This is a genomic window from Paraburkholderia sp. CNPSo 3274 (assembly GCF_024206475.1).
Lineage (GTDB): Bacteria > Pseudomonadota > Gammaproteobacteria > Burkholderiales > Burkholderiaceae > Paraburkholderia.
In genome coordinates this window covers 1-49372 of sequence record NZ_JAMBPR010000067.1, presented here as the reverse complement: position 1 = coordinate 49372, position 49372 = coordinate 1, and the positions used below count along the sequence as shown (strand labels likewise).

The following is a 49372-nucleotide window of genomic DNA, read 5'->3' as shown; positions in this document are numbered from 1 at the left end:
GCCATGCACCCAGCCGCCGCCTCTACCCGCGCTCGCCCCGGCGCTGATGCATAGCGCCACGAGCACGAGCAAGAGTCTGCACAATTCACGCCCTTTCATGATGCTCACCCCGATAGCCGCTGACCGAGTCGCTGACCGATAGCCGGTTGGCTTCATATATCAGTTTAGGCGTCGGAAGCCCATTTTTCCTGGACGTGCGATCACGGCGCATTACGGCTCCCGCAAGTCGTCCTGTCGCGCAACGATGGCCGCGCCGATGAGTCCGCCGTCACGCCGAAATGTGCCCGGAACCACGACGCGTTCGCGAAACGCCCGCAGCGTGCGCTTGCGCACTGCCGCATCCAGCGCATCGATCAAAGGGGCCACATTCGAAAGGCCGCCGCAAACCGGGACGACCGAAGCGCCCGTGATGTTGATTACGGCTGCGAGGGCTTCCGATACCAGTGCGAGCCAGGCAGAAATGGTGCGCTGCGCGCGATCGCTGCCTTGCTGCCAGTCGTCGAGAATGGTGTGACTGTCTTTCTGTTCGTCGTTCAGGAGTGTGTTGAGCCGTTCCAGACCGCGTGCGCCGCCGATGGTGTCGACGCAGCCCAGGCGCCCGCAACCGCAACGCAATGCGCTCACGGGCTCCGCGTGGCCCATGCCATTGAAGTCGACGTGCGTACTGACGGGCAGCCCGTGGCCCCATTCGCCCGAGATGCCGCTCGCGCCACCAACCACATGGCCGCCAACGACGAGTCCGCCGCCCACACCGGAGCCGAGGACCACGCAAAACACGACATCGTGGCCCGCACCTGCGCCCTCGACGGCCTCAGCCAATGCGAGGCAGTCTGCGTCGTTTGCAATGCGTATGCGCCGCCGAAGCCGGGATGACAACTCCGCGCCGAGCACGCGGCCCGAGACGCATGGGACGTTGGAAGCGCAAATCACGCCGCTTGCGGGATCGATCGCCCCCGCCATCGAGATGACGAGGGGCGAGCGGGTCTCGCCAATATGACGAGTCGCGAGGGATTCGAGGGTCGCGCCGAACGCCTCCCAACTGTCGATGGGCGTCGGCACGCTTTCGACGAGGCGCACGCTACCCGGACTGTCCGACACACCGAGCCTGATGTATGAGCCGCCGATGTCCGCGACAAAGACTCGTGGGTGTTGCCTTTGTTCAACGCTGGTGTCTGGCACCCTGGCTCCTCTTTCAGTGCATCGTCGACGCCAGCCTGCGGTTTCAGCGGGCGCGAACGAAATGATGCTCTATCTTCGCGCGCAACACACCGTCGACAGCCGCGAGCTGTTCGCGCAGCCGGGCCGCCCGCCTTTCGGTCATTTCGCCAAATACGATTTTTTGCTCGAGCACGTCACCGCAGCGGATAACGGCCCATCGGTCGACGACCACCTGTTCGCCGTCGAGCACGCCAGCGGCCGTCGAAACGACGCCGAGATCCAGACCGGACACCAGATGAACGGTGTGAGTCAACGTGAAGCCAGGAAGGCAGTGCGACAAGTCCTCACAGACGGTCGACGAGGAGGAGGCGGGGATATCTTGAGGCATAGTGGCTCCGGATGAAGGTCGATCGAACCGGTGCCAGCTATGCTGCTCCCGTTTCGTTGCCGTAAATCGGCCGCATCGCCTCGAGGGCTTCCACCTTGCCCGGGAGGGCAGGTTGGCGTCGGTCAGTCCGACTCTGGATGCTTTGCTTCTGCTTCTGCTTCTGCTTCTTTCTCTTGTTCGATATTTCGAACGTATATTCATTATACCGGAATCAAGGTGCCGGGCAAGAAGTGCGGCCACGCGCAACTTCGGACCCGGCCTTCCGGCCCGCAAGCTACTTCCTGGGGACCGCGCCTCGCGATTCGGCCGCCCTGAGGAAATCGAAATCGGCGCCCTTGTCTGCCTGCGTCACGGTGTCGAGAAAGAGCTTGTGATAACCGCGGCTTGCCGTGGGCGCAGTCACCGGATTCGCCTGCGCGCGGCGCCGCAGTTCTTCGTCGTCCACGAGCAGGGCAATCTCGCGGTTGGCCACGCTCAAGCGGATGCGGTCGCCGTTACGGACATGCGCAAGCGGGCCGCCTATGGCGGCTTCCGGCGTGACGTGCAGCACGATCGTCCCGAATGCCGTGCCGCTCATCCGTCCATCCGAAATCCGCACCATGTCTTTTACCCCGGCCCGCGCCAGCTTCTTCGGGATGGGGATATAGCCGGCCTCGGGCATGCCCGGCGCGCCTTTTGGCCCAATCCGCTTGAGGACGATCACGTCATCGGCATGCACGTCGAGGTCGTCCGAGTCGATGCGGTTCGCCATATCGGTAGCGTCTTCGAACACGACCGCGCGGCCCTCATGCTCCATGAGCGCCGCAGAGGCGGCCGATTGTTTGATGACCGCGCCACCCGGCGCAAGATTTCCGCGCAGTACGGCCAGGCCGCCTTGCGGGTAAATGGGCGCGCCGAGCGGCTTCACCACGTCCTGCGCGAAGCGCGGCCCGGCGCGCTCCATCTCCTCGCCCAAGGTGCGGCCGGTCACGGTCATGGCGCCGAGATGAAGCCGGGGCTTCAGTTCATGAAGCAGCGTGGCCATGCCGCCAGCCCGATGAAAATCTTCCATGTAGTGCTCGCCGGAAGGCTTCAGGTTGAGCAGCACCGGGGTTTCGCGGCCCATGCGGTCCACCGCGTCCAGATCGATGTCGAATCCCATGCGCCCGGCGATAGCGGCAAGATGCACGATGCCGTTCGTCGACCCGCCAATGGCCAGCAGCACCCGCAAGCCGTTTTCGAACGACTCGGCGCTGAGCACCTGGTCGATGGTGAGCCGCCGTCGCGCCATCTCCACGACTTGTGCGCCGGTCTGCTCGGCCACGCGCATGCGGTCCGACGTCACCGCTGGCGGCGAGGCCCCGCCCGGCATCGTCATGCCCATGGCTTCCGCGACGCAAGCCATCGTACTGGCCGTACCCATGACAGCACACGTGCCGACGCTCGGCACGAGGCGGTCATTCACCTCGGCGATCTCTTCCGCCGTGACTTCGCCCGCGCGAAACTTGCCCCAATAGCGGCGGCAATCCGTACACGCGCCGACGCGTTCGCCGCGATGCGCGCCCGTCACCATCGACCCGGTAATGAGCTGAATGGCCGGAATGCCCGCCGAGGCCGCGCCCATCAACTGCGCGGGCACCGTCTTGTCGCAGCCGCCGATGAGCACGACCGCATCCATGGGCTGTGCGCGAATCATCTCCTCCGTATCCATCGACATGAGGTTTCGCATGAACATGCTCGTTGGCTGCGAAAAGCTCTCGTGGATGGAAATGGTTGGGAATTCCATCGGCAATCCGCCCGCCAGCAGAATGCCGCGCTTGAGCGCCTCGAGAAGCTGCGGCACGTTGCCGTGGCACGGGTTGTACGCACTGCCCGTGTTCGTGATGCCGATTACGGGACGCTCCAGCGCGTCGTCGGTATATCCGGCGCCCTTGATGAAGGCTTTGCGAAGAAACAACGAGAAGTCCGTGTCGCCGTAGTGGGTCAGTCCGCCACGCATGCCCTGCGGATCATGGGAATCTTTTTCGTCGGGGGAGTGCTTTTCGGCCATAGCCACAGTCCTCGGGTCGGTTCAGATGGGTCAAAGTGCCGGCGCCGGTAAGGGTACTGCGATCCGCGCAGTCAGCGAGGTGGAGAGCGGCCCGGCGTGCGCGCTCACGACATTACAAAATACCTTCATTAGCGCATTGAACCGAATGCGCGCAAACTCGGTCAGTCAAGGAACCGGATTTGCTTACTGTATTCATTTCGGCCCACGGAAGCGAAATCATGTCGACGAAACCGACCCAGCCCGATTCTTCCAACGAGGCTTCCCGCGCGGCCCCCAGCGCGAAAGTGCCTGCGCATCCACAAGGCGCACCGGCCGCCCCCGCCTCGCCCGCCGGCAAACATCCCGCGCCGCCCTGCACGCTCGTGATCTTCGGCGCGGGCGGCGATCTGACCAACCGCCTTTTGATGCCGGCGCTCTACAACCTCGCCGTCGACCGCCTGCTCGACGATGGTATGAAGATCATCGGCGTGAATCATGGCGAGCGCGAAACGAAAGCGTGGTCCGACGATCTGCACGCCTCGCTGGAAAAATTCGCCGCCGACAAGGCGAGCACCTTCCACGCCGGCAAGCTCGACGACAAGGCGTGGGACTGGGTCGCGCAGCGTCTCACCTACATGGCGGGCGAATTCGAGGACGACAGCGCATTCCAGCGTCTCGCCCAGCAACTGAACGGCAAGTCGCGCGGCAACGTCGTGTTCTACCTCGCCGTAGGCGCGCGCTTCTTCAAGCCGATTATCGAGCGTCTCGGCAAGGCCGGGTTGCTCGACGAGGGCAGCGACAGCAACGGCACCTTCCGCCGCGTCGTGATCGAAAAGCCCTTCGGCGCCGATCTCGCTTCGGCGCGCGACTTGAACCAGCATGTGCTGAGCTTCGCGAAAGAATCGCAGGTCTATCGCATCGACCATTTCCTCGGCAAGGACACGGTGCAGAGCATTCTCGCGCTGCGCTTCGCCAACGCCATGTTCGAGCCCGTCTGGCGGCGCGAGTACATCGACAGCGTGCAGATCACGGCTTCGGAAGTGATCGGCGTGGAAGGCCGCGGCAAGTTCTACGAGCAGACTGGCGCGTTTCGCGACATGGTGCCCAATCACCTGTTTCAACTGCTCGGCATGGTCGCCATGGAGCCGCCCAACTCGTTCGACGCCGAAGCCGTGCGCAACAAGAAAGCCGAAATCTTCGATGCGCTCAAGCCGCTCACACCCGACGACGTGGTGTTCGGTCAATACGCAAAAGGCCCGGCGGGCGTGGGCTACCGCGAAGAACCCAACGTCGCGCAAGACAGCCGCACCGAAACCTATGCCGCCGCGCGCGTGCAGATCGACAACTGGCGCTGGGCGGGCGTGCCGTTCTATCTGCGTACCGGCAAGCGCCTGGCTGCGCGTCGCACGGAGATCTCGGTGCAGTTGAAGCGCGTGCCGTTTCTCCTCTTTCGCGACACGCCAGTCGATACGCTCACGCCCAACGTGCTGACGCTGCGCATCGATCCGTCGCATGGCACGAGCTTCGACTTCAACGTGAAGACGCCGGGGCCGGTCGTGCAGATCGGCCCGGTGCATTCGTCGTTCGACTACGACGACTTCTTCGCGGAGCGTGCTAACGTCGGCTACGAAACCTTGCTCTACGATTGCATGCTCGGCGACCAGACGCTCTTTCAACGCGCCGACGGCATAGAAGCGGCGTGGTCGACGGTGGATGGCGTATTGCACCCGGAACTCGACGCCGCGCCTCCGGTGTACGACTACGCCGCGGGCAGCGAAGGCCCGGCGCAGGCGGACGCACTGCTCGCGCGCGACGGCCGGGCGTGGCGCGCACTCGCACAGACGCAGGCGAAGAAGAAGTGAACCAGACAGCCAAGGAGACCGTATGGCCAAAATCGAAAAAGCGATCAAGAAGAGCGCCGTGAAAAGCGCGGTAAGTGCGACGCACACCTCGCAGGACATCGAAAATATTCTTGCCATCGACGTAGGCGGAACGGGCCTGAAGGCCGCGATCATCGGCGCGAACGGCGCGATGCGCACGGAGCGCGTGCGCGTGGCGACGCCGCATCCGTGCCCGCCCGCCTTACTGGTCGATACGCTCGCGACGCTCGTCGAGCCGCTGCTCGAGCAGTATCCTTCCACACACGTTTCGATCGGCTTTCCTGGTTTCGTGCGCAACAATCATGTGATCACGGCGCCGCATCTCGGCCCCGAAGGCTGGAACGACGTGCCGCTCGCGCAGATGCTTGGCGAGCGCCTTGGCATTGCGTCGGTGCGCATGATCAACGACGCGGAAATGCAGGGGCTCGCCGCGATCGAAGGGCAAGGCCTCGAATTCGTGATGACGCTCGGCACCGGCGTGGGCACGGCCATGTTCCGTGACGGCGAACTGATGCCGCACCTCGAACTCGCGCATCATCCGATCAGCAAGAAGCGCGCATACGACGAGTACATCGGCGACGCCGCGCGCAGCAAGGCCGGCAACAAACGCTGGAACGCGCGCGTCGAAGAGATCATCGGCATACTCGACTCGCTCGTGCATTACGACAAGCTGTGGATAGGCGGCGGCAACGCGGCTCGCCTCACGTTCGATCTGCCGCCGAATGTGGCGACCGTGCCGAACGACCGGGGCATCGAGGGCGGCGCGCGCCTGTGGCATCCGCGTTCGGTGCGCGAAACGCGGCAGTTGCCCGCGGCCACGCAGCGTGCGGGCAAATTCCGCTAGCGCATTCGCTTGAGGACTAACTCACGCCGGGCCAGGGCAACGCGCTGGCCCGTGTGCCCACCTTGCGCCCAACGATCTCGTACATCGACACCTCGTCGTGTTCGAACGCCGCGGCCCAGTCGCGCAGATACTGGCGCCACGTTTGATATTTCCGGTCGTTCACGAGTTGGCGCAGCGCCATTTCCTTCGCGCGGAAGTTCTCCTCCCACAGGCCCAGCGTGCGCACGCAATGCCGGCGCAGGTTCTGGATGTTCGACACCTCGATGCCGCTTTCGCGCATGGCGGTGAGCGCATAGCCCAAGTCGGGCAGTTCGTCGTCCGGAAAGAGATAGCGCGCGAGGTACGCGCCGCTGTCCAGGCCGAAGCGCGAGTCGATGCTGCCAGGCGCCGTCGACATGATGCCGTGGCTCACGAGCACGCCGTCCGGTTCGAGGTGTTGCTGCAATACTGAAACGTAGTCCTGAAGATCGCTGCGGCCTTCGCATTCGAACATGCCCAGGCTCGCAATGCGGTCGAAGCGACCCTTTACATCGGCGTACGCCTGCAGGCGAATGTCGATGCGATCGGCAAGACCCGCGGCCTTCACGTACTCGCGCGCCCATTCGAACTGATTCTTCGACTGCGTGACGCCTACGCAGCGCGCGCCGTATTGCTGCGCGGCCCGAATGACCAGTGCGCCCCACCCGCAATCGACATCGAGCAGTCGGTGGCCGGGCCTCAGGCCGATTTTCGTGAGCACATGGTCGATTTTCTTGAGCTGCGCCGTGGCGAGGTCTTCTTCGCCGCTCTCGAACCACGCGCACGAGTAGACCATTCTCGGGTCCAGCCACATGGCGAAGTATTCGTTGGGCACATCGCCCAGGTGCGTGTCGCGCTCGGTCAGCACGCGCGCCGCAAATGATTTAAGGAAGGAGCCAAACCCGTGTTTTGCTTTTCCCTCATCAGGCATCTATTTCTCCGTTTTGGCGCGTTGTGTTGTGCAGGCAGGGCTCAGTGTTCGGCTTCGGCGCGCTCGTCCGTCATGCCCGGGCGCTTGCTGGCGGGTGCAAAGCGCTCACTGCGCGGCACCCATACGCGGCGGAACTGTTCGCGCTCGCGCTCCTCCGTGAACACCGAAAGCGATGGCTTGACGAGATCGTGCCGCGAAACAATGCCGAGCAGGCGGCGGGTCTTCTCGTCGTCGACTACGGGAACGCGGTCGAGTCCCATGATCGCCAGGCGCGCGGCCACGTTCCTGCAGGTCTCGCCTGGCAGCGCGACTTCGGGCAGTGCATCGGAAAAAAGCGCGCCGATGGGCGCATGCGCAGAACTGGACAACGCACTGTCGAGCAACGCGCGATCGACCATGCCCACGAGCACACCGTTGTCGGCGACGGGGAACGCGCGGAACTTCTGCTGCGCGCCGAAGTAGGTGCGCAGCACATCGGCGACTGTCGTGCGAGCGTCGATCGATTGCACGCCCCTCGTCATCACCTCTTCCACGTAGTGCCGCTCGAGCGGGTCGATGCTGTATTCGCGGTAGATGTGATAGCCGCGGCGCGCGATCTTTTCGGTGAGAATCGAGCGTCGCATGAGCAGCACCGTAAAGCCGTACGCAACCGCAGACGAAGCAAGCAGTGGCAGCAAGGCATTGGCGTCGCCCGTGAGTTCGAACGCGAACACAGCGGCCATGACCGGCGCGCGCATCATGCCGCCGAGCGCTGCTGCCATGAAGATGAGCGGCCACACCGCGGGCTCGTGGCCCGGCATGTACGGACCGACCAGCGCGCCCACGCCCGCGCCCATCATCAGCAACGGTGCGAGCACGCCACCCGAGGTACCCGAAGCCAGCGCAATGACCCAGATGATGGCCTTCACGACCACGATGCCGATCACCGCCTGCATGGCGAGGTGGTTGTGCAGCAGATCGCCGATCACGTCGTAGCCCACGCCGAGCGTGCGCGGTTGAAAGTACCCGCCAACGCCCACCGCGATGGCACCGAGCGCCGGCCACCACATCCAGTGGACAGGCAGCTTGCCGAACAGGTCCTCGACCTTGTAGAGCCACGTGGAAAGGCCCCACGACAACGCGCCCGCGACGACCCCGGCAATGCACGACGACACGATGCCGACCGTCCCGAGCGGCATGGTTTGCAGCGGAAAGAGCGGGCCGCTGCCGAGCAGCAGCGGACGCGTGAATCCGGCAACGGCGCAGGCAATGGCGACAGGCAGCAGGCTGCGTGGCCGCAATTCGAAGAGCAACAGCTCGATGGCGAGCAGCACGGCGGCGACCGGCGTGCCGAACACCGCGGTCATGCCCGCCACCGCACCCGCCACGAGCAGCGCCTTGCGCTCTGCCCCCGAGAGATGGAAGAACTGCGCGATGAGTGAGCCGATCGCGCCGCCCGTCATGATGATCGGACCTTCGGCCCCGAACGGCCCGCCGCTGCCGATCGCAATGGCGGACGCAAGCGGCTTGAGCACGGCGACTTTCGGCGACATCTTGCTCTTGCCAAACAAAATGGCTTCGATGGCTTCGGGAATGCCGTGTCCGCGAATCTGCTCGGAGCCATAGCGCGCGATCAGCCCCACGATCAGGCCGCCGATCACAGGGATCGCGACCACAAGCACGCCGAGCGTGTTCTCTGCCGGCGCATGATTCGCCGTGGAAAACGTCTGGAAGAAGAATAGATTCGTGAAGAAATGGATGAGGTGCAGGAGAAGGTCCGCCGCGACCGTGCTCAGCGCGCCACCAGCGGCCGCAATGGCGCTAATGCGCAGAAGCCGGACATCGGTTGCGAAATCGCCCCTGTCGCCGTTGTGATTGCTCATGGTTCCTCTTACCGCTCAAAATCGGTCAGTAATATCCTCCGCACTTTATATCACATCATGATGTAACTCGTGGCGCTGACTGATTCCCTCGCCGCTCAAGAGCGGGCAGCGCCGCTGCCCTTGCGGGCTTGCCCGCCCCCATCGGCGAAGATTTCGATCACGAGTTCGCGCAGCCAGCGGTTGCCTTCGTCGTGCTGCACGCGCGCGTGCCAGAGCAAATGAATGGGCGCGGCAGGCAGTTTCATCGGCAGCGCGCTCAGGCTCAGCGAAAACGGCTTCGCCAGTTGCAGCGCAAGCCGCCCCGGCACCGTGGCGATCAGATCGGTGCGCTCGAGGATGTAGCCCACGCTCATGAAGTGCGGCACCGAGAGCCGCACCTGACGCTTCACGCCGCGCCGCTTCAGCCATTCGTCGACCTGGCCGTGACCCGTGCCCGCCGACACCACCACCAGATGCTCGGCCTCGCGCCAGGCCGCGAGCGTGAGCGGCGCGTTCTCCAGCGGATGACCTCGCCTGAAGAGGCAGACATAGCGCTGATCGAAGAGGCGCCGCTGGTAGAAGCCGCCTTTGAGTTGCGGCAGCAATCCGATGGCGAGGTCGACCCGGCCGTCGGCCATCTCGTCGCTGAGATTGACGCCCGTATTGCGCACGGTGTTGAGCGCGACGCCCGGCGCTTCGCGCGCCAGGCGCTCGAGCAGCGCGGGCAGAAACACGACCTCGCCGATATCGGTCATGCCGATCGTTATGGTGCGCGTGGCGCGCAGCGGATCGAAGCCGGTCACGGGATTGAGCGCGCCGTGCAGCGTGGCGAGCGCCTGCGCGACAGGCTCCGCGAGACGCAGTGCGAACGGTGTGGGCACCACGCCGCCCGGTCCGCGTACGAAGAGCGGATCGCCCAGCAGGCGGCGCAGCTTCGCAAGCGCGTTGCTTACGCCGGGCTGGCTCATGTTCATCTGCTCGGCCACGCTCGCCACGCGGCGCTCCCGCATGAGCCGATGAAACAGCAGCAGCAGGTTGAGATCGATATCGCCCAGTTCCATTCATTCAATCCAGTGATGAAGCAGATTCATTCCATTTTATTGCGGAATGAGTAGTCGCTGCTGAGAATACGGACACGGTGTGCGCGTGACGAAGCAACGCGAGCCGCCCCCCCATAAATCTGAATATCGGAGACACAGTCATGAAACAACGTGATCTGAAGATTGCGATCGTCGGCGCTGGCATCGGCGGCCTCACACTTGCGCTCGCGCTGCGCGAGCACGGCATCGACGCGCAACTCTTCGAGCAGACCGACGAGCTACGCGAAGTGGGCGCGGCCGTCGCGCTCTCGGCCAACGCCACGCGCTTCTACGAGCGCATGGGCCTGCGCCCGGACTTCGAAAAAGTGTGCGCGGAAGTGCCGGGGCTCGTCTATCGTGACGGACGCAGCGGCAATGTGATCGGCCACCATCGCGGCGCACCGGACTACCGCGAGCAATTCGGCGGCTCGTACTGGGGCGTGCATCGCGCCGATCTGCAAGCGGCGCTGTCGAGCGCGGTCGGGCTCGAGCGTATCAAGCTTAGCCATCGGCTCGTCGATCTCGCGCAGCATCCCGATCGCGTGAGCCTGACGTTCGCCAACGGCGAACACGTCGATGCCGATCTCGTGATCGGCGCCGACGGCGCACGCTCGGTCACGCGGCGCTGGATGCTGGGCTACGACGACGCGCTGTATTCGGGCTGCTCGGGCTTTCGCGGCGTGGTGCCCGCCGAGCGCATGGATTTGTTGCCCGATCCCGAGACGATTCAGTTCTGGGTCGGGCCGGGTGGCCATCTGCTGCACTATCCGATCGGCGACAAGGGCGATCAAAACTTCCTGCTGGTGGAGCGCCATCCCTCGCCGTGGCCGTCGCGCGAGTGGGTCATGCCTGCACAAGAAGGCGAGCAACTGCGCCTTTTCAAGGACTGGCACCCGGCCGTCGTGCAGATGATTACCGCCGTACCGATCAGCCAGCGCTGGGGGCTGTTCCACCGTCCGCCGCTCGGCCGCTGGAGCAAGGGCCGCATCACGTTGATCGGCGACGCCGCGCATGCGCTCGTGCCGCACCACGGCCAGGGCGCGAACCAGTCGATCGAGGATGCGGTGGTGCTGGCCGCCCAGCTGGCGAAAGCGGGACCAGGCAACTGGCGCGAAGCGCAGGAAGCCTACGAGCGCCTGCGCCGGGGCCGCACGCGCAAGGTGCAGTACGCTTCGATTACCACGGCGGACGTGCTGCACCTGCCCGATGGCCCCGCTGCGCAGGAGCGCAACGCCCGCCTCGGCTCGCGCGAGGGCGTGCTGAATCATCTGGACTGGATCCATGATTTCGACGCGCTTGCGCAAGAGCCGAACGAGCGGCAGGGAGGGACGTGGCTTTGAGGGGCCCGCAAGCCCCGCAGTTAATGATCCGTTAATCTCGGCACGCTAGAATCGCCGTTTCGAACCGACCATTTCTCCGCACGGAGCGCCCATGCAAATCACCGCCGACTCGCGCTACGACCTCGTTGCGCGTCTGCTTCACTGGCTCGTCGTCGCACTCGTGGCGGCACAATTCGTGATCGGCTGGACCATGCCCGATGTGCACCGCGACACGCGCCCCGTTGGCGAGATTGCTTGGCATCTGGGCGTCGGCACGGCGCTCATCGCGGCCATGGCGTGCCGTCTGGTCTGGCGCGCCACCCATCGTCCGCCGCCCGACAACCAGGCGCCGTTCATGCGTGCCGTGGCGGCCCTCACTCATTTCGGCCTCTACGCCCTGCTCATCGCGGTGCCCGTGCTCGGATGGATCAACGCCTCGTCGCGCGCGTGGGACGTCAGGCTGTTCGGCGCCATCCCCCTGCCCGCGCTCTCCCCTGCGGGCTCGTCATTCGGGCACTCCATGGGCGACGTCCACAGCGTGCTCGCGTGGGTCCTGTTCGCGTTCATCTGCCTGCATGTGGCCGCGGCGCTCTTTCATCGTTTCGTGCTCAACGATCGTGTGCTGCAACGCATGAAGCTCTAATCGCGCGCCACCATGCGCGCTTGAGCGGAATGAGCGGCTTGATCGCCTCAATGTGCCCGGCGGTCATGTCGGTGATCGTCGGCCCCGGCTGGATGTTGTTCACCGTGATGCCGCGGCTCGCGAGATCCACGGCCTCATCGTCAACCCAGGCAGTGTCGGCCTGCCCGCTTACGAGGACACGCACCCGTTTGCGCACCGTATGGAAACGGGGACTCCGCACGCGCGCTACGCGAGCGTCAAACGTACCTCGCGCGGATGGGAGGTGGCGTTTCGCGCCGTGGCGTACGACTGGCACGCGGCCGCCGAACGTGCCGCTGCCAATGGCCGGCCCGACCGGGAAACGGCGCTTCGCACCGGTTATTGCTAATAGTGTTTGCCGATGCTGAGCACCGCGCGTCGGCGTACTACACCGTAACCACGATCTTGCCGAACTGCCCATTGGTTTCGAGGTAGCGGTGCGCATCCACAATCTGCTCGAACGTAAAGGTACGGTCGATAACGGGCTTGAGCGCGCCGCTTTCGAGTCCCTTTAGCACGTATTCCACGGCGGCCTTTCGGCGCTGTGCATCGCCGCTGGTGAGCCAGATGTTATGGGCCTTCACGCTGACGACCTTCGCGATCATCTCCAGCACGGGCAGCGTCGTCGCACGTTCATCGAGCGCGCCGTAGAGATACGCGATCCCCTGGAAAGACAGCGCCGAGATCAGTTTCGCGAAGTTCGGGCCGCCGACCGGATCGAACGCGACACGCGCCCCCTTTCCGCCGGTGATCCGCATGATCTCGTCAACCAGATCCCTCTCGTCGGTCACGACCACGTGCGCCGCGCCCGCGTCGAGCAACGGCTGTTTCTTGCCGGCGTGACGCGTGACCGCGATCGAAATCGCACCCGCGTAGTTCGCAATCTGGATTGCCGCGAGTCCGACACTGCTCGACGCGGCCGGCACGACGACATAATCGCCAGCGCCGACCTTCGCGTCTTCGATCAGTGCGCCATATGCGGTGACGAACATCATCCACACCGACGCAGCTTCAGCGAACGAAAGTGATTCAGGCTGCCTGACGACTGCATAGTCCGGCACGACGATGCTTTCTCCATAGGTGAAGTACTGATTCATCGAAAACGACGGGATCACGTTGACCTTGTCTCCCGATGCGATGCCGACTACACCCTCGCCCACGGTGTCGACAATGCCAGCCGCTTCATACCCCAGTCCTGCCGGAAAGCGCACTGGCTCGATGTACTGGTCGGCGCGCCACATCGATTCCGCGCGATTGATGCCAATGGCTTTCACCTTGATCCGAACTTCGCCGGGGCCGGGGGCGCGTACCGATTCGTCCACGAATTGCAGCACTTCGGGGCCGCCTGCTTCTGCAAACTTGACTGTCCGTGACATGAGTAACTCCTGCTTCGATTGATGATGGCGCAATGAGCACGTCATAGGGTCGTTGCGGCCTGTGAGTTCGACTGATGAACCGGGAAGTCCGAGTAGTGCTTTTCGTCGCCGCCCCAGAATGCTGCGCGCACATACGGCCTAAGCGGAAATTTATGCTTCAGACGATACGGCAAATCCGGGTTTGACGAGAAATGCCTGCCGAACGCCCATGCCTCGCAGGTATGCCGGCAAGCCTACAAAGTCTTTTTCCGCCGCGCAAGCGCGCTCTAGAGTTCGGCACGACGCCTGTGGAGGTAGAAGAGCAGGCGGCAACCCACTGAACTCGCACAACACTCGCTGAACCCCCGCCATACCACGACATTCACGGAGCCATACCATGGACACGGACACCCAACCTGTCGTTTTGATTACCGGCGCGTTGACCGGCATCGGCCACGCCACCGCTGTCGCTTACGCTCGCGACAAGGCGCGCGTGGTCGTTTCCGGCCGCCGCGACGAGCCTGGCCGCGCGCTGGCGGACGAACTCCGCGAACTCGGCGCGCAAGCCGAATACATCCACGCCGACGTCAGCAAGGAGGACGACGTGCGCGCGCTGGTCGAGCGCACGATCGAACGTTTCGGCCGCATCGATATCGCCGTCAACTCGGCCGGCGTCGAAGGCGAGCCCGGCCCCGTCACCGAACAAACGCCGGGGAATTACGCGGCCGTGTTCGACGCGAACGTGCTCGGCACGCTGCTCGCGATGAAGCATGAACTGCGCGCCATGACGGCGCAGGGCAGCGGGAGCATCGTCAACGTTTCGTCGACCATGGGCTCGCGCGGTGCGCCCAACGCCGCGCTCTACGTGGCGAGCAAGCACGCCGTGGAAGGCCTGACGAAATCCGCCGCGCTCGAAGCGGCGCCGTTCGGTATGCGCGTGAACGCCGTGGCGCCCGGCCCCGTGCAGACCGCCATGCTCGACCGCTTCATGCCCGACCCAGAGCGCAAGGCGACCGCGCTCGCGAACGTGCCGCTCAGGCGCGCCGGCAGCCCCGAGGAAATTGCCGACGCGATCCGCTACGTCGGCTCCGGCGCGGCCAGCTTCATGACGGGCGAAGTCCTGCGCGTGAACGGCGGGCGCACGGCGGGCGCACGGCGGCGTAATTCTCGTTGCGCCACCGCGCTCGGCCGCGGGCCCCTCGCATACACTGATGCGGCCCGCCGGTTTCCCGCCGCTGAAGAAGCGGTATTCGACGACGTCCGCAGGCCCGCCATCAACGTGAACGACCCCTAAGATGACCACCATGTCCACGCCGCGTTTCGATGAACTCCCGCCCGCGCTCCAAGCGGTGCAAACACGTCCGCTCTTCGTGATGCGGCTCGACGTCAAGCCGATCGAGATCGTCGGCCAGACCGGAGCCGGGCTGCGCCGTGTCGGCATCGTGCCGTCCGGCACGTTCGCGGGCGAACGCCTCTCGGGCGTCGTGCTCGATGGCGGCAGCGACTGGCAGAGCGTGCACGGCGACGGCAGCACTTTCCGGGTGGTCCGGTCTACAGCATTTTCGAAGTGCTCTGAGCCACGCGTTTCGCCGCAACCGTACCTCACCCCGCGCCGATATGCGGCTGCAGCGCCTTGAGCCAGCACGCCACCACCACCGCGCCGCCATCGGGCGTCCCGATCGCGCGCGCGCCGAGATAGCTTGCCCGGCCCGCGCGCGGCGTCATTTGGGCCGTGCTTTTCGCACCGGACTCCGCGGCGCTCACCGCCTGCGCCCACGCCTCGCCCACGGGGCGCGCCGACTTCAAGGCGCTTTCCAGCGCATCGACGGCGGGAACGAGCGCATCGAGCATCGTGCGGTCGCCGGATTTCGCGCCGCCTAGTTCGCTGATCGCCTCGGCCGCGCCGCGCATGGCGGCCGCCCAATCCAGCGCGTCGGGCTGCGCTTGCTCGCCAAGCGTGCGCGAGGCGCGCAGCAGCGCCGTTGCGTAGAACGGCCCGGAACTGCCCGCTATCGCGCGGCGCAATGCCGTGCTAAGCGCGGCGAGCGCGCTGCCCGGCGGGCCGAGTGCGCCTTGCGGCACCGCGAGCATGGCCTGCGCGGCGCGATGCATGCTCGCGCCCAGATCGCCGTCGCCGGCTCGGGAATCGAGGTCCGCGAACAGCGCTTCGTTCTCGATCAATGCGTGCGCAACGGCATCGAGCGCCGGCTTGAGACGCCGCCCCCATGCAACGCTCGCCGCGTCCGCTGGCATCGCACCCGTCTCGGCACGCGCACCCGCTGCTGAAAACGCAGGCTCGATGCGGATCTGCCGATTGAGCGTCCCGAGGCCAGGCCACGCGCGCGCTTCGGTGGCGGCGTCGAGCAGCGCCAGCTTCGCATCGTCGAGCCGGAGCACGGAGATCGAACAGCCCGGCATGTTGAGCGCCGAAAGAAACGTGCCGGTCCACGCCCGCTCGACCGCCACATGACGGCGATTCAGGCTCTCGAATGCGTCGCGCATGATGATCGCCAGTTCCATCTCCGGCGTCGCGCCCAGTCCATTCACGAGCAGCGCCACGCGCTCGCCGCTTTTCAACGCCAGGTCTTCGACGATGTTGGCGAGCAGCGTTGCCGTCAATTCGCTCGCCGCCATCGGCACCGTGCGCTCGACGCCTTTCTCGCCGTGTATGCCCATGCCGAGTTCGATCTCGTCGTCGGCCAGGCGAAAGCCGGCTTGCTCCGCGCCGGGCAGCGTGCAGCCATCGAGCGCCACGCCCATCGTGCCGAGATTCTCAGCCACGCTGCGCGCAATCGCGGCCACGAGGCCCAGCGCGTCGCCGCGCGCCGCCGCCGCGCCCGCGATCTTGTGCACTAGCACAGTACCAGCAATGCCGCGGCGCTGATTGCGCTCCGTATAGCCGCGCAACGACACGTCGTCGGCCACGATGACGATTTCGACCGGAATACCCTCGGTTCGCGCCAGTTCGGCCGCGAGACCGAAATTGAGCCGGTCCCCCGTGTAGTTCTTCACGATGAGCAGTGCGCCGTTCGGACCCGCGCTCGCGCGAATCGCGGCGAGCACGGCGTCGGTGGAGGGCGACGTAAACACCTCGCCGCACACGGCGGCGGTGAGCATGCCTTGTCCGACATAACCGCCATGCGCGGGCTCGTGCCCGCTGCCGCCACCCGAAATCACGGCGACCGGGCGCTCGGGCGGGCTGGGCAACGGGTTGCGCACAAGGACGTTTTCGTCGCCGAGCATGGCGACATGCGGCGTAGTGCGCGCAATGCCCTCGAGCATTTCGCGCACCACAAACGACGGGTCGTTCACGAGTTTCTTCATAAGAGTCCCTTGAATGAGTAACAGGGGCAAAAACGAGGGCAGAAACGGCGGACCGCGCGCGATCCCTTCACGCCATGGGCGTATTGAAGCACGGGCATCGAACGCGCTCCGGATGCATGCCCTACTCGCAGCGCAAGCCTCCCAGGATCCACGCGCCTAGGTAAAAACACCAATCAAAGCGGCACGCCGAATGCCCGTTATTCAGACAGTAGCGAGCGATCACGGACTTGCCGTGCCTTCGCCGTCCGCATGTCTGGAACACCATGGCCCCTCTGCCCGCCTCCCGCGCTGACGCCGGTGCCTTCACGAGTAACCCGCCCACTCCGGCCGAGCAACGCGGCGCGAGTGGCGAAGTGCCGAATCGCGTTGCGTGGCGATGAACGTAGCTGAAATATCCGGAACCCCTCCACAGGCACCGTCCCGCGCGCTCAGCAAGGGCGTCGCCGTTACGCTAGCCGTCGCGCTGATCGTCTGCGTGGCAATCGGCGCGATGCTGAGCGCGAACCTTTCGCGTGGAACGGCCGACTCGCGGCTTCGTCAAGAACTGAACATCACGTCGGAACTCGAAGGCCTGCTTACGCTGCATATTGCGGCGAATACCGACTTCCTCAAAGGCGTGGGCACGGCGGGCTACACGTCCCGCGCGTGGCCGATCAAGCGGGCCGCAGTTGTGGCCGGCATTTACGACCGGCTCGAGCACGACTTTGCCGGTGCGCCGCGCAATGAGCGCACGATCCGCGAGTTGCGGCAGTTGAGCGCCATCTGGCCCGAGCAGCTCGACGCGGCCGCGCGCAATATCGCACTCGCGGACGCAGGCGCAAAGCTCGAGCCCGCCCTGATGCAGCGCGCAAACGAAACGCTCAGCTCCATCATGTCGCTGCTCACCGAGCTGCGCTCCCAGCAACGCGAGCAGATCAAGGTCGTGCAGTTCGGCGCACAGGAGCAGCTCGCGCGGCAAAAAATCTCGCTGATCGGCACGGCGACAGCCGGCGCGCTGCTGCTGCTCTTCACGTTGTTTACGAGCCACCGCGCGGCGCTTTCCCGCAGCGCCGCGAAGATCGTCGCGTTCGAGGCCGAGCGGCGCTTTCGCGAATACTTCGAGCAGCATCCCGTCGCGATGCTCATTTTCGATGTGCGCTCCTATGCGATCCTCACCGCGAACGCCGCGGCCCAGCGCCAATACGGCGCGAGCCTGCAGCAGCTCAAGGGTATGTCGGTCGAGCAGCTTCGCCCGCAGGCCGAAACCGGCGCGTTCCGCCGCGACCTTGATAGCTACGTGAATTCCGGTGCGCAAAGCGGCGCAGGCGGCGTGCGCCGGCATGTGCGCATTAGCGGAGACGTGATCCACGTCGATATCGCCTGGCATCTGCTGGACTATGCGGGCCAGGATGCCTGCTTCATCACCGCGCACGACGTTACGGCGCACGAACAGGCGAGAGAGCATTTGCGCATTCGCAGCCGGGCGCTGGAGGCTTCGAGAAACGCCGTGATCATTTCGCAGAAGGTCGCGGGCGAGAGCATCATCACGTACGCCAACGCTGCGTTCGAGCGCATCACCGGCCGTACAGTGGCCAGGGCGAATGGCGCCGAGCATTGGGACATGCTCGATTGCGATAAATCGTCCGCCGATGCCAATATCATTCGGCATGCCATGCAATCGGAGCGCGAAGGCGAGGGCCTGCTCAAATGCTGCAGGCCCGATGGCTCGCCCTACTGGATCGAACTGCATGTCGCGCCGGTGCTCGACGAGCGAAATCGCCCAACGCATTGCGTGACCGTGTTCAACGACGTTTCCGAGCGTATCCGCTATCAGGAGCAGTTGCGCCTGCAGGCCAACGAGGACTCGCTCACGCATCTGCCGAACCGGCTCGGCCTCAAGGCGCATTTGCGCGAACTGGTCAGGACGGCGCTCGACGCGCAGCAGAAGTTCGCGCTGGTGTTCATCGACCTCGACAACTTCAAGGAGGTCAACGACTCGCTCGGCCATACCGCGGGCGACGAGGTGCTGTGTGAAGTGGCGCATCGCCTGTCCGCCAATATCGCGCAGGACGAAATGGTTTCCCGATATGCGGGCGACGAGTTCGTCGCCGTGCTGTACGGCCGGGGCGACGTCGATCACTTCGTAGCCGCCGCGGCAAGCATGCAGGAATCCTTGACACATGGCCTGCTGATCGGCAACAAGGTCATCGTGCCGCTCGCCTGTGTCGGCCTCGCCGTGTTCCCCGATCATTCGAGCGATCCAGACTCACTGCTCAAGTACGCCGACTCCGCCATGTACCGCGCAAAGTCGGTGGGACCCGGCAGCATGCAGGTATTCGACATGGCCATCGCCACGCAGAACCTGGAGCGGGCGAGCCTCGCTCAGGCTTTACGGCTGGCCGTGGCGTCGCGCGCGTTTGCCGTTGCGTGGCAGCCGAGAGTCAACCCGACGACGGGCGAGACGATGGGTTTCGAGGCGCTCGTCCGCTGGCACGACGCGCAGCGCGGCCAGGTGAGCCCGGCGCTGTTCGTGCCGCTTGCCGAGGAAAACGGCCTGATCGTGCCGATCGGCGAGTTCGTTTTCGCGGAGGCCTGCCGCCAGGCCCGCGAGTGGGCGCGCCAGCACCCGGACATCGTCGTTTCGGTCAACGTTTCGCCGGTCCAGTTCGTGCGCGCGGATTTGCCCGCCATGATGGCGGATACGCTCGCGCGCACCGGCGTGAGCCCACGCAATATCGAGCTGGAAATCACCGAAGGCGTGCTCATGGCGCCCCGTTCGCTCGCCACGCTGCGCGCCCTTCGCGAGATGGGCCTCTCGGTCGCCATCGACGACTTCGGCTCGGGCTATTCGAGCCTTGCGTACATTCGCAGCTTCATGCCAGATCGTCTCAAGCTCGACATGTCGTTCGTGAAGGGCATTGGCCATTCGCGCGCGGACGAGGTCATCGTGAAGGCCGTGCTCGCCCTCGGCCACACGCTCGGCATGCGCGTGGTGGCAGAGGGCGTGGAAACGCTGCAGCAACTGGAATTCCTGATCGAGAACGGCTGCAAGGAGGCGCAGGGCTACTGGTTCTCACGCCCTGTGGATGCAGTGAGCGCGCAGTCCTACCTGGAAGCGAGCCATGCGGCCAGCGTTCACCAACGGTAACCTGCTCAGATGGCTCACCGGGCCGCGCGCCATTTTCTATGGCAGCCTGGCGGTCGCCTTCATCATGGCGACGCTCTGCGCGACGGTGCTCTACGAGAGCCGCCACGACGCCCTGGAGCGCGCGCAAGAGAACTCGCGAAACGTCGCGCTCGTTGCCGAACGCGACATCGAGCGCAACTTCGAGCTCTACGCGCTTTCGCTGCAAGCCGTGGTCGACGGCATCGGCCGGCCCGACGTCATGGCGTTGCCCGCGCCTCTGCGCAGCCAGCTGCTGTTCGACCACGCCATCACCGCGGAATATCTGGGCTCGATGCTCGTGCTCGACGAATCGGGCAATGTCGTCTTGGATTCAGCTACCGGTGCGCCGCTCGAGGCCAATTTCGCCGACCGCGACTACTTCACGGTTCAGCGCGACAATCCCCATGCCGGCCTCTACGTCAGTGCGCCCTACCGTTCGCGCCTGCGCAACGGCACGCCCAGCATTGCGCTGAGCCGCAGGCTATCGCACCCCGACGGGTCGTTCGCCGGCATCGTCATGATCGCCATTAACCTCGAGTACTTTCACCAGCTGTTCGCCGGGCTCTCACTCGGGCCGCACGGGGCGATTTCGCTGATTGCGCAAGACGGCATCATGATCATGCGCCAGCCCTACGATCCGGCCGTGGTGGGACGCAACATCCGCAACGCCAGTACCTTCCGCCACTTTCTGGCTGCCAGGGAGGGCAGTTTCTCGGACACGTCGTCGATAGACGGCGTACGCCGGATGTATTTTTTCCGCAATTTCCCACACCAGCCGCTCATCATCATGGTGGCCGAAGCCGAACCCGATATTTACGCCGCGTGGCGGCGGCGCGCGCTGACCATCGGTACGCTCATGGGCACCTTCGCGATCGGCTTCGTCGGCCTCTCGTTCGTGCTCGCCACGCAGTTGCGGCGCAGAATGCGTGCCGAGTCGGAACTGCAGTTGCTCGCGCGCACCGACAGCCTCACGGGTCTGAACAATCGCCGCACGCTCGGCGAAATCCTCGAACAGGAGTGGCGGCGCGCCAAGCGCGCGCGCAGCGTGTTCTCGCTGCTCTTCGTCGATATCGACCGGTTCAAGGCCTATAACGACCAGTACGGCCATCAGGCCGGCGACGACGCACTCGCCGCCGTGGCGCGCTGCATCGGCGAAAACATCCGCCGGCCAGCGGACACCGCCGCCCGCTATGGCGGCGAAGAGTTCATTGTCGTGCTGCCCGATACGCTGATGGAAGGCGCCTGCGCGATCGCCGAGAAAATTCGCCATGCGATCAGCGAACTCGCGATCGAGCATTCGGGCAGCGAGTACGGGCGGCTCACCGCGAGCATTGGCTCCGCAAGCTGGTCGCCGGACCAGGATGTCGATGTCTCGCAGATCATCAAAGCGGCGGATCAGGCGCTGTACGACGCGAAGGCGCGCGGCCGCAACCGGGTCGCCATGTGCGGCGCCTGACCCGCGGCGCTAGGGATTGGCAACGCTGCTAGACGCCTCGCCCGCGTGCTCTGGCCGCGGCGCGTCCTGCCCGCCTCCCAGCGCCACATAAAGCGAAGCGCCGTTTTGCAGCGCCCCCGCGCGTAGCTGGATCAATTGCTGTTGCGCCGCGAACAGGCTGCGCTTCGCATCGACCACTTCCAGGTAGATGGAAATGCCGTTCTCGTAGCGCAGTTCCGCCGCTTCAGCCAGGCGCGACTCGGAGGCCACCGCGCGCTCCTGTGCCGCGATTTGCTCGTGCAGACGCTGGCGCGCGATCAGCGCGTCGGAGACTTCGCGGAACGCCACCTGAACGGCTTTCTGGTAGTTCGCCACGAGTTCTGTTTGACGTGCTTCGGACAGGCGCACTTGCGCGCTGCGGCGCCCCGCGTCGAAGATCGGCAGCGTGACGAACCCGGATATGAGCCATGCCTGCTTGCCGGGCACGAACAGGTCGCTCAGTTCGGGAGACACATAGCCGAAATTGCCCGTGAGCGAAATACGCGGGAAATAATCGGCACGCGCCGCGCCAATATCGGCGTCGGCGGCACGCAGCGACTGCTCGGCCGCGCGAATATCGGGGCGCAGCGCGAGCAGCGAAGAAGGCAGGCCAGCGTCGAGCATGCCGAACGGGTCGGCGTCGGCCAGCACGTGGCGCTGCGTCATGTCCCCTGCGTCCGGCAATGGTCCGCCGATCAGGACGACCAACTGATCGCGCTGCTGCCCCGTCGTCCTTTGCAACTCGGCTAGCTGCGTCTGCGCCTGCGTGACGAGAATGCGCGCCTGCTCGTAGTCCACGAGCGAGGTCGCGCCCGCTTCGAGGCGCAGCCGCGCAACTTCCAGCGCGTATCGGCGCGTTTCCAGCGTGTGCTGTGCAAGGTCGATGCCCTCGTTGCCCGAGAGGATCGCGTAGTAGGTCGCCGCCACGTTGCTGATGAGCGAGAGACGAAACGCTTCGTTGGCCTCCATCGTCGCCAGGTAGTTGCGCCGCGCGGACTCGCTCAGGTTGGCCACACGCCCCCAGAAGTCGAGTTCGAACGACGTGACGGCCACCTGCACGCTGTACTGGTTGAAGTGAATCGACGTGTTGTTGTTGGGAAGCTCGGGCTCGATGGTGTTCAGCGGCGTTTTGGTGCGGGTTGCGTCCGCGCCCGCGGCCACTTGCGGAAACTGCGCGGAGCGCTGCACGCGATAAAGCGCCTGAGCCTGCTCGATGCGCGCAACCGATGCCGCCAGATCGCGGTTATGCGCCAGCGCCATGGCGATCAGCTGCTTGAGCGCGGGGTCCCGAAAGAACGTCTCCCACGTCAGCTCCGAAGCGAGACGCTCGCCGCCCGGCGCGGCGATATCCGCACTCTCGTAGGTGTGCGCAATCGGCAATTCCGGCTGCTGGTAGCGCGGCGCGAAATTGCACGAAGCGAGCGTCAGGCACGCGGAGATCGCCATCCACCTGGCAGTCTTAAGCATCGTGCGCTCCCGCGGGCCGAGCGTCTTCTTCATCATCGTCGCGCGAGCGTTTGCCGCTCAACCATCGGCGCGCCACTACATAGAACACGGGCGTGAAGAAGATGCCGAACAGCGTGGCCGTGAGCATGCTGCCCATGATCCCGGTGCCCACCGCCTGCCGCCCCGCCGCGCCCGCGCCCGTGGCGAGCACGAGCGGCAGCATGCCGAGCACGAAGGTCACGCTCGTCATGAGAATCGGCCGCAAGCGCTGGCGCGCGCCGTTCACGGCCGCGCTCACCGTATCGCTGCCCGCGGCCTCCTCCTTGATCGCGAATTCCACGATCAGAATGGCGTTTTTCGCCGCGAGGCCAATGATGGTCACGAGGCCGATATTGAAGTAGACGTCGGCGGAAAAACGCCGCGCCATGGTGAGCAGAACCGCGCCCAGCACGCCCAGCGGAATGATGAGCAGCACCGCCATGGGAATCGCCCAGCTCTCGTAGAGCGCGGCGAGCAGCAGAAACACTACGACGAGGGAAAGCAGCAGCAGCGCACCGATCTGCCCGGCCGCCTGCTGCTCCTCGAAGGCCGTGCCGGTCCATTCGTAGGTCAGGTTGCCGGAAAGAACGTGGTCCGCAATGCGCTCCATCTCCGCGAGCGCCGCGCCGCTCGAGCGGCCCGGCGCCGCCTGCCCCGAGATCGTCGCCGAGGGAAAGCCGTTGTAGCGTTCGACCTGCTGCGGCCCCGCACTCCAGTGCACGCTCGTGAATGCTGAAAACGGCACCATCTCGCCCACGTTGTTGCGCAGCCGCAGCGCGCCGATATCCTCGGGCCGCATGCGCTGGTCGGCGTCGGCTTGCATGAGCACGCGCAGCACGTTCCCCTCGTAGACGAAATCGTTCACGTAGTTCGAGCCGAATGCGAGCGCGAGCGCGCTGTTGACCTGTCCGATCTGCAGCCCTAGCGCGCGCGCCTTCACGCGGTCGATATCGACATAGAGTTGCGGCGCGGGCGGCAAACCGTCGGGACGCACGCCCACCAGCAAGGGGCTGCGCGCAGCCTCCGCCAGCATGCGCGCGCTCGCCTGCTGCAACGCCGCGCCGCCCACGCCGCTGCGGTCGAGTATCTTCATGGTGAAGCCGCTCGCATTGCCGAGCGAAGGAATGGCCGGCGGATCGAGCGCGAAGACGAGCGCTTGAGGAATATTGCGGAACGCCGCGTTCGCGCGCCCTACCAGCGCCCCCGCCGAATTGGCCGCGCCCGGCCGCTCCGACCACGGCTTCAGGTCGACGAAGGACATCGCCGCCGACTGCCCCTGGCCGAAGAAGCTGAATCCCGTGACCGACGCGATGTTGCGCACCTGCGGCTGCTGCCTGAGAAAGGCCTCGACCTGATCCACGACCTGTTGCGTGCGCGGCGCCGTCGCGCCGGGCGCCGCGGTATACGCGACGAAAATGTGCCCCTGGTCCTCGCCCGGAATAAAGCCGCGCGGCAATTGGGTGAAGAGGAACCCGGTCGCCGCACACACCACGACGAATACGAGGAGCCAACGCACCGGCTTGCGCAGCATGGCCTGCACGGCCAGCACGTAGCGCTCGGTGGCGGTATCCATGCCGCGGTTGAACGCATCGAAAACGCGCTGCTGCATGCGGGCCGGCCAGCGTGTGGCGGCGCGCTTGCCTGTGCCGTCACCGGTCTGCGTCTTGCTGCCCAGCAACGCTGCCGACATGGCCACACCCAGCGTCAGCGCGAGCAAGGTCGAGAGAAAGATCGAGACGGTGAGCGTGACCGAGAACTGGCGATAAATCGCGCCCGTCGAGCCCGGAAAGAACGCCATGGGAACGAACACCGCAATGAGCACGAGTGTGCTCGCGATGGCGGCGCCCGCAATCTGCCCGACGGCCTTGACGGTCGCCCGCCGCGAACCGAGTCCCTCCTCCTGGATCACGCGCTCGACGCTTTCCACCACTACGATCGCGTCGTCATTGAGAATGCCGATCGCCACGACCATGGCGAACAACGAAAGCAGATTAATGGAGAGTCCGAACAAATAGATGCCTACGCAAGTGCCGATCAGCGCGATCGGGACGACCAGCGTGGGAATGAGCGTCGCGCGCCATTTCTGGAGGAAGAGGAACACGATGACCGTCACCAGCAGCAACGCCTCGACCATCGTGCGCAGCACGCCGCTCAGCGAGGTCGTGATGAACGGTGTCGTATCGAACGGCACGACCCATGCCACGCCCTTGGGGAAAGTCGGCTGCAGTTGCGTGAGACGCTGCCGAACGGCGCTCGCCACGGCCAGCGCATTCGCGCCGCTCGCGAGCTGGATGGCGATCCCGGCGGACTCCTTGCCGTTCACGCGAAAGCGAAAGCCATAGCTGTCGTTGCCCAGCTCCACGCGTGCGACGTCGCCCACACGCACCGTAGAGCCATCCGGGTTCGAGCGCACGATGACCTCGCGAAACTGCTCGGGCGTCGAAAAGCGGCCGCGCATGACGATCTGCGCATTGAGTTCGGCGCCCAGGGCAAGGGGCTGGTCGCCGAGGCTCCCTCCCGCGGTCTGGCTATTCTGCTCCTGGATGGCCGTCATCACTTCGTTAGCCGAAATACCGAAGCTGCCGAGTTTTTCCGGATCGATCCATATCCGCATGGCATACGACGAACCAAACAACTGCGCGTCGCCAACGCCGGGAATGCGGCGCAATTCGTTGACGATGTTATTGGCGGCAAAGTTGCCCAGTTCGACGGCCGGGATCGAACCATCGGCGGATTGCAGCGCAATGAGCATCAGAAAGCCCGACGACGCTTTCGTGACGCTCACGCCTACCTGCCTCACCTCTAGCGGAAGGCGGGGCTCGACGCGGCTCAAGCGGTCCTGGACCTGCGAGAGCGCAACGTCGAGATTCGTGCCGGGCCTGAGCGTGACGGTGATCTGCGCCGTGCCGTTCGAGCGGCTCTGCGACGACATGTAAAGGAAATTTTCGACGCCGTTCATTTCGTCTTCGATGATCGACGTGACCGTGCGGTCCAGCGTGTTCGCGTCAGCGCCACTGTAGACCGCCGATATCGTGAGCGAGGGCGGCGCGACGTCGGGGTACTGCTCGACCGGCAGCAGCATGAGCGCGAGGGCGCCAAAGAGCGTGATGAAGAGCGCGACGACCCACGCGAAGACCGGCCGGTAGACGAAGAATCGGTTCATGTGGCGCGCCGCTCAGGAGTGGCCGGGAGCGGCGAACGGATGGGCGTCCACGCGCTGCCCCGGCTGCACCCTTTGCCAGCCGTCGACGATGACGCGCTCACCCGGCTCCAGCCCATCCTTCACGACCCATTGCCCCGCCTCTTGCGGGCCGAGAACGACATTGCGCCGCACGACGGTGCCGTCGTCGGCAACGAGCGAGAGGCTCGCGCCATTGTTGTCGAACTGCACCGCGCGCGCGGGGACGGCCAGGCCGTTCGGTATCGTGCCGATCGCGATACGCCCGCGCACGAACTGCCCTGGCAACAGAATGCGCGACGCATTGTTGAAGCGCGCACGCAGAACCTGCGTCCCGGTGGAAGGATCGACGACGAGATCGGTGAAGTCGAGCACGCCCGGCTCGCTAAAGTCGTCGCCGTTCGCGAGCGTGAGCCACACTTGCGCGCGGTCCGCGGCCGGCGCCGCGAGCGTGCCCGACGCGATCTGTTTGCGTACTTCCAGCAACGAAATATTCGACTGAGTAAAAACGGCATTCACGGGCGAGAGCTGGTTGACCTGCGTGAGCAAGGTCGCGCCGCCCGCACTGACCAGCGCGCCTTCGGTGACGAGCGCGCGCCCCACACGGCCCGCTATCGGCGCGCGAACCGTGCATCGATCGAGGCGAAGCTGCGCGAGCGTCACCGCGGCGCGTGCGTCCGCAACGTTCGCGTCGGCCTGCTGCAGTGCGGCCGTCGCGGCCTCGAATTCCTGGGCGCTCACGACCTGGCGCGCCACCAGCGGCTTGAAGCGCGCAACCTCGGAGGCCGCATTGCCCTGCACGGCCTGGGCCCGGTTGAGTGCCGCCTGGGCCTGTTGCAATGCGGCCTGGTAGTCGCGCGCATCGATGAGAAAGAGTGGCGCGCCGGCGCGCACGTCGGTGCCCTCCTCGAAGAGCCGCCGCTCGACGATACCGTCCACCCGGGCGCGCACCTCCGCCGAGCGGATCGCTTCGATACGCCCTGGCAGTTCGATCACGCGGGGAATGGGGTGCGTCGCAACCGTTTCGACCAGCACGCTCGGCGGCGGTGGCGCTGCGCCGCTCTGGGCTTGCCGGTCGCGGCATCCGAAGCCCGCCAGCAACCAGATTGCGGCAATGCCGATCAGCCACGGTCTACAGCGTCTGGGTTCGCAGTTTGGCACGCGAGGCTCCACCAAAAAAATAGAGACGGTACGCGCGCGCCCGGAACGGCGCATTGCGCAGTACTCGACCGGATCATGGCGATGTTCACTCAAACGGCGAATTACGGCCCCCGATGTGTGCAGTTGACAAGAGCACAAGCGCGGAAAAAGCGCACAACGTTCCTCCAATCGTTATCTAACAGATATCGCTTTCATGCATTCACAGGAATTACGCAAAACCGCCACAAAATCAAATTTCTTGAAGTCGGAATTCCCTTTACTACTATGGATAGACGATTCACACCCCTATTCACACCGCCAGATTCTTCCATTTCCAGTCATCGCCCATACTCTTTTAAGGGCGCGTTCGCACAGCTGGATATCACGGATTTCGGGATGTTCTATAACCGAAGAAGCCATAGGTCATGGCGACGTCAATCATCTTCTTGCCTCAGGAGATCGAATCATGAAAAGCCAACTCGTCCTCTCAGTCATCGCTGCGCTCCTCGTCGGTGTCTCCTCTTCCGCAATTGCGCAAGGCACATCGGGTGGAGATCAAAGCCAGGGGACAGGTCGCCAGCAGGTCATGCCGACCATGCCGCATCGCGACTGGCATGAGGGTCAACAGGTTCCCTCGAAGTACCGGCATTACAACTATCAGATGAACGACTGGAAGTCGCATAACCTGGACGCACCGAAGCGCGGCCAGCAATGGCTTGGCGTGAACGGCGACTACGTGCTGGTCACGAGAAGCAACTGGAAGATCTCGAAGATCGTACCGGGTACTGAATGATTGGGATGACAAGACGGGCTACGGTGCCGTAGCCCGCGCGATTGCTGCATGATTCAGGCATGGACGGTTGCCATGCCTGCAGCCGTTCTCAATCGACGAGCCGCGCGCGCAAGCGCTTGTACTCGTCGTCTGTAATCGAGCCTGTCGTTCTGAGCTTGTCGAGCTTCTCGATTTCGTCCGCGACACTGTAGCCCACGATGTGGCGCAGTTCTTCGCGCGCCTTCTGCGCCCGCTCCTGGTTGCGATGCGCCATGTCTCTGCCCTGCGTGAGGACATAGGCGAATATGCCGATATAGGGCAAAACAATCAGAAAGATCACCCAGATGATCTTCATGAATCCCGATATATCGGTTCGACGGAACAGGTCACTCGTGATCGTGATGAACAGCCAGAACCACAGAATGAACATGAATATCGAAAACGCATCGATAATAAAGTTCGAAAACGTAAAGCCATTTGCGAAGATCATGAATCGCCTCCGTCGGTTTTGCGTGTGGAAAACGGCAACTGCACGCTACTACGGGCATCGATGACGACACCGTGTGAGCGCGAAACGTGATGCTCGGACGTGACGCGGCAGCCGACTGCGCTTTCGTCAGGTCAGATCAGGCTGCGCCTGCGCTCCCGGCCGGCAAACGGCACCACGGCCATGGAAATGAGATCGAGCCCGAGGAACAATCCGAGCAAGGGTAACGGCACGCTCGGGAAATTGGCGGCCAGAAAAATGGCGAGCAGGAACGAGAGCGCCGCGCTGACGATGCCGATATTGTTGACCTTCACGTCCTGCCCGACCGACGCAATGATCTTGAAGAAGCCGTCGAGCACGAAGAAAATCATCAGCATCACGGTAAGCCCACGCGCCCGTGCGCTGTCATTGACCAGAATGAGAATGCCGATGAGTATGGGCACGATGACTGGCGGAATGCGCCTGACTGCGAGTTTCCAGTCTTTCGTCGTGAAGAGACTCAAGGCATGCACGAAGCCGCAGAACAGCAGCATCCTTGCGATGAAAAGCGTGCCAATTAGGGACCTTGTCGAGAGCGACAAGACGATGCAGAAAATTCCCGCCGCGATGAGAAGCGTTGAGCTGGCAATCGGAAAAATAGAACGCTTTTTCATATTCGAATGTAACTGCGTCAATACGGTTACATAGCTCGGCATATCTGACTTGCGCGTATTCTTGCCGAATTATAGGCTTAAGCGAAATTAAGCGTTCTACTATCCGCCGTGGAAGTATAGTGCGTGAGTGCGCAAATACAAGGGCGCGATTGCACTGTGAACCTCGAACGCAGCCACACCTTCTCGTTCAGTCCCAACGGCGAGCACTTCCTGCTCGACGGCGAGCCCTTCCAGATTCGCAGCGGCGAGATGCATCCCGCGCGCATTCCGCGCGAGTACTGGCTGCATCGCATTCGCATGGCCAAGGCGATGGGTATGAACTGCATCGCGTTGTACATCATGTGGAACTACCACGAGCCACGCAGGGGCGTGTTCGACTTCGAAAGCGGCAACCGCGATATCGACGCCTTCATCCGCCTGTGTCAGCAAGAAGCGCTGTGGGTGCTGTTGCGCCCGGGGCCCTATGTTTGCGCCGAGTGGGACCTGGGAGGCCTTCCCGCTTACTTGCTGAGCGAAGCGGACATCCGGCTGCGCACCGACTCGGCAAACGATGCCCGTTACATGGCGGCGGTTGCGCGCTACATCGGCGAACTCGCTGCGCGCATCAAGCCGTTGATGATCGATGCAGGCGGCCCGATCTTGATGCTCCAGATAGAGAATGAATTCGGATCGTACGCAAGCAATCCCGCCTACCTCGAAGAACTCAGGCAGCTTTGGCTACGGAGCGGCATAACGGGGCCCTTCTACACCGAGGACGGTCTCGAGCAACTCGAGCGCAATCGCAGTACGGTAACGGGTGGCGCCATTGCGTTGAGCAACGGCAACGCGGCGCAAATCGCAACGGTACGGCGCGCGTTTCCTGCCGTGCCCGCGATGGCGGGCGAGGTCTACACGGGCTGGCTGACGCATTGGGGCGAGCCGGAATTCGCTGGACTCAATTACGATCTTTCCGCCATCTTGACGGCATTCATGCAATTGCAATTGTCGTTCAACCTCTATGTCATTCACGGCGGCACGAGCTTTGGCTTTTATGCCGGCGCGAATGTGGACGAGTCGGGCAACTATCAGCCCGATATCACGAGCTACGACTATGGCGCGCCGATCAACGAGCAAGGGGCGGCCACGGCAAAATACATGAAGTATCGCGACATCATCGCCAGCTATCTGGCCGCGCCTTTGCCGGACATTCCGGACAGCATCGCCACACTGGCAGGCCACGCCCTGACGCCAACGCTCTACGCCTCGATCTGGGACAACCTGCCCGAGGCCCTGCCGCGCGAGTCGAGCGTCGATCCGCAGCCGTTCGAGCACTACGGCCAGACCTCCGGCTTCATGCTGTATCGCCAAACGTTGCAGGCGCAACCTGTCGGCGCGCTGGATATCAGCGGCGTTCATGACTATGCGGCAGTTTTTGTAGGCGAGCACTACGCGGGCGGCGTCTCGCGCGCGCGTATTCCGCACGGCTATGCCCAGCGGTTACGCGTGACACATCGCGCGCCTCTCGCGTTGCCCACCGCCTTGGCTGGCGCGCCCGGAGCGCTGGAAATTCTGGTAGAGGGCATGGGCCGCGTCAACTTCGGGCCTGCGATTGTCGACCACAAAGGACTGCTGGAGCCCGTGAAAATGCAATACGCCGACGGGTCCGTTTCATTGCTCGAGGAATGGGAGGTCTTTTTGTTGCCGATGGATGAGGCGTACATCGCCAGGCTGGAGGAGCGCTGCACGAATCCGCTGAAACCCGGGCTCTTTTTCAAAGCGCACCTGGTCCTGATTGACGTCGGCGACACCTGGCTCGATATGAGCAACTGGACGAAGGGCGTGGTCTGGGTCAATGGACATAGTCTCGGCCGCTACTGGAGTATCGGCCCGCAAAAGCGCTTGTATTGCCCCGCGCCATGGCTCACACAGGGCGAAAACGAGGTGCTGATCTTCGACCTGCACCAGACCGGGACGAAGCCGGTGCATCTGGCGAATTCGTTGTATTAGCACCCGCCGGTCGGCAGCAGTTCCAGCGTGAGCACTTCGAATGGCGCGAGCTGGATTTCGCACGCCACGTCCGCGTCAAGTACTGCGGGAATGCTGGTCTTGCCTGTACGCCAGATACTCCGCGCATGAAATCGCCCCGCCGCCTCAGCCGGCAGTTCCAGTTGATGCCGCAGCGCCAGTGCAAAGCGCTGCGCCTGGTTGTGCGGGTTGCGCAGCGTCACGATTGCCTTGTGCGGCGACCACGCGGCCCAGCCGTAGATGGCCGCTTCATCGGGCGCGCCGCCGATCCAATGGCTGTCGCGCAGTACGTCGCCGTTTGCGCGCGCCCATCGGGCGGCTTGCGCGAGCACGTTCCAGTCGTCCTCGCCCAGCAGCGAAGGCGTGATGTACAGCTCCTGCAATTGCGTACCGCTCGCGAAGAAGGACCGCACCTCGTGCGCAAATGCATCGCCTGCCGGCGCATTCAGGCGTGGATTGCACTGTGCAAGGACAATACCGTGCAGCATCAGGGAATTGAGCGGAAAGAGCGGGCTGCGCAGCACGACGTTGTGGTACGTCTGCGCGTCGCGATACGTGATCCAGCGCTCGCGGCTCGTGCCGCTACCCGCCTGACCGTCGTCGCTGCCGCCGCGCCAGATCGCGTCGACGTAGCGCAGCCAGAACGGCGAGGGATGCGTGCCTGTCGAGAGATTGATGAAGGTTTCCGGTTTCGCCGCGCGAATGTCGCCGATGAGCTGGATCGCCGCGTCCCAGTCGCTGTCGAAAAGGCTGCCGGGAAATACGCGGTCCGCGTTGCCCGTCCCGTCGAACTTGAAGTGGTTCACGCCGTCTCTCGCGAGCAGCCTCATCACGACTTCGTGGAATCGCTCGTAATACCGCGACCCCGATAATGCGAAGCCATTGTCGATGACCTCATAGCCCGCGGCGCGTCCGCGCGATACGCGTTCGTCCTTCGGCGCGCAATAGCCGCCCCAGGGAGACAGCCAGACGCCGGGCGCGCCGCCATAGCGTGCCGCTGCGTCGCGCAGCGGCACGAAGCCAAGAGGAAACGCCTGGCTGAAATGCCAGCCGCCGCCGAGGTCGTCCCAGCCATCGTCGAAAAGAAACGAATCGATCTGCACGCCGCGCGCGGTATGCAATTCGCGGCCGATCGTTTCGATACGCTCCAGCGCCTGCTCCTGCGTATAAGGCGTGAGGTAACCGATATCCCACCAGCTGTTGTAGTGCAAAAACGGACGATATGGCCGGGCGCGCTCCTGCTCGAGGCAGGTGGCGAAATCGCGCCGTACCTGACCGTCGCGAGCCACGCCCGCCACGGCGGAGCAAGTCAGCGTCCGGCTCTTTTCCAGCGGCAACGCGCGTTGCAGCGTAAAACTGACGCTTTCCGCTTCCACGTGGCTGGTTGCGAGCGGCAACTCGAAGCCCAGGTAGAAGTTGCCCGCAACGATCGGCGTGCCCTTGCGTTCGCTGCCGGTCTGCGCGCCGACAGCGCACGCCTGCAGCAATGAAACGACGGCAATGGCTTCGTCCTGATGCAGGGCCATCACGTCCAGCGTCATGCGCAGGTATCGCGCGCCGTCGCGCTGCTCTACGCTCCATTGAATCCGCAGGCGTCCCTGGGCGTCGCCCAGTGTAATGCTCACGCGCCGGCCCGCGACGCGTTCGGCCAATCGCGATGCATGGGGGTTAACCGCGAGCGCGTCTTCCCGTACCGGCGCAAGCACCCGCATTCCAGCCGGGCCGAGTGTGGTGCCGTCCGCGAAAGTCAGCGCGAATGGCGCGACGATGGGCAGCGCGCATGCCCTGGCGCAATCGACCAGCGAAAAGTGAGCGAGGTGTTCATCCTCGCGTGCCCAGCGCAATGCAACGGCATGGTTCCCGAACGAGCAGACGTCGCCCTCCTTCCGGAATTCGGGCATGCAAGCTTGCGTAGATGTTCGATCGTCGGCACGCATGGGAGACCTGTCTCGGACACGAGCAGCCTCTATAGGGTAATGGCAACGGCCTCGCGCATTCAACCCACACCATGCACGAACGTGTAATGGCCCTAAAGCGGCGGACCCAGACGAAAGGCAATTCAGGTCCGCATGATTACCTTATGGGAACCTTAAGCCCGCTACTTTTCGCGCGGCTTTACCACCGGTTACACGATTGACAAATCTGCGCATCCCTTCCGTAAGCTCAGCGACTAGAATCCGCTTCCATCGCAACCGCGTCCGTCGACTGGAATAGAGATCATCATGAATCGCCTGACGTTTTATCTCCTCGCAGGACTCGCAGGGACGTGTGTGAGCAGCGCCGCATCCGCCCATGCCGATATCGGTGTCTATCTCGGCGTTCCCGGTCCGGTTTATGCCGCGCCCGAGCCGGTGTACGTGGCACCGCCGCCCGTCGTTTATGCAGCGCCGCCCGCTGCGGTCTACGAAGCGGCCCCAGCTTACGGCTACTACCGCTACGATCACGATGAAGACGAACACCACTGGCACGACCACGGCCGTCATCGTGGCTGGGAACATCACCACCGCGACGACGACGATTAACCGGCACATCCGCCGCCCAGATAGTTGCGCGCGCAATATAATGCGCGCGCCCACCTCGCTGCACTTGCAAGTCCCGCGCCCCCTCCCCGCCACAACAGTCCAGTCCGGCTAGCCTTTTGAAGTTGTCTAGCCAATAAGCGTTTACAACGCGCGCCCCACTCGACCCTCTGCGCTTAGCTCCCGCATGCATCGCTTGCGTGTCAGCGCGTTTACATCTTCCGCCAGCAAAAACCCTAGTTGTCTCATTATGTGAGATCCATTATCTTGTCTATACAACACGGCTGACGTGACAGCCCGCTGTTGACCATGTCGCCATCCGTCATGGCGGCGTCGATAGACAAACTGGAGACTCCACGTCAATGAAGAAGTTTGCCCTGTGCATTGCGATGCTGGCCGTCGCAACCTCCGTCTGCGCGAAGGACTGGACCACGGTCCGCTTTGGCGTGGACGCAAGTTATCCCCCGTTCGAATCGAAGAGCACGGACGGCAAGCTGGTCGGCTTCGACATCGACGTCGGCAACGAAATCTGCAAGCGCATCAACGCGAAATGCGTTTGGGTGGAAAGCGAATTCGACGGCATGATTCCGGCGCTCAAGGCGAAGAAGTTCGACGCCGTTCTCTCCTCGATGTCGATGACGCCGCAGCGTGAAGCGCAAATCGCATTCTCGTCAAAGGTCTTCCACACGCCTAGCCGTCTCGTCGCGAAGAAAGGCTCGAGCCTCCAGCCCACGGCAGATTCGTTGAAGGGCAAGACGGTCGGCGTCGAGCAGGGAACGACCCAGGAAGCCTATGCAAAAGCCAATTGGGCGCCGAGCGGTGTGAAGATCGTGCCTTACCAGGATCAGGACCAGGTCTATGCAGACCTGCTCTCGGGCCGCCTCGACGCCGCGCTGCAAGACGCCGTGCAGGCCGACCTGAGCTTCCTGAAGACCCCGCGCGGCGCAGGCTTCGCGTTCACGAGCGGCGAACTGAGTGATCCGAGCGGCATTCTCGGCAACGGCGCCGCCATCGGCTTGCGCAAGGACGACGCCGACCTGAAGGTGAAGATCGATAAAGCGCTCGCGGACATGATCAAGGACGGGACTTACAAGAAGATCGAATCGCGATACTTCGCATTCGACGTGTACGGTTCTTGAGCCTGACCAGAGCACTATATTAGCGACGAAGGCGCGGGACACTCCCGCGCCTTTTGCCCTTTCCGCCGCTCGAAACTCTCCCCGCGCTCAGGCCATCATGCAAATTCAAACCCATCCGCTAATTTCGCCGGCGCTCGGCACCGCGCGGCATCTCTCGAGCTTCCACTACGGCCCCACCGGCGCACAGAAGATCTACATCCAGTCGTCGCTGCATGCCGACGAACTGCCGGGCATGCTGGTCGCCTGGGCGCTGCGCAAACGCCTGGCCGCGCTCGAAGCCGCAGGCAAGCTGCGCGGCGAGGTCGTCGTCGTGCCCGTGCCCAATCCGATCGGCCTCAATCAGCGCCTGCTCGGTCAGCTGCTCGGCCGTTTTGAAAGCGGCACCGCGGCCAACTTCAACCGCCACTTCCACGATCTCGCCGAACTCGTGCTCCCGCGTGTCGGCCCTCGACTGAGCGGCGACGCGCAGCAGAACGTGGTCGCCGTGCGCGCTGCGATGCGAGAGGCGCTCGACGAACAGGCGCCCACCACCGAACTCGGCTCACAACGTCTTGCGCTTCAGCGCCTTTCGTACGACGCCGATGTCGTGCTCGACCTGCATTGCGACTTCGAAGGCGCCATGCACCTCTACACGAACCCCGACCTGTGGGCCGATGTCGAGCCGCTCGCGCGCTATCTCGAAGCGAAAGCATCGCTCTTCGCGCTCAATTCGGACGGCAATCCCTTCGACGAGATTCACAGCTTCTGCTGGTCCGCGCTGCGCGAGCGCTACGGCGACCGGTTTCCGATTCCCAACGGCGCGGTTTCCGTGACGATCGAGTTGCGCGGCCAGGCAGACGTGAGCTACGACTTCGCCGAACGCGACGCGAACGCCATCGTCAACTACCTCACGCATCGCGGTGTGATCGAGGGCACGCCCGCGCCGCTGCCTCGGCTCGAATACGGCGCTACACCGCTCGCGGGCGCCGAATCGCTCATCGCGCCGGTCTCCGGCGTGCTCGTGTTCCGCACGCCGGTTGGCGTCACGGTCGAACCTGGTCAGCCGATTGCCGATGTGGTCGACCCGCTGACCGATCGCGTCGTCACGATCACGAGCTCGGTGACCGGCATGCTGTACGCACGCCAACGCACGCGCTTCGCCACTGCGGGGATGGAAGTGGCGTGGGTGGCAGGCGCCACGCCGCTGCGCAGCGGCTCTCTGCTGCCCAACTGACAGTGAAACCGGGCAGATCGCTCGAAAATATGTGGGGTCGTGTCCGATAACGGGCACCAAGTATGCACAGTTCGTTTGGAAACGAAACGATGTGTGACGGGGCGTAACAGCAGTCCAGCAGGCGCACCGCAAAGGATGATGCCTGCCGCTGCAGCGCAGTCAGGGGAGAGCAAGTGCTATTTACACTTGCTTTCGATTCTTTACCTATGCGCGCTGAGTTGAAACTTACGATTGCTAGCGCCTGGAACATCGGGCACCAAGGCGGCCGGAGACTTCCGTTTCCGGCCGCCTTTCTCATTCGTAAATAAAGTCAGCGGAATGGCCCACAATAAATGAACAGCCTCGATACCGTCATTCTGGGAGCCCTCACCCAAGTCGATCTGCCGCCACTCCTCAATCACGCGATCCGGGTGATGGTGGGACTCTATACGTTCAAGGGTTATTTCCTCATCCCGCTCATAGGGTGGATCTGGTTCCAGCCGAGCGAGCGGCGCGAGTGGCGGCGCGAGATGATGATCGCCACGGTGGCCAGCGGCCTGATCGCGCTCGCAGTGGGACGCCTCCTCGCGCGTTGTCTGCCATTCCGGCAACGGCCGATCTTCAATCCCGATCTGCATCTGCATTTCGCCTCGTCGTCGTTGCGAGCCGCCGGGCTAACCGATTTCAGCTCGTTTCCGAGCGATCACGCCATGCTGTGGCTAGCGATTGCAGTGGGAATCTACCTGGTATGGCGTGTGGTCGGCGCGCTGGCGATTTTATATACGGTACTAGTCATCTGTTTGCCGCGCGCGTATCTGGGCTATCACTACCCCACGGATTTGATCGCGGGCGGCGCAATCGGCGTGGTGATTACCTGGCTGATGACGCGCGACGCCATCAGAAAGCGTACCGCCGAGCCCGCTCTGCGCCTGATGATGCGCTTTCCCGGGCCGGCCGCCGCAAGCGCATTTCTCGTATGTTTCGAACTGGTCACGCAGTTCGACGATCTGCTGCGGCTCGCCCACTCCGTAGTGCACGGAATAAGCTGAAAACTGGCGCGGGCGGCGTCTTTGCACGCCGCCCGCGCGGCTTCACACTGCGCCCGGATTGACGTACGCCGTCTTGACCGTGGTGTAGAACTCGCGGGCATAGCTGCCTTGCTCGCGCGGGCCGTAGCTCGAACCCTTGCGGCCGCCAAACGGAACGTGATAGTCCACGCCCGCCGTTGCGGTGTTCACCATGACCATGCCGGCCTGCACATGGCGACGGAAATGGTTGGCATGACTGAGCGAAGTCGTGCAGATGCCAGCCGACAAACCGAACTCCGTGTCGTTCGCCACGGCTAGCGCCTCGTGATAGTCCTTCACCTTGATGACCGAGGCGACGGGGCCGAACACTTCTTCGCGGTTGATGCGCATTTCCGCGGTCGTACTAGTGATCAGCGCGGGGGCAAGGAAATAGCCGCGCGTGGCGCCTTCAACCCGCTCGCCGCCGTACACCTCACCGCCCTCTTCACGCGCGATCGCAATGTAGCGCTCGTCCTGCTGGAGCTGTTTGTCGTCCACCACCGGCCCGATATGCGTGCCGTCCGCCAGCGCGTCGCCCGTCTTCAGCGTCTTCATGCGGGCCTTCATCGCTTCGATAAAACGGTCGTGAATGCCTTCCGTCACGATGAGGCGGCTCGATGCCGTGCAGCGTTGCCCCGTAGAGAAGAATGCGCCGTTGATACAGGCGTCCACGGCGACGTCGAGATTGGCGTCGTCGAGCACGACCATGGGATTCTTGCCACCCATCTCCAGCTGGAATTTCTTGCCCGTTGCAAAGCATTTCGCGCCGATCGCGCGGCCCGTCTGGACCGAGCCCGTGAAACTCACGGCGTCGACATCAGGCGAGCTGACGATCGCCTCGCCCACCACCGAGCCGCGCCCCATCACGAGGTTGATGACGCCGGCCGGCGCGCCCGCCTCCGCAATGATCTTCACGAGTTCCCACGTGCTGGCCGGCACGAGGTCGGCGGGCTTGATGACGACCGTGTTGCCATAGGCCAGCGCGGGCGCGATCTTCCAGGCGGGAATGGCGATCGGAAAGTTCCAGGGCGTAATGAGCCCGATCACGCCGATCGGCTCGCGCGTCACCTCGACGGTCATGCCGGGCCGCACCGAAGGCACGATCTCGCCGCCAAGGCGCAGCGCCTCGCCCGCAAAGAACTTGAAGATCTGCGCGGCGCGGCCCACCTCGCCGATGGCCTCGGGCAGCGTCTTGCCCTCCTCGCGCGCGAGCACGCGGCCCAACTCGGCCTTGCGCGTGAGAATGACGCTGCCCACCTGGTCGAGCAAGTCGAAGCGTTGCTGTGGCGTGGAAAGCGACCACTGCGCAAAGGCCTTGCGCGCGGCGGCAATGGCGTCGCGCGTCTGCGCGTCGTCTGCCTGCGCGAACTCGCCGATCGCGTCGTCGAGATTGGAGGGATTGATGTTGGTGGATACCGTGGCGCCGCGCACCCACTCGCCGCCGATGAAATTGTCGAACTGGTTCATGTCGCGTTTCCCGATTCAGTGGCTCACAGCAATCCGCGCGCAGCCAGATTGCGATAGAGCGCGCGCACGCCGAAGGTCCACGGCGCGAGTTCCGTGCTCAATTGCACGGTGTTGATCAGCGCGCCAAGTTCCGGCGTGGAGATGGTGACCTTGTCGCCCAGATGATGCGTAAAGCCGCCGCCTTGCGTATCGCGATCCTTGATCGGCGAGAACATGGTGCCGAGAAAGAGCATGAAGCCATCGGGATACTGGTGATGAGGGCCCCACGTCTGCGCCACGAGGTCGGCCGGGTCGCGGCTGATTTCGCTCATATGGCTGATGCCCTCCAGGACGAAGTCATCGTCCGTGCCTTCCACGCGCAGCGCGACGCTCGTCTTGCGCACCGTGTCGAGGCTGAACGACTCGTCGAACAGGCGCACGAACGGGCCAATCGCGCACGAGGCGTTGTTGTCCTTGCACTTGCCGAGCAGCAGCGCCGAGCGGCCTTCGATGTCGCGCAGATTGACGTCGTTGCCGAGCGTCGCGCCGACGATCTCGCCGCGGCTGTTCACCGCAAGCACGATTTCCGGCTCGGGGTTGTTCCAGACCGAAGCGGCCAGCAAGCCGACATCCGCGCCAAAGCCCACCGCCGACATCGGCTGCGACTTCGAGAACACTTCCGCGTCGGGCCCAATACCCACTTCCATGTACTGGGACCACGCGCCGCGCCGCTCGAGTTCCGCCTTGAGCTTCATCGCTTCTTCCGAGCCCGGCTTGATCTTCGAGAGATCGGTGCCGATCGTGGCCGCGATGGTTTCGCGCACCTCCTGCGCTTTCGCGGGATCGCCGCCCGCCTGCTCCTCGATCACGCGCTCGATCAGGCTCACCGCGAACGTCACGCCGCATGCCTTGATGGCCTGAACGTCATTGGGCGCGAGCAGACGCAGTGCGGGCTCCCCGCTGCCGGGCAGATTCGCTTCGATCAGTTTCTCCACCGGGCCGAGCGATTCGCCGCTCACCGTGCGTGCAAATTGCGCGATGTCCTCGCGGTCGAAAAGATCCGCGGTGGTCGGCGTGCTGGCCGTGATATCGATGACTTCGCCATTGCGAACGAGCACGACAGAGGGGCCTTCATGCTCGCCGGCCTTGCGCCACACTCGGCCAACGAGCAGCGCCTTCCCGACATCGCCGGGAAGCCAGTTTGATGGGGTGTTCGAGGTCATGGTGCGTCCAGTTTGGTGTCCGATGGTTAATGCGAATGGCGCGGATTGCCGCGCTCGGCGATGACTTTCAGATAGAGCGTGGCCGGTTCGAGGCATCCGCCGGTGGACAGTTGCCCCACCGTCTTGCGGTAAAGCTCCTGCCAGGGCGTCTGTGCGGGCGGAACCTCGAAGTGCGCCGTTTCGCGGCGCCGCGCAAGCTCGGCTTCGTCGACCAGCACGTTCACGCTGCGCGCATTCAGGTCCACGCGAATGCGGTCACCGGTTTGCAGCAGCGCGAGGCCGCCGCCCACCGCCGCCTCGGGCGACATGTTCAGGATCGACGGGCTCGCCGACGTACCGCTCTGACGGCCATCGCCCAGCGTGGGCAGCGACGTGATGCCCTGGCGCACCAGTTCCGCCGGCGGCGCCATGTTCACCACTTCGGCGCTGCCCGGATAGCCCACCGTGCCCGTGCCGCGAATCACGAGAATGCAGCGCTGGTCGATTTCGAGCGACGGATCGTTGATGCGCGCGTGGTAATCCTCGGGACCGTCGAACACGATCGCCCGCGCCTCGAAGGTATTTTCCGCGCCCGGCTCGCTCAAATAGGTTTGCCGGAAGGCGTCGCCGACCACCGACATCTTCATGATCGCGCTGTCGAAGAAGTTGCCCGAGAGAACCATGAACCCCGCGCCATGCTTGAGCGGGTCATCCGTTGTCCTGATGACTTCGCGATCGGGTTCGGGCGTGCTGTCGGCGATGGCGCCAATGGTCCGGCCCGATACCGTGAGGCATTCGCGGTGCACGAGGCCCGCGCGATCGAGTTCGCGCAGCACACCGGGCACGCCGCCCGCGCGGTGGAAGCTCTCGCCCAGATACTCGCCTGCCGGCATGCAGTTCACGATGAGCGGCACCTGTTCGCCGACGCGTTGCCAGTCTTCGAGGCTCAGCTCGATGCCCATGTGCCGCGCGATGGCAATGAGGTGCGGCGGACAATTGGTGGACGCGCCCAGCGCGGAGGCCACGACAATGGCATTCTCGAACGCCTCTTTCGTCATGATGCGCGAAGGCCGCATGTCGTAGCGCACGAGGTCGACAATGCGCTTGCCCGTTGCGTACGCCATCTGACCGCGCTCGCGGTAAGCCGCCGGAATACTGGCGCAGCCGGGCAGCGACATACCCAGCGCTTCCGCGAGGCTGTTCATCGACAACGCGGTGCCCATGGTGTTGCAGTGGCCGATAGAGGGCGACGAAGCCGTGGTGAGTTCCATGAAACCTTCGTAGTCGATCTCGCCTGCCGCCAGCAGATTGCGCGCATGCCAGATGACCGTACCCGAACCAACACGCTGGCCGTTATGCCAACCGTCGAGCATCGGCCCGCCCGAAAGCACGATGGCGGGCATATCGACCGTTGCCGCGGCCATCAGGCAGGCGGGCGTGGTCTTGTCGCAGCCCGTGGTCAGCACGACGCCATCGAGCGGGAAACCGTGAAGTATTTCGACGAGACCCAGATAGGCCAGATTGCGGTCGAGCGCCGCCGTGGGCCGGCGGCTCTGCTCCGCAAGCGGATGCACCGGGAATTCCATCGGTATGCCGCCCGCGTCCCGAATGCCCGCCTTCGTGCGAGCCGCGAGTTCGATATGGTGACGATTGCAGGGGGCGAGATCGCTCCCCGTTTGCGCAATGCCGATGATAGGGCGGCCCGATTGCAGTTCTTCGCGGGTCAGACCGTAGTTCATGAAACGCTCGACATACAGCGCGGTCATGTCCGCATGGGCCGGGTCGTCGAACCATTCCTGGCTGCGCAGGCGCCGTGCGTTGGGCTGGGTCATATCACTCACTCCGTTATTCCTTGTCTCGACGATGTGGCGGGCGCACATTCGGGTCCCCGCCAGATTGTTATCGGTAACATTTGTGGATATTAGCACTTTGCGCTCGCGCTGTGCACCAGGTGAGACCACGCGTTTTCCCGCCTCGTTGGAGGCATCGACCGGCCTTGGTGCCAGCGCGTCGACTTGCCGCGGCGCCTCCTCTCATGCTAATTTAGCGCCCGCTTTGTTACCGATAACAAACTAGCGCATGCTTCATCGACAGCGCAGAGATCCAGCAAACACACCACGAAGTTCGTGGAAATGGCCTCCCCATCAGCGGGACCGATCAAAGGCACATGTGAATGGAGACACATCCCATGCCAACCCTGACCCAGATTGCGGATTCGCCGGCCGCCGTCAACGAAGCCGAAGAACTGCTGTACCGCAAGGTACTGAAGCGCATCTTGCCGCTTCTGCTTCTGTGCTACGTCGTCGCCTACCTCGACCGCGTGAACGTCGGCTTTGCCAAGTTGCAGATGCTGGACTCGCTCGGCCTGAGCGACAGCGTCTACGCCGTGGGCGCAAGCATCAGTGGATGCTGTTGCTCGAAGGCATTCCTTCGATTCTCGTCGCCTTCGTGGTGCTGTTGCGCATGGGCGACGGCATTCAGTCGGCGAAATGGCTGAGCGCCGCCGAAAAAGCGGTGCTTCAAAAGAATCTCGAACAGGAAAGCGCGAAGAAAACGCATAGCGCCGTGGCGGTGCTGAAAAGCCCGCGCGTCTGGCTGTTGACGTTCATTCTGCTGACCTTCAATACCGGCTTCTATGGTTTGGCGTTCTGGCTGCCTTCCCTCATCAAGGCTTCCGGCGTGAAGAGCACGTTGAATATCGGCTTGCTGACCGCCATTCCCTATCTCTGCGCCGTGGTCGCCATGATCTGGAACGCGTCGCACTCGCGCAAGACGGGCGAGCGCCGCCTGCATGCGGCCATTCCGGCCTGTATTGGCGGCGTCGGCCTGATTCTGAGCGCACTCGTTGCGCACAACGTGGCGCTTTCGATCGTATGCCTGACTATCGCCACCTGCGCGCCGTTGCGAAGGCCACCTTCTGGCTGTGCCTTCCTTACACGATCCCTTTTTCTAAATTGCGTCGGCCTTGCGCCGGCGCTTTTTTTTGACCTGTGCGGTTCCGCCAGCACGGGCAATCGTTCTGCCTGAACGCCCCAGCGCACCCCAGCGCCCGCACAAAAAGCGTGCAAAAAAAACAATTGGAATTGTCTCAAGAATTCCAGCACGCTGCCGATAAGACGTGAACACTGTTTTCCGCCCGACATACTGTCATCGGGCGACTAACAAGCAACGGAGACGCTGTGATTCGAAACTGCCTTGGAGGCCTGCTGCTGGCGCTCAGCTGTCTTGGCACCGCGGTTGCCGCGGGCCCCGACTGCTCGCGCTCATTTACGCTCGCCTTACACGATCATGGGCTGCTCTACTCTGTCGACACGGACACGGGCATCGACAAGGACTTCGCCGACGCATTGGCGCGGCGCAGCGGCTGCCAGATCCGCGTGAGCCTGATGTCGCGCGCGCGCATCTGGAAACTGATCGAATCGGGCGCGCTCGATTTCAGTCTTTCGGGCATTGCCAACGAAGAGCGCAATCAATACGCGGATTTTGCCTGGTACTTCAGCAACAAGTACTATCTGCTGGTTCGCAAGGATTCGGGCATCCATCAACTGGCCGATTTCGAGCACAACGACAAGTTCCAGCTCGGCGTGATTCGCAGCTTCCGCTACAGCGAGTCGGCCAACCGGCTGGTCGATTCGCTCTCCACCGAAAACCGCGTGAGTCAGGCCGGCGGCCTTGAGCCGCTTTACCAGGCGCTGATCCTTGGCCGCATTCAGGGAATGATCATCGAGCCGTTCGATTACCCCGCCATCGACGAAGCAAAGATTCGGAGCGTGACCAATATCGTGGAGTTCGACGATCCACCCATTCCGCATGGACTCATCATGTCGAAGAAGGCGCTCTCGCCCGAGGAGCGGGACAAGTGGCGCGCCCTCGTCAACGAAATGATCGCAGACGGCACGGTACGGCGGATCTTCACGAAGTATTTCAAGCCTGACCTCGCCGACTCGATGGTCCCCTTCTAGACGCCGCCATGACCCGGACGCGCCTCGTTCTGCTCCCGCTACTGGTTCTCGTCGCTGCGCTCGGCGTGACATGGACGCTCTGGAACCACGAGCGCGAAGCGGCCCGCCACGAACTGCTCACGCAGTTCAACTTCTCGCTCGGCGACGTCGTGAGCCGCATCGAACAGCGCATGGGCACGTACGAGCTTTTGCTGCGCGGCGTGCAGAGCCTTTTTGCCGCCAGCGGAGAGGTCGACCGCGACGCGTTCCGGGCTTACGTCAACACGCTCAATCTCGACGCCAACTTTTCCGGCATCCAGGCCATCGGCGTCATCGCGTGGGTGCCGCAGACGCAAAAGGCCGCGCATATCACGGCCATGCAACAGCGCGGCTTGCCAGGCTACTCGATCGAGCCCGCTGGTCCGCGCGCGAATTACGCACCCATCATTCAGCGCGAGCCGTATATTGGCGCCAATCGCGCGGCGCCCGGTTTCGACGCCTGGGCCGACCCGGTGCGCCGGCGCGCCATGGAGCAGGCGCGCGACACCGGCATGGCGACCATTTCCGGCAAGGTGCGCCTCTCGGTCGACACCGTGCCCGGCGCCGATCCCGGCTTCGTGATGTACATGCCGGTCTACGCACGCGGCCAGGCGCCGGAAAACGCCACGGAACGTCAGGCGCAGCTAGTTGGCTGGGTCTATGCATCCTTTCGCATGCACGACGTCATTGCAAGCCTTTACGGCGAGGAACCGCCCGGCCTCTCGGTCTCCATCTACGACGGCGTAGAATCGTCGCCGGACGCGTTGCTCTACAGAACGTCGGGCGCCGCCGCCCATCACCTGACCAGCGATCTCTCGGCGACCGAATATCTCGTTGTCTGCGGGCACGACTGGATGCTCAAGCTGATGGCGCGTGACGGCTTCAAAGCCCGCTTCGGCCGCGACGCGGCAACGCTCATCGCGATCATCGGCACGGGCCTGAGCCTGCTGCTCGCGCTGCTCACGCGCCTCATGATGACGGGCCGCAGCCGGGCGATACGGCTTGCCTCGTCGATGACGAAGGAACTGCGCGAAAACGAGGAAAAATTCCGCGCCATTGCGGACTGCACCGTCAACTGGGAAATCTGGTGGTCGCCGGAAGGCAAGCCACGCTGGATCAACTCGGCGGTGGAGCAGTACATCGGCTATACCGTTGACGAGTGCATGGCCATGAGCGACTTCGCCTGCACCGTGGTCTATCCGGGCGACGCCTCCTACGTCGCGCCCGAGTTCCGCGCCGCGCAACTGGGCTCGCGCGGCGACAATCTGGAGTTTCGTTGCGTGCGCAAGGATGGCTCGCTCATGTGGCTCTCCGCGTCGTGGGTGCCGATTACCGATTCCAGGGGCGATTTCATTGGTTTCCGCACGAGCGGGCGCGACATCACCGAGCGCAAGATCGCCGACCAGCGCATCAAGGAGCTGGCCTTTTACGACGCGCTCACCGGCCTGCCCAATCGCACGCTGCTGCTCGACAACCTGAAGGACGCCATTACCGACAGCGCGAGGAACGGCACGAGCGGCGCCCTGCTGTTCATCGATCTGGACCACTTCAAGACCCTGAACGACACGCTGGGTCACGACAAGGGCGACCTGCTGCTGCAGGAAGTGGCGAAACGCCTGGCGGCGAGCATACCCGCGGGCGACACCGTGGCTCGCGTGGGCGGCGACGAGTTCGTCGTCGTCGTCGGGAATCTGAACCCCGTTCCATGCGAAGCAGCCCGCCAAACCGAAGGCCTGGGCGAGCGGATTCTCGCCGTGCTCGGGAATCCTTATCGACTCGACGACATCGACTACCGCAGCACGGCGAGTATTGGCGCAACCGTGTTCAAGGGATTCCAGGCATCGACGGACGACCTCATGAAGCAGGCCGACCTCGCCATGTACAAGTCCAAGGAACGCGGCCGCAACGCGGTGCGCCTCTTCGACCCCGATATGCAGACGGTCGTGGTGGAGCGTGCCGCGCTCGAAGCGGCGCTGCGCGAAGCCATCGAAAACGAACAGTTCGTGCTTCACTACCAGATGCAGATCGACCGTGACCGTGTGACCGGCGTCGAAGCGCTGGTGCGCTGGCGTCATCCCTTGCGCGGGCTCGTGTACCCGGCCGATTTCATTCCCGTGGCCGAAGAAACCGGGCTCATCGCCGAGCTGGGCAGCTGGGTTCTGCGCGCGGCCTGCACCCAACTGGCGCGCTGGGCCACACAGCCCGACACCGAGCATCTGAGCATTGCGGTCAACGTCAGCGTGCAGCAGCTTCACCAACCGGACTTCGTGGAAAGCGTGCTGACCACGCTCGAACAGACCGGTGCGAGAGCGGACAGGCTGAAGCTCGAGTTGACGGAAAGCGTGCTGGTCGACAACGTGCAGGAGATCATCGAGAAAATGGAGGCGCTGAAGGCGAACGGCGTCGTCTTCGCGCTCGACGATTTCGGCATCGGCTATTCGTCGCTTTCGTATTTGAAGCGCTTGCCGCTCGCTCAACTGAAAATCGACCGCTCATTCGTGCGCGATGTCCTCGTCGACCCGAACGACGCCGTGATCGCGCGAACCATCGTGGCGCTTGCGCACAGCCTGGGCATCGGCGTGATCGCCGAAGGGGTCGAGACCGAAGAGCAACGCGCCTTCCTCGCCTCGGCGGGATGTTACGCGTATCAGGGCTATCTTTTCTGCCGCCCGATTCCTGTCGAGGAGTTCGAAGCGGCATTGCGTGGACTCGAGGCGCCTGAGTGCGTCACAGAGTAAGCGCGCCCCGCCGCCTATCGCGTCACGCGTCGCCATGCCGGCGCGGCGCGAGCAGGTCGGACAAGCCCACGCGATGCAACATCTCCGCTCTCACGCGGTCCAGGACGGCAAAGCCAACGTCCGCGCCGTCCTGCGTCGGGTCTACGTGCACCCGGAACGGCCGCTTCCCGAAGGGGGCATCGACCACGTTGACGATCGCCTCGGCCACGAGGCCCACATCGGCTTCCGGCGGCACGATGGCGGCGAACGCCTTCTGGATCTGCGCGCCGAACCCGGCATAGGGGCCTGCTTCATAAGCCGCGACCACGCCCTTGTCTTCCGGGCTGCCCGCATGCGAAAAGTGATTCGTGCCCGAGGTAAAGGCGCCCGGCACGATGATCGACGTTTCGATGCCCCACCGCGCAAGCTCGCGTGCATACTGAACCGCAATCGCATCCATGGCGGCCTTCGCCGCAAAGTACGGCGCGAGGTAAGGCGGCGTGCCGCCTGCGGAACTGCTGCTCGACACCCACACCACCAGGCCCTCGCGCCGCTCGCGCATGTGCGGCAGCACCGCGCGGTTCACCCGCTGCGTGCCCAACACGTTGACATCGTACAGGTGCGCATATTGTTCCGGGCTGAACGCTTCGGCCGGCCCGAAGGCCATGTGGCCCGCGTTGTGGACGATGACGTCGATACGCCCGCTCTCGCCGATCACGCGGGCGATGCCCGCATCCACGGACTCCTGCGACTGCACGTCGAGTTCGACGGTGCGCAGATCCACGCCGTTGTGCCGCGAGAATTCCGCCATCTGCGCGACGACCGGGGCGTTGCGCCCCGCGGTCGCACGCATGGACGCGTAGACGGTATGGCCGGCATTGGCGAGTGCTTCGGCGGCGAGGCGGCCAAACCCGCTGGATGCGCCGGTAACGACGATGACTTTCTTCATGATGGGCTCCTCGTTCGTATTGAAACGCTTGATCAGGACATCAAATAATGCCGCCGTTCACGCGTATCGTTTGACCGTCGATCCAGCTTGCACCGCTGCCGACGAGAAACGAGACCACCTCCGCGATATCGTCCGCCTGGCCGAGCCGCTCGAGCGGCGGCATCTTCGCCAGGCGCTCGATCTGCTCGGGTGTCTTGTCCTTGAGGAACAGTTCGGTCGCGGTAGGTCCGGGGGCAACCGCATTCACGGTGATATTGCGGCCGCGCAGTTCCTTGGCGAAGATGTTGGTCATCGTTTCCACGGCGGCCTTGGTGGCGGCGTACACCGAGTAGCCCGGCAGCGCGAGCGCCTGGATGCTGCTCGAAAAGTTGACGATGCGGCCGCCCTGGCGCAGCTTCTTCGCGGCAATGCGCAGCGTATTGAAGGTGCCCTTGAGGTTGATCGCGACGAGCCGGTCGAACAGGGCGTCGTCGGTATCGACCAGATTGACGAGGCCCGGCTGCATGATGCCCGCGTTGTTCACCACGATATCCACGCCGCCAAAGAGCGTAATGGCCTGGTCGAACATCACGGCCACCTGGGCGGGCACGGCCACGTCTGCCTGAATCGCCGCGGCGCGACCGCCCGCGGCCTTGATTTCCTCCACGACCGCGTTCGCGTCCGCCGCGCGGCCGGCGAAGTTGACGATGACTACGATGCCTTCGCCCGCGAGGCGTCTGGCGATCGATGCGCCGATACCGCGCGATGCGCCGGTCACGATCGCGACTTTGCTGGTGTTGGCTTGCGTGCTCATGGTGACTCTCCGTGCTGGTTGGGTGGGTGATGCAACGTGATGCGATGGGTGCATCTTCCCGCCAGGCAACGCTCCACGGTAGCCGCATAACCAGAATATCGGCTATGCTTTCCGCGTATGACCATCTTCAACGACCTGAGCCTGCTGCAGGCCTTCGTTGCCATCGTGGAGAGCGGCAGCATCTCCGCGGCGGCCCGCAAGCTGAATTTGAGCCAGCCCACGCTGAGCCGCCAGTTGCGTTCGCTCGAAGATCAATGCGGCGCGGCGCTGCTGCGGCGCGACACGCACCGCATGAGCCTGACAGAAACCGGTCACCAGTTCCTTGCCGACGCACAGGCGCTGCTCGCGCTAGCCGAGGAGTCGGAGCAGCGCATGCGGCGCGACCAGAGCGCGCTAAGCGGCAATATCCGCGTGTTCTCCACGATCGACTTCGGCCAGTCCGTGGTGAGCCGCATGATCAGCAGCTTTATCCAGGCGCACCCGGCTGTGAGAATGGAGCTGGCCTATTCGAACCGCCCGCTGCACATGATCGAAGAGGGCTGCGACGCGGGTATCGTCGCCGGGGCGCTCACCGACGATCGCGTCGTTGCGCGCTCGCTCGGTGAGATCCGGCGCTATCCGGCTGCCTCGCCCGCGTTCCTCAAGGATCACGACTTCACCAGCAAGCCGGACAGTCTCCAGGCCTTACCGTGGATCGCGCTTTCGAGCCGGCAGTTCGGCGGCTCGAGGGATGTCACGCTGTATTCAAGGGCCGCAACGCATACGTTGCAGATCGAGCCCGTGATGATTTCGGAAGGGGTGACGAGCATGCGCGAGGCCGCGCGCATGGGGCTGGGCTTGGCCGTGTTGCCGGAATGGCTGATCGAGGAGGATCTGGTGTCGGGCCGCCTCGTGCGCGTCTTGCCGAAATGGCAGGCGAAACCGCTCGCCGCGCAAATCGTCTATCCCGTGCAAAGGCGGCTGCCGTTGCGCGTGCACGCATTCATCGAATTCGCTACCGAATATATGACGACGGTTTTGAAGCCGCGATAACGCTTGACGCCACTCACGTGAGCGCTTAGGGCTGGGTGATCTTCATTCTTGACTTGAAATCAAAACACTTTGGTCTATAGACCGGTTTTTAGTCAAAAGTAAAACCCGCACAATGCAGCAGTCCCAACTTGCCAGTGCCCAACGAGGCACGACGCCATGCCCCACCGCGACCTCAGTCTACCCACCACGGCC

At 63.9% G+C, this 49372-nt stretch carries 36 protein-coding genes, 3 pseudogenes and 1 riboswitch; of the genes and pseudogenes, 19 read left to right on the top strand and 20 right to left on the bottom strand.

Annotated elements, in window-relative coordinates:
• Positions 1-210: 210 nt before the first annotated feature.
• The 3 genes from M3I54_RS33785 to M3I54_RS33775 all read right to left on the bottom strand — a co-directional run bounded on the left by M3I54_RS33785 (position 211) and on the right by M3I54_RS33775 (position 3575).
• Positions 211-1179, bottom strand: a complete 969-nt coding sequence (locus M3I54_RS33785) for an ROK family protein (protein ID WP_254343682.1) — start codon at positions 1177-1179, stop codon at positions 211-213.
• A 43-nt stretch (positions 1180-1222) separates the two neighbouring features.
• A complete protein-coding gene (locus M3I54_RS33780; RefSeq protein ID WP_254343680.1) occupies positions 1223-1546 on the bottom strand; it encodes a hypothetical protein in 324 nt (107 codons plus the stop codon).
• Positions 1547-1588: 42 nt separating this feature from the next.
• Positions 1589-1692: riboswitch (SAM-I-IV-variant riboswitch) on the bottom strand.
• A gap of 128 nt (positions 1693-1820) precedes the next feature.
• A complete protein-coding gene (locus M3I54_RS33775; protein ID WP_254343679.1) occupies positions 1821-3575 on the bottom strand; it encodes an IlvD/Edd family dehydratase in 1755 nt (584 codons plus the stop codon).
• A 218-nt stretch (positions 3576-3793) separates the two neighbouring features.
• Here M3I54_RS33775 and zwf point away from each other — a divergent pair, with 218 nt between their 5' ends.
• A complete protein-coding gene (zwf, locus tag M3I54_RS33770) occupies positions 3794-5416 on the top strand; it encodes a glucose-6-phosphate dehydrogenase (protein ID WP_254343677.1) in 1623 nt (540 codons plus the stop codon).
• Between the two features lie 22 nt (positions 5417-5438).
• The gene (locus M3I54_RS33765) at positions 5439-6278 is read left to right on the top strand and encodes an ROK family protein (RefSeq protein ID WP_254343675.1); all 840 of its coding nucleotides are present in this window, start codon (positions 5439-5441) and stop codon (positions 6276-6278) included.
• 16 nt (positions 6279-6294) lie between these two features.
• Here the strand turns inward: M3I54_RS33765 and M3I54_RS33760 are convergent, their stop codons facing one another.
• From M3I54_RS33760 to M3I54_RS33750, 3 genes are all read right to left on the bottom strand, one after another.
• Entirely contained in the window at positions 6295-7227 is a 933-nt protein-coding gene (locus tag M3I54_RS33760) for a cyclopropane-fatty-acyl-phospholipid synthase family protein (RefSeq protein WP_254343674.1), read from the bottom strand.
• Positions 7228-7268: 41 nt separating this feature from the next.
• The gene (locus M3I54_RS33755) at positions 7269-9089 is read right to left on the bottom strand and encodes a chloride channel protein (RefSeq protein ID WP_254343673.1); all 1821 of its coding nucleotides are present in this window, start codon (positions 9087-9089) and stop codon (positions 7269-7271) included.
• A gap of 95 nt (positions 9090-9184) precedes the next feature.
• Positions 9185-10129, bottom strand: coding sequence for a LysR family transcriptional regulator (locus M3I54_RS33750; RefSeq protein ID WP_254343672.1), 945 nt, complete (start codon positions 10127-10129; stop codon positions 9185-9187).
• A 140-nt stretch (positions 10130-10269) separates the two neighbouring features.
• On the opposite strand from M3I54_RS33750, the gene M3I54_RS33745 reads away from it, so the two are divergent.
• Positions 10270-11487: an FAD-dependent monooxygenase gene (locus tag M3I54_RS33745; RefSeq protein ID WP_254343671.1), complete on the top strand. Its 1218-nt coding sequence runs from the start codon at positions 10270-10272 to the stop codon at positions 11485-11487.
• A 91-nt stretch (positions 11488-11578) separates the two neighbouring features.
• Complete coding sequence (locus tag M3I54_RS33740; protein WP_302059256.1) at positions 11579-12109, top strand: cytochrome b; 531 nt, start codon at positions 11579-11581, stop codon at positions 12107-12109.
• On the opposite strand, the gene M3I54_RS33735 is transcribed toward M3I54_RS33740, so the two are convergent.
• Entirely contained in the window at positions 12075-12293 is a 219-nt protein-coding gene (locus tag M3I54_RS33735; protein WP_254343670.1) for a hypothetical protein, read from the bottom strand. The genes M3I54_RS33740 and M3I54_RS33735 overlap by 35 nt on opposite strands.
• Between M3I54_RS33735 and M3I54_RS45215 the strand changes: the two are divergent.
• Positions 12243-12476: pseudogene (locus M3I54_RS45215) on the top strand (metallophosphoesterase); the annotation flags it as partial. The gene M3I54_RS33735 and the pseudogene M3I54_RS45215 overlap by 51 nt on opposite strands.
• Before the next feature lie 37 nt (positions 12477-12513).
• On the opposite strand, the gene M3I54_RS33730 reads toward M3I54_RS45215, so the two are convergent.
• Positions 12514-13503: a zinc-dependent alcohol dehydrogenase family protein gene (locus M3I54_RS33730; protein ID WP_254343669.1), complete on the bottom strand. Its 990-nt coding sequence runs from the start codon at positions 13501-13503 to the stop codon at positions 12514-12516.
• 376 nt (positions 13504-13879) lie between these two features.
• Between M3I54_RS33730 and M3I54_RS33720 the strand changes: the two are divergent.
• Both M3I54_RS33720 and M3I54_RS33715 read left to right on the top strand, forming a co-directional pair.
• Positions 13880-14632, top strand: a pseudogene (locus tag M3I54_RS33720) (SDR family NAD(P)-dependent oxidoreductase); the annotation flags it as partial.
• Between the two features lie 145 nt (positions 14633-14777).
• Positions 14778-15119 carry a DUF3237 family protein gene (locus M3I54_RS33715; RefSeq protein ID WP_254343667.1) on the top strand — a complete coding sequence of 114 codons (342 nt, stop codon included), beginning with the start codon at positions 14778-14780 and terminating at the stop codon, positions 15117-15119.
• Here M3I54_RS33715 and M3I54_RS33710 read toward each other — a convergent pair.
• The gene (locus tag M3I54_RS33710; protein WP_254343665.1) at positions 15085-16806 is read right to left on the bottom strand and encodes a dihydroxyacetone kinase family protein; all 1722 of its coding nucleotides are present in this window, start codon (positions 16804-16806) and stop codon (positions 15085-15087) included. The genes M3I54_RS33715 and M3I54_RS33710 overlap by 35 nt on opposite strands.
• A gap of 376 nt (positions 16807-17182) precedes the next feature.
• On the opposite strand from M3I54_RS33710, the gene M3I54_RS33705 reads away from it, so the two are divergent.
• Positions 17183-19933: a bifunctional diguanylate cyclase/phosphodiesterase gene (locus M3I54_RS33705; RefSeq protein ID WP_254343663.1), complete on the top strand. Its 2751-nt coding sequence runs from the start codon at positions 17183-17185 to the stop codon at positions 19931-19933.
• Positions 19934-19997: 64 nt separating this feature from the next.
• Positions 19998-21407: a diguanylate cyclase gene (locus M3I54_RS33700; RefSeq protein WP_375542261.1), complete on the top strand. Its 1410-nt coding sequence runs from the start codon at positions 19998-20000 to the stop codon at positions 21405-21407.
• A gap of 9 nt (positions 21408-21416) precedes the next feature.
• Here the strand turns inward: M3I54_RS33700 and M3I54_RS33695 are convergent, their stop codons facing one another.
• Genes M3I54_RS33695 through M3I54_RS33685 form a run of 3 tightly spaced genes read right to left on the bottom strand, consistent with a single transcriptional unit; the run spans position 21417 to position 27249 of the window.
• Positions 21417-22892 carry an efflux transporter outer membrane subunit gene (locus tag M3I54_RS33695; protein WP_254343659.1) on the bottom strand — a complete coding sequence of 492 codons (1476 nt, stop codon included), beginning with the start codon at positions 22890-22892 and terminating at the stop codon, positions 21417-21419.
• Positions 22885-26073 (bottom strand): multidrug efflux RND transporter permease subunit, encoded by a 3189-nt coding sequence (locus tag M3I54_RS33690; protein WP_254343657.1) that lies wholly within the window; start codon positions 26071-26073, stop codon positions 22885-22887. Before M3I54_RS33690 ends, M3I54_RS33695 begins: the two co-directional genes overlap by 8 nt.
• Before the next feature lie 12 nt (positions 26074-26085).
• Positions 26086-27249, bottom strand: a complete 1164-nt coding sequence (locus tag M3I54_RS33685) for an efflux RND transporter periplasmic adaptor subunit (RefSeq protein WP_254343655.1) — start codon at positions 27247-27249, stop codon at positions 26086-26088.
• Between the two features lie 445 nt (positions 27250-27694).
• Here M3I54_RS33685 and M3I54_RS33680 point away from each other — a divergent pair, with 445 nt between their 5' ends.
• Positions 27695-28021 (top strand): RcnB family protein, encoded by a 327-nt coding sequence (locus M3I54_RS33680; protein WP_028204323.1) that lies wholly within the window; start codon positions 27695-27697, stop codon positions 28019-28021.
• Positions 28022-28109: 88 nt separating this feature from the next.
• Here the strand turns inward: M3I54_RS33680 and M3I54_RS33675 are convergent, their stop codons facing one another.
• Both M3I54_RS33675 and M3I54_RS33670 read right to left on the bottom strand, forming a co-directional pair.
• A complete protein-coding gene (locus M3I54_RS33675; RefSeq protein WP_254343652.1) occupies positions 28110-28490 on the bottom strand; it encodes an SHOCT domain-containing protein in 381 nt (126 codons plus the stop codon).
• A 131-nt stretch (positions 28491-28621) separates the two neighbouring features.
• Entirely contained in the window at positions 28622-29020 is a 399-nt protein-coding gene (locus M3I54_RS33670) for a hypothetical protein (protein ID WP_254343650.1), read from the bottom strand.
• Between the two features lie 276 nt (positions 29021-29296).
• On the opposite strand from M3I54_RS33670, the gene M3I54_RS33665 reads away from it, so the two are divergent.
• A complete protein-coding gene (locus M3I54_RS33665) occupies positions 29297-31126 on the top strand; it encodes a beta-galactosidase (protein ID WP_254343648.1) in 1830 nt (609 codons plus the stop codon).
• On the opposite strand, the gene M3I54_RS33660 is transcribed toward M3I54_RS33665, so the two are convergent.
• Positions 31123-33045 (bottom strand): enterotoxin, encoded by a 1923-nt coding sequence (locus M3I54_RS33660; protein WP_254343646.1) that lies wholly within the window; start codon positions 33043-33045, stop codon positions 31123-31125. The genes M3I54_RS33665 and M3I54_RS33660 overlap by 4 nt on opposite strands.
• A 321-nt stretch (positions 33046-33366) precedes the next feature.
• Here M3I54_RS33660 and M3I54_RS33655 point away from each other — a divergent pair, with 321 nt between their 5' ends.
• The 4 genes from M3I54_RS33655 (at position 33367) to M3I54_RS33640 (ending at position 37043) form a co-directional block, all read left to right on the top strand.
• A complete protein-coding gene (locus M3I54_RS33655) occupies positions 33367-33666 on the top strand; it encodes a hypothetical protein (protein WP_254343644.1) in 300 nt (99 codons plus the stop codon).
• Positions 33667-34025: 359 nt separating this feature from the next.
• Positions 34026-34802 (top strand): ABC transporter substrate-binding protein, encoded by a 777-nt coding sequence (locus tag M3I54_RS33650; RefSeq protein ID WP_254343642.1) that lies wholly within the window; start codon positions 34026-34028, stop codon positions 34800-34802.
• Positions 34803-34899: 97 nt separating this feature from the next.
• A complete protein-coding gene (locus M3I54_RS33645) occupies positions 34900-36015 on the top strand; it encodes a succinylglutamate desuccinylase/aspartoacylase family protein (RefSeq protein ID WP_254343640.1) in 1116 nt (371 codons plus the stop codon).
• 332 nt (positions 36016-36347) lie between these two features.
• A complete protein-coding gene (locus M3I54_RS33640; protein ID WP_254343638.1) occupies positions 36348-37043 on the top strand; it encodes a phosphatase PAP2 family protein in 696 nt (231 codons plus the stop codon).
• A 42-nt stretch (positions 37044-37085) separates the two neighbouring features.
• On the opposite strand, the gene M3I54_RS33635 is transcribed toward M3I54_RS33640, so the two are convergent.
• From M3I54_RS33635 to M3I54_RS33625, 3 genes are read right to left on the bottom strand one after another with little or no spacing between them, the layout of a single operon-like run.
• Positions 37086-38528 (bottom strand): aldehyde dehydrogenase family protein, encoded by a 1443-nt coding sequence (locus tag M3I54_RS33635; RefSeq protein WP_254343629.1) that lies wholly within the window; start codon positions 38526-38528, stop codon positions 37086-37088.
• A 23-nt stretch (positions 38529-38551) separates the two neighbouring features.
• Positions 38552-39730, bottom strand: coding sequence for a fumarylacetoacetate hydrolase family protein (locus M3I54_RS33630; protein ID WP_254343627.1), 1179 nt, complete (start codon positions 39728-39730; stop codon positions 38552-38554).
• Positions 39731-39756: 26 nt separating this feature from the next.
• The gene (locus tag M3I54_RS33625; protein ID WP_028204334.1) at positions 39757-41541 is read right to left on the bottom strand and encodes an IlvD/Edd family dehydratase; all 1785 of its coding nucleotides are present in this window, start codon (positions 41539-41541) and stop codon (positions 39757-39759) included.
• A 356-nt stretch (positions 41542-41897) separates the two neighbouring features.
• Here M3I54_RS33625 and M3I54_RS33620 point away from each other — a divergent pair.
• The 3 genes and pseudogenes from M3I54_RS33620 to M3I54_RS33610 all read left to right on the top strand — a co-directional run.
• Positions 41898-42673, top strand: a pseudogene (locus M3I54_RS33620) (MFS transporter); the annotation flags it as partial.
• Between the two features lie 215 nt (positions 42674-42888).
• Positions 42889-43671 (top strand): ABC transporter substrate-binding protein, encoded by a 783-nt coding sequence (locus M3I54_RS33615; RefSeq protein WP_254343625.1) that lies wholly within the window; start codon positions 42889-42891, stop codon positions 43669-43671.
• Between the two features lie 8 nt (positions 43672-43679).
• Entirely contained in the window at positions 43680-46427 is a 2748-nt protein-coding gene (locus tag M3I54_RS33610) for an EAL domain-containing protein (protein WP_254343623.1), read from the top strand.
• Positions 46428-46449: 22 nt separating this feature from the next.
• On the opposite strand, the gene M3I54_RS33605 is transcribed toward M3I54_RS33610, so the two are convergent.
• On the bottom strand, positions 46450-47355 hold the full coding sequence (locus tag M3I54_RS33605; protein WP_254343621.1) for an SDR family oxidoreductase: 906 nt from the start codon (positions 47353-47355) through the stop codon (positions 46450-46452).
• Positions 47356-47395: 40 nt separating this feature from the next.
• Positions 47396-48148 (bottom strand): SDR family oxidoreductase, encoded by a 753-nt coding sequence (locus tag M3I54_RS33600; protein ID WP_254343619.1) that lies wholly within the window; start codon positions 48146-48148, stop codon positions 47396-47398.
• 117 nt (positions 48149-48265) lie between these two features.
• Between M3I54_RS33600 and M3I54_RS33595 the strand changes: the two genes are divergently transcribed.
• Entirely contained in the window at positions 48266-49180 is a 915-nt protein-coding gene (locus M3I54_RS33595; protein WP_254343617.1) for a LysR family transcriptional regulator, read from the top strand.
• The last annotated feature ends 192 nt before the right edge of the window (positions 49181-49372 follow it).

What these genes read in the sequence shown, in the direction of transcription:
- M3I54_RS33780 (WP_254343680.1), bottom strand. Translation starts at nt 1,546, where the DNA reads ATGCCTCAAGATATCCCCGCCTCCTCCTCGTCGACCGTCTGTGAGGAC.
- M3I54_RS33775 (WP_254343679.1), bottom strand. Translation starts at nt 3,575, where the DNA reads ATGGCCGAAAAGCACTCCCCCGACGAAAAAGATTCCCATGATCCGCAG.
- zwf (WP_254343677.1), top strand. Translation starts at nt 3,794, where the DNA reads ATGTCGACGAAACCGACCCAGCCCGATTCTTCCAACGAGGCTTCCCGC.
- M3I54_RS33765 (WP_254343675.1), top strand. Translation starts at nt 5,439, where the DNA reads ATGGCCAAAATCGAAAAAGCGATCAAGAAGAGCGCCGTGAAAAGCGCG.
- M3I54_RS33760 (WP_254343674.1), bottom strand. Translation starts at nt 7,227, where the DNA reads ATGCCTGATGAGGGAAAAGCAAAACACGGGTTTGGCTCCTTCCTTAAA.
- M3I54_RS33755 (WP_254343673.1), bottom strand. Translation starts at nt 9,089, where the DNA reads ATGAGCAATCACAACGGCGACAGGGGCGATTTCGCAACCGATGTCCGG.
- M3I54_RS33750 (WP_254343672.1), bottom strand. Translation starts at nt 10,129, where the DNA reads ATGGAACTGGGCGATATCGATCTCAACCTGCTGCTGCTGTTTCATCGG.
- M3I54_RS33745 (WP_254343671.1), top strand. Translation starts at nt 10,270, where the DNA reads ATGAAACAACGTGATCTGAAGATTGCGATCGTCGGCGCTGGCATCGGC.
- M3I54_RS33740 (WP_302059256.1), top strand. Translation starts at nt 11,579, where the DNA reads ATGCAAATCACCGCCGACTCGCGCTACGACCTCGTTGCGCGTCTGCTT.
- M3I54_RS33730 (WP_254343669.1), bottom strand. Translation starts at nt 13,503, where the DNA reads ATGTCACGGACAGTCAAGTTTGCAGAAGCAGGCGGCCCCGAAGTGCTG.
- M3I54_RS33715 (WP_254343667.1), top strand. Translation starts at nt 14,778, where the DNA reads ATGACCACCATGTCCACGCCGCGTTTCGATGAACTCCCGCCCGCGCTC.
- M3I54_RS33710 (WP_254343665.1), bottom strand. Translation starts at nt 16,806, where the DNA reads ATGAAGAAACTCGTGAACGACCCGTCGTTTGTGGTGCGCGAAATGCTC.
- M3I54_RS33705 (WP_254343663.1), top strand. Translation starts at nt 17,183, where the DNA reads ATGAACGTAGCTGAAATATCCGGAACCCCTCCACAGGCACCGTCCCGC.
- M3I54_RS33700 (WP_375542261.1), top strand. Translation starts at nt 19,998, where the DNA reads ATGGCGACGCTCTGCGCGACGGTGCTCTACGAGAGCCGCCACGACGCC.
- M3I54_RS33695 (WP_254343659.1), bottom strand. Translation starts at nt 22,892, where the DNA reads ATGCTTAAGACTGCCAGGTGGATGGCGATCTCCGCGTGCCTGACGCTC.
- M3I54_RS33690 (WP_254343657.1), bottom strand. Translation starts at nt 26,073, where the DNA reads ATGAACCGATTCTTCGTCTACCGGCCGGTCTTCGCGTGGGTCGTCGCG.
- M3I54_RS33680 (WP_028204323.1), top strand. Translation starts at nt 27,695, where the DNA reads ATGAAAAGCCAACTCGTCCTCTCAGTCATCGCTGCGCTCCTCGTCGGT.
- M3I54_RS33675 (WP_254343652.1), bottom strand. Translation starts at nt 28,490, where the DNA reads ATGATCTTCGCAAATGGCTTTACGTTTTCGAACTTTATTATCGATGCG.
- M3I54_RS33670 (WP_254343650.1), bottom strand. Translation starts at nt 29,020, where the DNA reads ATGCTGCTGTTCTGCGGCTTCGTGCATGCCTTGAGTCTCTTCACGACG.
- M3I54_RS33660 (WP_254343646.1), bottom strand. Translation starts at nt 33,045, where the DNA reads ATGCCCGAATTCCGGAAGGAGGGCGACGTCTGCTCGTTCGGGAACCAT.
- M3I54_RS33655 (WP_254343644.1), top strand. Translation starts at nt 33,367, where the DNA reads ATGAATCGCCTGACGTTTTATCTCCTCGCAGGACTCGCAGGGACGTGT.
- M3I54_RS33650 (WP_254343642.1), top strand. Translation starts at nt 34,026, where the DNA reads ATGAAGAAGTTTGCCCTGTGCATTGCGATGCTGGCCGTCGCAACCTCC.
- M3I54_RS33645 (WP_254343640.1), top strand. Translation starts at nt 34,900, where the DNA reads ATGCAAATTCAAACCCATCCGCTAATTTCGCCGGCGCTCGGCACCGCG.
- M3I54_RS33640 (WP_254343638.1), top strand. Translation starts at nt 36,348, where the DNA reads ATGAACAGCCTCGATACCGTCATTCTGGGAGCCCTCACCCAAGTCGAT.
- M3I54_RS33635 (WP_254343629.1), bottom strand. Translation starts at nt 38,528, where the DNA reads ATGAACCAGTTCGACAATTTCATCGGCGGCGAGTGGGTGCGCGGCGCC.
- M3I54_RS33630 (WP_254343627.1), bottom strand. Translation starts at nt 39,730, where the DNA reads ATGACCTCGAACACCCCATCAAACTGGCTTCCCGGCGATGTCGGGAAG.
- M3I54_RS33625 (WP_028204334.1), bottom strand. Translation starts at nt 41,541, where the DNA reads ATGACCCAGCCCAACGCACGGCGCCTGCGCAGCCAGGAATGGTTCGAC.
- M3I54_RS33610 (WP_254343623.1), top strand. Translation starts at nt 43,680, where the DNA reads ATGACCCGGACGCGCCTCGTTCTGCTCCCGCTACTGGTTCTCGTCGCT.
- M3I54_RS33605 (WP_254343621.1), bottom strand. Translation starts at nt 47,355, where the DNA reads ATGAAGAAAGTCATCGTCGTTACCGGCGCATCCAGCGGGTTTGGCCGC.
- M3I54_RS33600 (WP_254343619.1), bottom strand. Translation starts at nt 48,148, where the DNA reads ATGAGCACGCAAGCCAACACCAGCAAAGTCGCGATCGTGACCGGCGCA.
- M3I54_RS33595 (WP_254343617.1), top strand. Translation starts at nt 48,266, where the DNA reads ATGACCATCTTCAACGACCTGAGCCTGCTGCAGGCCTTCGTTGCCATC.